Source organism: Streptomyces sp. NPDC003035 (assembly GCF_042888285.1).
Classification (GTDB): Bacteria; Actinomycetota; Actinomycetes; order Streptomycetales; family Streptomycetaceae; genus Streptomyces.
The window spans coordinates 1-55,972 of sequence record NZ_JBIAPJ010000011.1; the positions used below are offsets into that span (position 1 = coordinate 1).

The following is a 55,972-nucleotide window of genomic DNA, read 5'->3' on the forward strand; positions in this document are numbered from 1 at the left end:
CGCCAACGCTCCGCGTTGTCTCCCTCCTCCGCCTTGCGATCCACGGCACCAGACCCCGCTCCCTGATCCGGCCTGATCGACAAGACACCCCCTAGCCCGCCCCCGCGAGTCGCGCCAACCGGGTAGTCCTCGCGCCGGTCGGTCGTGTGCGCGACGGGGGCCGGAACGAGTCCCTGTACCGTCACGATCCGGAGCTCTGGCACTCTTCCCGAGGATGCGCGTTGCGTCGAATCACCGTTGCTCTCACGTTGCTGGCGACCCTCGCCGGTGGCACCTTCGCGGGCTCGCGGGCGGTCTCCGACGCGCAGAAGTCGCTCGGCGGCGGCCCGGACGGCCGTGGCACCACCCTTCTCGTCGTCGGCATCGACAGCCGCGCGGGGCTTTCCGCCGCCGAGAAAGAGCGTCTCCACGCGGGAGGGAAGGGCTGCAACTGCACGGACGTGATGATGCTCGTCCATCTCTCCGCGGACGAGCGGCGGGCCAGTATCGTCTCCATCCCCCGGGATTCCTACGTCCAGTACGCCGCCGACCCGGCGACGACCGCCGCTGCCGGGCCGGCCCGCTTCGGAAAGATCAACGGGGCGTACGCGCGCGGGGCGGGCCCCCTGACCGTACGAACCGTCGAGCACGTCACCGGCCTGCGCGTCGACCACTACGTGGAGACCGGGTTCACCGGCTTCGAACAGGCCGTCGACGACCTCGGCGGGGCGACCGTCTGCACGGACAAGCCTCTGAAGGACAAGGGCTCCGGACTCGACCTGCCGGCCGGCACCCACCGCGCCGACGGAAACGGCGCGCTGCGCTACGTCCGGGCCCGGCACCTCACACCGCCCGGAGACCTCGGCCGGGTCCGTCGCCAGCAACGCCTGGTGAACGACCTGCTGGCCCGACTCAGAGCCGAAGGTGCCCTGTCGGGCCCGGCCGACACGGCGCGCACGGTGCGGACCCTGCTGCGGTCCGTCCGCACCGACGACCGCACGAAATGGCACGACCTGGTCCGGGTCGGCTGGGCGCTCGGCCGGCTCCGGCCGGAGGACATCGAGCTCGCCACGGTCCCGATCCGGCTCTTCGACCACCGTGTGCCCGGAGTGGGTTCCACCCTGGTGTGGGACGAGGCCCGCTCCGCGGCTCTGTGGAACGCGCTGCGGGCGGACCGCCCCCTCACGGGGGACCCGCGCATCCAGCCCGTTCCGGAGACCCCGGTCACGATCAACCCGGCCTTCATCGCGGTTCGCGTGGACGAGCCGACGGTCGCCGATGCCTTGCGCCGTAACGGATTCGCCGTCACCGACACCTCGCACTCCGCGCCGGTCGTACGTCCCGAGGGCCCGCCCGTCATCAGGCATGCCCCCGGCCGGGAGGCGGAAGCGGCCACTCTCGCGGCGGCCCTGCCCGCCGCCCGCATCGAGCCCGTCGCCCACCACGACAGGTTCATCGATGTAGCCGTCGGCACTCGACCCGTCGAGGTCAGGACCGTCACCTACGACCGCAACACGGCCGAAGGTGCCCCCGTGACCGGCGACACCCTCCGCTGCCCCGACGTGGCTGCTACGAGTCCGTGGGACGGCGCGGTGCGCGCCACATCGCCCACAGCTCCGGCCCGTTCCCCGGAAGGCGCAGCTTCTCGCGCACGGTGAAGCCGAAGTGCTCGTAGAAGGGCAGGTTGGACGGTTTGGAGGACTCCAGGTAGGCGGGCATGCCCGCCGCGTCGGCCTTCGCCAGCCCCGAGCGCAGCAGAGCGGCCCCGTGCCCCTGGCCCTGGGTGGCAGGGTCGGCGCCGATCACCGCGAGGTACCAGTGCGGCTGCCGGGGCGTGTGCCGGGCGGCGTTCTCGACGGCCTCCCCGAACAGGGGAGCCCGGTCGCCGAGGATCGTCCGCAGCTCCTGGACGGTCTCCTCGTCCGGAACGGCCTTGGCCTGCGCCTCCGGCGGCACCCAGAAGGCGGCCGCGGCCTCGGTGCGCTCGCACACCGCGTGGTGCACGTACTGCCGGGTGAAGAGCGTGCTGAAGTACCGTTCCAGGCCCGCCTCGCGCGAGGCGTCGTCGGGGAAGAACCAGCGCATCATCGGGTCGTCGCCGAAGGCGCGGGTCAGCGTGCGACCGACCAGCGGCGCGTCGTCGATCGTCGCCGTCCTCGGAGTGTTCGATATCGACATAGGGCCCATTCTGCTCCTCGATGATCTTGCGCGGTGAGGCGGGGTGGGGAGCCGGTGGCAACCCCCGCAAGTCCGGCGAATGCCCCCTTATATGGCAGGATGCAGGGCATGAGTTCGAGTACGGCGGGTCTGGCACGGCAGTGGACGACGTGGGGACCGGTCGTGGCGGCCGTCGCCCTCGGGCTCGCGTGGGGACGCGATCTGCCCGGGTTCGCCGTCGGACTCATCGCGGTCTGTCTCATCGCGGCGGTGCTCGCCGCCGTCCACCACGCCGAGGTCGTCGCCCACCGCGTGGGCGAGCCCTTCGGCTCGCTCGTCCTCGCCGTCGCCGTCACGGTCATCGAGGTCGGACTGATCGTCACCCTGATGGCGGGCGGCGGCGACAAGGCCTCCACCTACGCCCGCGACACCGTCTTCGCGGCCGTCATGATCACCTGCAACGGGATCGTCGGTCTCTCCCTGGTCATGGGCGCCCTGCGCAACCGCGTCGCCGTCTTCAACGCCGAGGGCTCGGGAGGCGCGCTCGCCACGGTCTGCACGCTCGCGACCATGACCCTGGTCCTGCCCACCTTCACGACGAGCCGGCCCGGCCCCGAGTTCTCCGGCGCGCAGCTCGTCTTCGCCGCCGTCGCCTCCCTCTGTCTGTACGGGGTGTTCGTCGCCGTCCAGACCTTCCGGCACCGCGACTACTTCCTGCCCGTGGCGCGCGAGGGCCAGGAGTCCGAGGAGGACCACGCCGATCCGCCGACCGACCGGCAGACCTGGGCGAGTCTCGGCCTTCTCGTCCTGGCGCTCGTCGCCGTCGTGGGCCTGGCCAAGCTCGTCTCGCCGACCATCGAGGACGGTGTCGAGTCCGCGGGTCTGCCGAAGGCCGTCGTCGGCGTGATCATCGCGCTGATGGTGCTGCTCCCCGAGACCCTCGCCGCCGTGCGCGCCGCGCGCCGGGACCGGATGCAGACCAGCCTCAACCTGGCCTACGGCTCCGCGATCGCCAGCATCGGCCTGACGATCCCGGCGATCGCGCTCGCGTCGATCTGGCTGTCCGGTCCCCTGGTGCTGGGTGTCGGGCCCGTCCACATGGTCCTGCTGGTGCTCACCGCCGCGGTGAGCGCCCTGACCGTGGTGCCCGGACGGGCCACGCTCCTCCAGGGCGGCGTGCACCTCTCGATCTTCGCCGCCTTCGTGTTCCTGTCGTTCAGTCCCTGACGCGCACCACCCTCAGCTGCGGCGACCGCAGGATGTCCTTCTCGCAGAAGCGTGACGTCACCCAGCGCTCGCCCGCGTACAGCTCGGTCTGGTCGCTGTAGTGCGGCGACCGGGAGTTCGAGGACTGGGAGTACGTCAGGAGCGTGCGGGCCACCGGGCAGCCGCTGCCGTCCCAGCCCACCGCCTGGACATGGCTCGTCCCGTGCGCCACCTCCGTGTAGCCGCCGCCGGCCGGGTTCCACACGGGCTCGGTCTTGTTCCAGATGCCCAGCGATTCCGTGCCGCCGCTGACCGGGATGCGTGCCCCGTTCCGTACGACGAACTGGTGCGCGCCGAGTGGCGCGTCCAGCGGGATGCCGGCCGCCCGCAGTTCGGCCACCGCGTCCGTCAGCGCCTTGGCGAAGCCGGGCGAGGCGGTGTTCAGGGTGTTCGGCGTGCGGACCGGGTCGGCGGCCGAGAACGGCACCTTCCACTGTTCGGCGAGCGGGACGGCCCCGACGAACTTCCGCCAGAACCGGTCGAACAGCAGCGCGCCCCTGCTGTCCGTGTTCACCGTACGGTCCCAGGCGCCGATGACCCGACAGGCCTCCGGGTCACCGGGCAGCACGGTCGTGCACGCTGTCGCCGCGTCGGCCGCGGCCAGATCGCCGGCCGGGGCCCGGTTGGCGAACTGCTGCTTCTGGAGGTCGGCGACCGTCAGCCGGCCGCGCTCCGCCATCGCCGCGACATCCTCGATCCCGCCGCGGGTACGCAGCGAGCGCGGGGTGGCGATCGTGCCGAAGACCCGCTCGTAGCCGGTCAGCGGCCGGTCCGCGTTGGTCAGCCAGGCGCTGTCGTTGGAGTTCCCGACGTACGGGGCGTTGCGCAGTACCGGCATCTTCGACGGTCCGAAGACGCCGGGCTGGACCGCGTCCGGGTCCGATCCGAGCGCGCAGTCGGTCCGTGAACCGTCCAGGACGGCCACCCCCGAGGCCGGGTACGTCGCCCGGCCCAGCGGAGTGGAGCAGCGCTGTGCGAGGTCGTCGGTGATCCGGGGGAGTACCTGCGACTGAGTGAAGAGGGAGTTTCCGGCCGCGTCGGCCGCGATGGTGTTCACCCAGGGCAGGCCCTGGACGCGGCGCAGGGTGTCGAGGATGTCCGCCGTCGAGCGGGACCGGGCGAAGCCGAGCGCGGTGTCGGAGCCGCGCATGTTGGTGGCGTTCGGGTCGTTGAGCGCGTACGCCGTCGTGGCGGTCCAGGGCAGCGGCAACTGCGCCCCGAGCCCGGTGACGACAGGGCCGTACCGGGTCCACCACTGCGTACGGGTGACGGGCGCGCCGTCCTTCACCGGCACGGTGACGGTTCGCCGTGTCATCTTCTCCGGCTTCCCGTCGACCAGATAGGCGGTCGGGTCGGCCGGGTCGAGCGTGAGCTGGTGAAGATTGAGAGTGACACCGGTCGCGACCGTGTGGCTCCAGGCGACCTTGTCGTTGAAGCCGATGTTGACGACGGTCGTCCCGAGCAGCGAGCCGCCGGAGACGTTCAGCTCGCCGGGAATCGTTTGCTGCGACTGCCAGAACCGGCGGCCGCCCTGCCACGGGTAGTGCGGATTGCCGAGCAGCAGCCCGCGTCCGTTCGCCGTCGTACTGCCCTGGAACGCGACGGCGTTGGAACCCATGGTGGCGTTCTCGGCCGCGAACAGTTCGCGGGCCGCCTCGGCCGTACGAGCGGGGTCGGGGGCCGTGGTCGTGGTCGCCGCCGAGGGCGAGGCGGGAGGCTGGGCGGCCGTGATGCCGTCGATGCCGCGTCCCTGACCGCCGAGCACGGAGACCGCGAACCCGCGCCGGGCGACGTCGAGTGGGGTCACCGGCCGGACCCAGGCGGCATCCTCGCAGGCGGGGTCGGTGATCCGGTTCTGCTTCAGCCAGGCGTTGTAGCCGGCCGCCCAGCCCCGCATCAGCTCCTTGAGCCGGGCGCTGGGACCGGCCGGGGCGGGGGTGCGCAGCAGGCTCTCGACCGTGCCCGCCTCCCGTACCCCACGGAAGTACAGATCGCTGGAGAGGTTCCTGGTGGCGGAGGACAGCGAGCCGTCCGGCGCACCGTCGGGACCGAACCAGCGGGAGCGCTCGCCGTTCACGGTCACGAAGCCGTCGGCGAGCGTGCATATCTGGTCGGCGGCCTGGGCCCAGCCGGTGCCGAAGCCCAGGTTCGCGTAGTCCTTGGCGACGATGTGCGGGATGCCGTACTCGGTGTACCGGATGACCGCCGACAGGCCCCGGTCCGACGGGCGGTGGTGGCGTTCGCCGGAGTCGGCGACGGCCGCGGCGGGCAGCGACGCCGTGACGGTGGCGAGGGCCGCGCCGGCGAGCACGAGGTGCCTCAGGCGGGTGCGGAAGTGCAACGTGCCTCCCAACAGAGGGGTGGTGATTGCGGGTTGGACCATGCACGCAGCTGAGCGCTTGCTTTGTCAACATGCCGTTCGGTATCCGAGGTCCGACGCCATGCGGGCGTCCCGGTACTTGACCCGCCCCTCCGGGCGCACCGAGGATCCAGCCATGGAACGACTCCTCACCCGGACCGTCGACGGCGTCCTGCGCATGAGCGCGCAGCGCACCCCCGAGCGGATCGCCGTACGGTACGCCGACCGCTCCTGGACCTACGCGGAGCTGGACGCGGCCGTGACCACCGCGGCCGCCGTGCTGCGGGAGCGGTACGGGCTGGAGGAGCGCGCCCGCGTCGCGACCTACGGGCACAACTCCGACGCCTATCTGATCGCCTTCCTCGCCTGCTCGCGCGCGGACCTGATCCATGTCCCGGTCAACCACCACCTCACCGGCGACGACCTCGACTACATCCTGCGCCAGTCCGGCAGTTCACTCGTCCTCGCCGACCCCGCGCCGGCCGGCCGCGTCCCCGCCGACCTGCCCGTACGGGCCCTGCGGGACACCGACGACTCGTTCCTCGCGGCCCTCGCCGAGCCGGACACGTACGACACCGACCGTGACGCCCGCGAGTACGTCCAGCTGCTCTACACCTCCGGGACGACCGCGCTGCCCAAGGGCGCCAGGATGACCCACCGCGCCCTCGTCCACGAGTACGCCAGCGCCATCGAGGCGCTCGACCTGCACGAGGACGACAAGCCGGTCCACTCGCTGCCGCTCTACCACTCGGCGCAGATGCACGTCTTCCTGCTGCCGTACCTCGCGGTCGGCGCGGAGAACACCATCGTCGACGGCCCCGATCCGAAGGTGCTCTTCGACCTGATCGAGGCGGGCCGCGCCGACAGCCTCTTCGCGCCGCCGACCGTCTGGATCGGTCTGTCCCACCACCCCGAGTTCGCCGGACGCGACCTCTCCGGGCTGCGCAAGGCGTACTACGGCGCCTCGATCATGCCGGTGCCCGTCCTGGAACGGCTGCGCGGCCGGCTGCCCGGCCTTCGCTTCTACAACTGCTTCGGGCAGAGTGAGATCGGCCCGCTCGCCACCGTCCTCGGCCCCGACGAGCACGAGGGCCGGATGGAGTCCTGCGGAAAGCCGGTCCGCTTCGTCGAGGCCAAGGTCGTCGACGAGCACGGCGAGGAGGTCCCGGACGGCACCCCGGGCGAGATCGTCTACCGCTCACCGCAGCTGTGCGACGGCTACTGGGACAAGCCGGACGAGACGCGGGAGGCCTTCCGGGGTGGATGGTTCCGCTCCGGCGATCTCGCGGTGCGTGACGCGGAGGGCTACTACACGGTCGTGGACCGGGTGAAGGACGTCATCAACTCCGGGGGAGTGCTGGTCGCCTCCCGCCAGGTCGAGGACGCTCTCTACACCCATCCGGGCGTCGCCGAGGTCGCCGTCGTCGGTCTGCCCGACGAGCGCTGGATCGAGGCGGTCACCGCCGTCGTCGTCCCCAAGACCGAGGTCACCGAGGACGAACTCCTCGCCCACGCCCGCGAGAGGCTCGCTCACTTCAAGGCTCCGAAGAAGGTCCTGTTCGTCGACGAACTGCCGCGCAACGCCAGCGGGAAGATCCTGAAGCGGGAGCTGCGCGACCGATTCGCCGCCGCTCAGGACTCCTGAGCTTGCGGGTCAGGACTCCTGCCCGCAGGTCAGGACGCCTGAGTCCGCCGCTCAGGACTCCCGATCCCGCAGGTCCACGATCCGCTTGATCTTGCCCACCGACCGCTCCAGCGTCTCGGGGTCGACCACCTCGACCCCGACCGAGACACCGATCCCGTCCTTGACCGACCGCGCGATCCGCCGCGCCGCCTCGGCGCGCTGCTCGGGTGTCGCCCCCGGCCGCGCCTCGGCCCGTACTGTCATCGCGTCCAGCCGTCCCTCGCGCGTCAGCCGCAGCTGGAAGTGCGGGGCCACGCCGGGCGTGCGCAGCACGATCTCCTCGATCTGGGTGGGGAAGAGGTTCACCCCGCGCAGGATGACCATGTCGTCACTGCGTCCGGTGACCTTCTCCATCCGCCGGAACACCCGCGCCGTGCCCGGCAGCAGCCGCGTCAGGTCCCGGGTGCGGTAGCGGACGACGGGCATGGCCTCCTTGGTGAGCGAGGTGAAGACCAGCTCGCCCTCCTCACCGTCCGGCAGCACCTCGCCCGTGAACGGGTCCACGATCTCTGGGTAGAAGTGGTCCTCCCAGATGTGCAGGCCGTCCTTCGTCTCGACGCACTCCTGCGCGACGCCCGGTCCCATGACCTCGGAGAGCCCGTAGATGTCGACGGCGTCGAGAGCGCACCGCTCCTCGATCTCCCGCCGCATCGCCTCCGTCCACGGCTCGGCGCCGAAGACGCCGACCTCGAGCGAGGTGGACCGCGGATCGATGCCCTGGCGTTCGAACTCGTCGAGCAGGGTGAGCATGTACGAGGGCGTCACCATGATGATCTCGGGCCGGAAGTCCTGGATCAGCTGGACCTGGCGGGCCGTCATGCCGCCGGAGGCCGGGATGACCGTGCAGCCGAGCCGTTCGGCGCCGTAGTGCGCGCCGAGGCCGCCCGTGAAGAGGCCGTAGCCGTAGGCCACATGGACCTTGTGACCGGGGCGGGCGCCGGCCGCGCGGAGGGAGCGGGCGACGACGTCGGCCCAGGTGTCCAGGTCGCGCTGGGTGTAGCCGACGACCGTCGGCCGGCCGGTGGTGCCGCTGGAGGCGTGGATGCGCCGGATCTGGGACTGGTCGACGGCGAACATGCCGAAGGGGTAGTGGTCCCGCAGATCGGTCTTGGCGGTGAACGGGAAGAGGGCGAGGTCGGCGAGCGAGCGACAGTCCTCGGGACGGATCCCCGCCCTGTCGAAGGACTGCCGGTAGAAGGCCACGTTCTCGTACGCGTGGCGCAGGGTGGCCCGCAGGCGCTCCAGCTGGAGCGCCTCCAGCTCCGCGCGTCCGAGCCGTTCGCCGCTGTCCCGCAGATCCGCCATGTGCCGTCCACTCCCGTCCGAACGCCCTGAAGCCCTGAGCGCCTGAGCCCTGAAGCTCTGACATACGCCTACCGATCATTCGGTAGATCCTTACCGCACCCAGTCAATCCGGTCGCACCCGGCCCGTGGCAAGAGGGCGGCGCCGATTTTTCGCGCTCGGCCGGACGGCGGAGCGCGCACGGCGCTCGAAGGGCGCCCCCCGCCGCCGGGCGCTCCGGCACGGAACGGCACCTGCATATGACATCGGCAACAATGCGTTACACCTGTGTGCGGAGAGTGACGAAAGCCGAAAGTCCACGAACGGAGTCAGCCCATGTCGGTCGACACAGCGCCGGCGACACCCGCGCCCGCCCCCACCGCCGAGGTACACCAGATCCAGCTCAGCCTCAGCACCGCGGCGGCGCGCAACCTCGCGACCACCACCAAGTCCGAACCCCAGATGCAGGGCATCAGCTCCCGCTGGCTGATGCGCAAGCTGCCCTGGGTCCACACGCCCGGCGGAACGTACCGCGTCAACCGTCGCCTGTCGTACGTGGTCGGCGACGGCCGGGTGACCTTCATCAAGAACGGCTCCAAGGTCCAGGTCATCCCGGCCGAGCTGGCCGAGCTGCCCCTGCTGCGCGGCTTCGACGACCCGACCGCGCTCGGCGCGCTCGCCGACCGGTTCGTACAGAAGGAGTACGAGCCCGGCCAGGTCATCGTGCACTCCGGCAAGAAGGCCGACCACGTCTATCTGATCGCCCACGGCAAGGTCGAGAAGATCGGCACCGGCAAGTACGGCGACGAGACCCTGCTCGGTCGGCTCGGCGACGGCGACACCTTCGGCGGTCAGGTCCTCGCCGGGGACGGCAAGTGGGAGTTCACGGCCAAGGCGACGACCGCCGTCACGATCCTGGCCCTGCCACAGACGGCGTACAAGGCCGTCGCGGACCAGTACGAGAACCTGCGTGCCCATGTCCAGGGCCTCGGGTCCAACGGCCACCGCCGGCCCACCAACAAGGCGGGCGAGGCGGCCATCGAGCTGAGCGCGGGCCACGTCGGCGAGGCCGTGCTGCCGGGCGCCTTCGCGGACTACGAACTCAAGCCGCGCGAGTACGAGCTGAGTGTCGCCCAGACCGTCCTGAAGGTGCACAGCCGGGTCGCCGACCTCTACAACCAGCCGATGAACCAGACGCAGCAGCAGTTGCGCCTGACCATCCAGGAGCTGCGCGAACGGCAGGAGTACGAGCTGGTCAACAACCCGGAGTTCGGGCTGCTCAACAACACGGACTACGACCAGCGCATCCAGACCCACTCGGGCCCGCCCACTCCGGACGACCTCGACGACCTGCTGAGCATGCGCCGCGGCACGCAGTACTTCTTCGCCCACCCCCGGGCCATCGCCGCCTTCGGCAAGGAGTGCAACAAGCGGGGGCTGATGCTCGGTTCCGTCGACGTGGACGGGCATGCCATCCCGGCCTGGCGCGGGGTCCCGATCCTGCCCTGCGGCAAGATCGGCGTCAGCGAGCACCAGACCTCTTCGATCATCGCGATGCGGACCGGCGAGAACAACGAGGGCGTCATCGGCCTGCACCAGACCGGGATCCCGGACGAGATCGAGCCCGGCCTCAACTGCCGTTTCATGGGGATCGACGACAAGGCGATCATCTCCTACCTCGTCTCCACCTACTACTCCGCCGCCGTCCTCGTCCCGGACGCCATCGGCATCCTGGAGAACGTCGAGGTGCGTCCGCGTGCGTGACCGCCGCCCCCGGGCGGGCCGGGGGCCGCACCGCGGAGTGGCCTCCCACCACCCCCCGCCCCCCTCTGTCCCCCCACAAGAACCACCAGGTAAGGAATCCCGCGCATGACCACGTCCACGCAATCCGCCGTGCTGCGTACGCCCTATCAGGAGTCCGTGGCCCGCTACTGGAACACCAACCAGCAGGACCCGGTGAACCTGCGGCTCGGCGAGATCGACGGGCTCTACCACCACCACTACGGCATCGGCGACTACGACCCCGCCGTCCTCGCCGGCCCCGAGGACACGCGCGACGCGCGGATCATCCAGGAGCTGCACCGCCTGGAGACCGCCCAGGCCGACCTGCTCCTCGACCACCTGGGCAGGCGGACGCCCGACGACCATCTCCTCGACGCGGGCTCGGGCCGCGGCGGCACCAGCATCATGGCCGAGCAGCGCTTCGGGTGCCGGGTCGACGGCGTCTCGATCTCCGAGTACCAGGTCGGCTTCGCCAACGCGCAGGCCGAGAAGCGCGGGGTGGCCGACCGGGTGAAGTTCCACTTCCGGAACATGCTGGACACCGGCTTCGCCACCGGTTCGCGCCAGGCCATCTGGACCAACGAGACCACGATGTACGTGGACCTCTTCGAGCTCTTCGACGAGTTCTCCCGGCTCCTGGAGCACGGCGGCCGCTACGTCTGCATCACCGGCTGCTCCAACGACGTGACCGGCCTGCGCTCCAAGGCCGTCAGCCGCATCGACGAGCACTACACCTGCAACATCCACCCGCGCAGCGCGTACTTCCGCGCGCTCGCCGAGAACAACCTCGTCCCCATCGAGGTCGTCGACCTGACGGCGGCGACGATTCCGTACTGGGAGCTGCGGGCCAAGTGCTCGGTGGCGACCGGCATTGAGGACCCCTTCCTCACGGCGTACAAGGAAGGCAGCTTCCACTACCTGATGATCGTCGCTGATCGCGTCTGACCCTCTCGGCGGCGGTCCGGAGCCCCGGGTGGACGCCCGGGGTTTCCACTCCGCACCCCGCCCAGCACCATGGTTGCCTTAAGATCACACAATTGAGTGTGTTTGATCGTCTCGTCGGAAGTTCTTTGGACGAACCGGGAATTGGACAGTCATGCCTGTCCTGTGCCGTCCCGCCGTCCCCGAGCACGACATCACCCAGGAGCCCATCGAGGGCACGCCGGCCCACCCCGGATTCGAGGCGCGCAACGCCCTGTACGAATCCGGGGCCGAGGCGCGCGTGCCGGCCGTCGTCGAACAGGCGCTTGTGGTGCGCGGCACGGGCGGCGTCGGCGTACGACTGGAGGGCAGCGGCTCCCACCTGGTGCCCGACAGCGAGGACCGGATCGCCTACGAGGTGCGCGAGACCGGCTTCCCGGGCGGCCCCGCACCCGGCTCGACCGGCATCGTCACCGGCTTCGGCCCCGGCACCACCGCCGAGGCCCCCCTCGGTCGCTGGACGGGCGAGAGCCCCGTCGAGGAGATCCCGGAGATCCGCCGCGAGGCGGTCCCTCTCGACCCGCCCGTCACCACTCCCACGCCCTCCCCCCACCTCGCACCCGTGAAAGTCGCCTCATGACCACCACCGCCACCCCCCAGTCCGCCGACACCCCCCGCGTCCACTTCTGGGCCGTGCCCGACCTGACCGGCCTCGACTTCGACCCGCTCCTCGCCAAGCTGCTCCACGAGGACCCCGTCACCCGGGTCCGGCTGCCCCATGGCGAAGGCCACGCCTGGCTGGTGACCCGGTACGAGGACGTCAAGTTCGTCTCCGTCGACCCGCGCTTCAGCCGTCAGGCCGTCTGGGGACGCCAGGTCACCCGCCTCGCCCCGCACTTCATCCCGATGGACGGCGCCGTCGGCTTCGCCGATCCGCCCGACCACACCCGGATGCGACGCGTGGTGGCCCGTGCCTTCAGCGCCCGCGCCCTGCGGTCCCTGCGCGACCACGCCCAGGCCACCATGGACCGGCTCCTCGACGCCGTGGAGGAGCAGGGCGCCCCCGCCGATCTGATGGCGATGGTCAACCGGCCCTTCCCGCTCGCCATGGTCAGTGAGCTGATGGGCGTACCGGAGAGCGACCAGCCGCTGATGGCCGGATGGTCCGACACGATCATCTCCGCCGGGGCCGGCCGCGAGGCCAGCGAGCGGGCCAAGGCCGACATGGGCCAGTACTTCACCGAGCTCATCGACCGCAGCCACGGCACGGGGCGGGAGACCCTCGCCGCCGTACTCGCCGACGCCGTCGACGACGCCACGCTGGAGCAGCACGAGGCCGTCGGGCTCGCGGTCCTGATCCAGATCGGCGGCGCGCACGCCGTGCGCAACAACAGCGCCAACATGGTCTACGCCCTCCTCACCCACCCCGACCACCTCGCCCGCCTGCGCGCCGAACCCGACCTGCTGCCCCAGGCCGTCGACGAGCTGCTGCGCTACATCCCGCACCGCAACGCGGTGGGCCTGTCCAGGATCGCCCTGGAGGACGTCGAGGTCGGCGGCGTCCTCATCCCGGCGGGCGACCCGGTCTACGTCTCGTACCTGACCGCCAACCGGGACCCTGACGTCTTCCCGGACCCGGAACGGCTCGACTTCGACCGCGACTACAACCCGCATGTCGCCTTCGGCCACGGACCGCACTACTGCCCGGGGTCCCAACTGGCGCGCATCGAGTCCGAGATCCTCCTCGACTCCCTCTGGAAGCGGTTCCCCGGGCTGCGGCTCGCCGTGCCCGAGGAAGAGATCCGCTGGCAGCGCGGCGCGCTGATCAGAGGCCCCGAGACCCTGCCGGTGACGTGGTGAGAGGGCGGACGGCACCATGACGACGATCCGCCCGGCCGACGGGCTCGTCGTGCCGCCCGGACACGGAAAGACCCTGACGACGGCGGCCCAGCGGGTGACGTTCAAGGTCACCGGCGAGCACACCCCCACCGCCTCCACCTTCGAGGTCGAGGTCCCGCCCGGATTCGACGTGGGCGCCCACACCCACGGCCACAGCGAGGAGCTCTTCTACCTCCTCGAAGGAGAGCTGGACGTCCTCGCCTTCGAGCCGCTCGTCCGCACCCCCGACCGGTGGCGGGACTGGGAGTCCGCCTCGGGCGAACGGGTCGTACGGGCCACCCCCGGCACCCTCATCCTCGTGCCGCCCGGCTGCCCGCACGCCTTCGCCAACCCGACGGGCGAGCCGGCCCGGATGCTGTTCCAGGCCTCCCCGCCGCCCGACCACGAGCGCTACTTCGAGGAACTGATGGAGATCCTCGGCGCCGGTGGAGACGTCGACCACGCCGCCGTCGAGGCACTCCGCCGCCGCTACGACATCGAACAGCTCACCCCCCTGCGCCACGCCCCCGGGTGACCGCCGGGCCGGACCGCCGGGGCCGGACCGTCGTGTCGGACCGCCGGAGCGCGGAAACCTGTTTGCCGTGCTCCGGCGGCCGGTGCTGGAGTGACCCCCATGGACCACGAAGCGATACGCGACCTGTACGACCGCCGGCTGCGCCTCGGCGCCCGTCCCGACGGGCCCGGCATGCGCGTCGAGCGCGTCGGTCCGGTCGTACGTCAGACCGGCCCGGCGCACGCCTGGAACGGCATCCTCTGGTCCGGCCTCGACGAGAGCGGCGCGGACGTGGACGCGGCCGTCGCCGAGCAGATCCGCCACTTCACCGCGCTCGGCCTGCCCTTCGAGTGGAAGGTCTACGGGCACGACCGCCCGGCCGACCTCGGGGCCAGGCTGCTCGCGGCCGGGTTCACCGCCGAGGACCAGGAGACCCTGATGGTCGCCGAGGCGGCCTCGCTCCTGGCCGCCGTGTCCCTGCCCGAGGGCGTCGAGCTGGTCCGGGTCACCGACGCGGCCGGGGTGAAACGGGTCACCGAGGTCCACGACCGGGCGTTCGGCGGCGACAGCTCCCACATCGGCCGCCAGCTGCTCGACCGGCTGGCCACCGCGCCCGACACCGTCGCCGCCGTCCTCGCCATGGCGGGCGACGAGCCCGTCAGCGCGGCGCGCCTGGAGCTGTACCCCGGTACGGAGTTCGCCGGCCTCTGGGGCGGCGGCACGGTCGAAGCCTGGCGCGGCAAGGGCCTCTACCGGGCCCTGGTCGCCTTCCGTACCCGGATCGCCGTCGAGCGGGGCCACCGTTTCGTACAGGTCGACGCGGCCGACACCAGCCGCCCCATCCTTCAGCGCCTCGGCTTCACGGCCCTCACCACGACGACCCCCTTTGTGTACGTCCCGGAGGGCGCCCAGGTCTGAGCGGCTACGTCGGGTCTGCCCGGTGATGTCCGCGGGGCGCCCGGGGGGCCGCGTCCTCGGGGCCGACACCCAGGAGGGCCAAGGTGGCGGCCCGTAGCCATGTGGCCGCCTCTTCCACGGACATACGGTCGGCCCCGGCCTCGTCGCCTGCCGCATGGCCGAGCGCGATGACCGCGGCAGCCAGCCAGGTGGCGGGGGGCGCGGGGTCGAACTCCCCCGACGCCTGGCCCTTCTCGATCAGCCGGGTGAGCCGGGCCGCGACGGGCTCGTGCCGAGCCTGGTCGGCGGCGGCGCCGGCAGCGGTGCTCGGGAGCTGGAGGAGCACCGGATTGCCTGCGAACTGCCGCCAGCCGATGTCCTGGAGCAGCAACAGCTGGTCCAGGGCGGGACCGCCGCTCTCTTCCGCCTCGTCCATCGCGGCCATGGCCTGGTCCGTGAGCCGGTCGACGACGGCGTCCAGCAGCGCGTCACGGGTGCCGAAGTGCGCGTACACGGTCTGGCGGGTCACGCCGGCCGCGGCCGCGATGGCGGCCATTCCCGCATCGGGCCGCTCGGCCAGGAGCCGGACCGCGGCCTCCAGCACCGCGACCCTGCTGCGCTCGGCGTCCGCGCGGCGGCGTGGGCGCCCCCGCGACGGCTCGCCCGGGGTTTCGACAGCAGACAACTCTTACACCCTTGTCAGAAATAGATCTTCGCTATATCTTACAGCGACGTAAGAGTTTGCTGCGAGGCGCAGCCCTGGCATGGCAGGAGCATGGTGATCCCTCTCCACGCGCAACCTCCCCGGCGGTTCATCGCCGACTTCTTCACGACCTTCACCGAGGCCGTGGTCCACGGCTCGGAAGACCCCTCCGACCTCATGTCCAGGTTCTACACCCGCGACGTCGTCCAGGTCGCCGACGGCATACCGCTCGACTGGGACCGCCTCGTCGCTCACCTCGGCCCGGTGCGCAAGAACCTGCGGGAGTTCCGGTTCGAGGTGGACGAGGCGCTCGCGGACGGCTGCCGGATCGCGACCCGCTTCACGATCCACGCCCGGATGCGCAAGGCCGGACCGGTGTCCACGCGCGTCCACATGTTCGCGGAGTTCACCCCCGACGGCCTGCTGCGACGAGCCGAGCAGCTCACGCGGTCCGTCACCCCCGCCGAATCCGGGGCGGGGGAGTGATCCGCATGCGCGTCCGTCTCGTCCAGGGCCTCGCCCTGCTGTCCACCGGCGCCCTCGCCGGGGCCTTCGGCTACGGAGCGGCCAACCTCGTCCCGACGTTCAACGCCGTGCCGCTCGAGATGAGGCTGTCCTTCCACGCCCAGCTGATGCAGATGAACGGCATCACCATGCAAGGCGCCATGGCCCTGTCGGCGCTCAGCGCGCTCGCGCTCGCCGCCATGACGCGCGGCACCTCCCGGCTCCTGGCCGCGGGGGCCGGGCTCCTCGCCGTCGCGTCCTTCCTGATCACCCGTCTCGGCAACGTCCCCATCAACGGCCGCATCAAGCAGTGGGCGGTCACCTCGGCACCCCCCGATCACGCCGAGATCCTGGCCCGCTGGGAGGCGTTCAACTACGCCCGCACGGCAGCCGCGTTCGCCGCCTTTGCGCTGCTGATCTTTCTCGCCCTGCGCCGAGGCGACTCCACTCGGGAGCCGGACGTCACCCTCTAGGGACACCGAGCCGCGAGCGCTGCCCGCACCGCGCGGAGCGCGGGACGGACACGGGGTCCGGCCGGCGCTGACCCCGCCCCGGCCGCGAGCGACGGCCGGCTGCCGGGCCTTCCTGGCCGCTGCGGCCGCAACGTCCGACGACGCTGTCACCCCGCCTTCGCGGGGAAACCGGCTCCACCCGGCACGGGGCTCTCACCCGATCCTTGGGCCTGACCACTTCGCCCCTTGACCCGTCCCCCAAGGTCCGGGTTTAGCGTTCTGGACGACGAGGAGGTGCACATGCGTGCAGGTGAAGCGGCCGCAGCAGCCGGCGTGACGGTCAAGGCGCTGCGCTACTACGAGGACTGCGGACTGCTCAGCCCCGGCCGTAGGACCAACGGCTACCGCGACTACACCGCGCAGGACGTCCGGCTGGCAGAGGAGATCCGCAGCCTTGGGGCGCTCGGCCTCACCCCCAAGGAGACGGGGCCATTTCTCGCGTGCCTGCGCGCGGGACACGACACGGGCGACCACTGCGTGGAGTCCCTGGCCGCCTACCAGCAGAAGATCGACGCCCTGGACCTTCTCGTCGCCCGGCTGACCCACAGCCGGGAACAGCTGATCCGCCGCCGAGACGCGGCGGCCCGGAGAGGCTTCCCCTCTTCCACCGAGCCGACGAAGGAATCACGCGCGATGCTGCCCACAGCCGACCCCCTGCCCGCCGGCCTGCCGACCCCCGTGGACGACGGGGCCGCCGACCACCTGCCGGGCCGTACGCTCCCCGCCCTGTCGTTCAGCGGCACGGACGGCAGCCATGTCCGCCTCGACGCGGTCTCCGACGGCCGCTGGGTGCTCTTCCTCTACCCGCTCACCGGAGACCCGGCCGCCGACATCCCCGAAGGCTGGAACGAGATCCCGGGCGCCCGGGGCTGCAGCCAGGAGGCCTGCAACTTCCGCGACAACCTCGACGCCCTACGGGCCGAAGGCGTCGACCGCGTCCTTGCCCTGTCCTCGGACCGAGCGGACTACCAGCAGGCGCTCGTGGACCGCCTGCACCTGCCGTACCCGATGCTTTCCGACCCCCGGCTCACACTCGCGGACGAGCTGAAGCTCCCGACGTTCGAGGCCAACGGCCAGACGCTCTACCGGCGCCTCACCCTCGTGCTGCGCGGCACCACGATCGAGCACGTCTTCTACCCGGTCTTTCCGCCGGACACCCACGCCGACGAGGTGGCGCAGTGGTTCCGGGAGCATCGCGACGTCTCACCGATGCGATGAAAGGCCACCGTCCCGCCCCACAGCCGCGCCGGCTTGCCCGCACCAAGCCGCGCGCGGAGTTGCGGTTGCCCGAACATCTCGGCGAGGCCGAACGGCAGAACTGGATCGCGCGCCTCGGCCGGGAGGCGCGCGCCGCGGCGAGGCTGAAGCATCCGGGGATCATCACCGTGCACGACCGGATATCCGGGCCGGACGGACGGCCGTGGATCGTCATGGAGCTGGTCTCCGCATGGACATCACCCCCGCGCACAGAACCCAGGAACTGGTCACGACATCACACACGCCCTAGACGTCGCCGTCCGTGACGGATGTCCGGTCCGTGCGGCGGAAGGCGGCCCGGTAGGTGTTCGGCCTCTGGCCGGTGTGGCGGGCGAAGAGGGCGGCGAAGGTGCCGGGGTCCTGGTAGCCGACGGCCGCGGCGACGGCGGCGACGGTGCGGTCGGTGGTCTCCAGAAGATGGCGGGCACGGCGGACCCGGGAGGCCTGCAGATGGGCCAGCGGACTGCGCCCGGTCTCTGCGGCGAAGCGGCGCAGCAGCGTGCGAGTGCTGACCCGGAAGGCGTCCGCGAGCGCGGCGAGGTCGTACCGCTCGGCGAGGTTCTGATCGAGCCGCCGCATGACGCGTTGGGAGAACTCCCGGCCGGGCTGCGGGAGGAGCCGCGGGTCGACGTACGGGGTCTGGGAGGTCCGCGCGTCGTCGAGGAGCGCCACCCGGGCGGTAGCCCGGGCCACCCGGGCGCCGTCGTGGCGGCGGATCAGGTCCAGAGCGAAGTCGTACATGGCGCTGAAGGCGGCTGTGGTCGTCACCCCTGTGTCGGTGACGACCAGGTGCTCGGGCCGCACATCGGCGTCCGGGCAGCGCCTGGCCAGTTCGCCGGCGTGCAGCCAGGACGTGGTGGCCCGGCGCCCGTCGAGGAGCCCCGCCTCGGCGAGCAGAAACGCGCCGACGCAGAGGGAGACGACGGCGGTGCCGGCGGCGGCCTGCCCGCGGATCGCCGCGATCTCGGGGGCGAGCCGGGCGAGCCGCGCGTCGAGGTCCGTGCCCGGGCGCAGTTCGAAGCCGGGGACCACGAGGGCGTCGACCTCGCGCAAGGGACGCACGTCCAGGCTCGCGCCGCCCGAGGCGGTGACCCCGCGGCGGGGTGAGACGACCGTCACCCGGTAGCCGGGCGTGTCCGGTCCGGCGACGTGCCCGGCCATCGTCAACAGGTCGGGGACGCCGAACACTTCGGACGCGAAGCAGCCTGGGTACGCCAGGACCCCGACCCGCAGCGCACCCGGCCCCGCGCCCGGGCCCACACCGTCCTCCGTCTGCCATGTCGCCCGCGCCATCGCTCCCGTACCCCCTGGGTCTCCGCCCCGTCTCGCCGACCGCGTGCCGCCCGCCCCTCACGTGTGGCGAGTTTACCCCTGGCCTTGGCGATCCCGCCCCTCACCGCGCGGGCGTATCCGGACCAGGCTGGCCCCATGAGCGACGACGACCCGATCAGCGACTTCATCCGCCGGAGCATGACCGTGAAGGGGGTGGAGAAGACGGTGTACGTGGCAGGGTCCGGCCCCGCGGTCGTGGTGCTGCCCGAGATGCCGGGCATCAGTCCCGATGTCCTGCGGCTCGCGCGCTGGGTGCGGGACGCGGGCTTCACCGTCCATGTGCCGTCCCTGTTCGGGACGGACGGCGCCTTCCCCACCGTCGAGGGCGGCCGGGAGGTCGTCCGCCGCGCCTGTGTCAGCGCGGAGTTCCGCGCCTTCGCCGGGGGCGGCACCAGTCCGGTGACGGTCTGGCTGCGGGGCCTGGCGCGCCAGGCCCACACCGCGTGCGGTGGGCCCGGGGTGGGCGCGATCGGCCTGTGCTTCACCGGCAACTTCGCCCTCACCATGGCCCTGGAGCCGGCGGTGATCGCCCCGGTGGTCAACCACCCGTCGCTGCCGCTCGACGACCCCGGCGGACTCGAACTCGACGAGGCGGACGCGCGCGCGGTGCGGGACCGGCTCGACCGCGACGGACTCACCGTTCTCGCCTACCGCTTCGAGGGCGACCGCTGGTGCACGGGGCAGCGCTTCGCCGCCTACCGCGCGCTGCTCGGCGACGCGTTCGACGGGCGCGTCCTCCCGGCCGGCGCCGCCAACCCGGCCCCGCCGCCCTTCTTCGCCGACCTGGTCGGCACCCCACACAGCGTGGTCACCGCCCATCTCGTGGACGAGGCCGGCCACCCCACGGTCCAGGCCCGCGACGAGATAATCGCCTTCCTCACCGAGCGCCTGTGTCCGGGCGGCTGAATATCCACAGGTGCATTGCCTGACCTGTCGGACAGGCTCCAGGGATCCGTCCGGGCGCCTACCGCGCCCAGTGGGCCGGACGCTCGAAGCCCTCCGGGAGACGGGTCGAGGCGTCGCCGCGGGCCGCGTTCAGCTGGGGCTGGGTGAGGAACAGCGCGCCGGTGAGGTCCGCGCCGGACAGATCGGCGTCGCGGAGGTCGGCGCCGATCACGTCGGCCAGGGACAGATCGGCGCCCGTCAGGTCGGCCGCGATCAGCAGCGCGCCCCGCAGGTCCGCGCCCCGCAGCTTCGCCCCGCGCAGCCGGGCCCCGATCAGATCGGCGCCCCGACGGCTCTTGGGCTTGCCGCCCGCCGTGGCCCGCACCAGGTCGCTCGCCTTGAGGAGCAGCGGGTGGACCTCGCCCCGGACGGCGGCCACGTTCAGCTTCTCCAGCTCCTCCGCCGTGCCCTGCGTCAGGCCCTCCAGCCGGGCGACGGCCCGGCGCAGCTCGCCGTGGAGCGCAGGAGGCACGGGCAGGGCGAGGGCCTGGGTGAGGTGGAGCAGCATGCCGTGGAGCTGGCGCATCACGGCGAACACCTCGTACATCTGCCCCGAGGTCTCCGGCGCCTCGCGCCAGGACACGCCGCCGAAGGTGACCTGCGAGACCTGCTGGCCGGCGCCGAAGCAGTCGTACACCGTGCAGCCCGAGAAACCGCTCGGCCGCAGCGCGGTGTGGATGCCGCAGCGGAAGTCCTCCCGAAGGTTCCGGCAGGGCTCGCCGGGGGCCTTGTTCACGGCGAAGTCCGCCGACTTCGCGAACGGGAGGGCGACGCAGCACAGCCCGAAGCAGTTCGCGCAGTCGCCTCGGAGGGTCTCGGGCATGGTGGTGCTGTTCCTTCGTCGCAGGGGAGAGGAGCCCACCGTATCGCGCCCTCGGCGAAACCGGTTGCGGAGATCATCCGGGTCCGCCGAGGATCGGCGCCATGCCCACGTTCACGACGTACGACGGAACCGAACTCGCCTATGACGTACGAGGGGAGGGGGAGCCGCTCGTCTGCCTGCCCGGCGGCCCCATGCGCGACGCCGCCTATCTCGGCGACCTCGGAGGGCTCCCCGCGCACCGCACGCTGATCGTGCTCGACCTCCGCGGCACCGGCGCGAGCGCGGAGCCCGCCGACCCCGCTTCGTACCGCTGCGACCGGCAGGTGGCGGACGTCGAGGCGCTGCGGCTCCACCTCGGTCTGGAGCGGATCGATGTGCTCGGCCACTCCGGATCCGGAAACCTGGCCATGCTGTACGCCGCCGCGTACCCGCGGCGGGTGAGCTCCCTCGTCCTGGTCACCCCCGGCGTGCAGGCCGTGGGCATCGACGTCACGGACGAGGAGTGGGACAAGGCCGTGGAGGTGTTCGCGGACCGGCCCTGGTACCCGCGGGCGCGGGCCGCGCTGGCGACGATCGGCCCCGACACCCCGATGCCTGAGGTCATGGAGATCATCAGTCCCTTCGCGTACGGGCGTTGGGACGAGACCGCGCAGGCCCACGCCGCCGCCGCCGAGCACGAGGTCAACTGGGGGGCGGCCACGGCCTACTACGCGCCCGGCGCTTTCGACCCGCCGGCGACCCGGGCCGCCCTCGCCGCCCTGACCGCGCCGGTCCTGATCCTGGCCGGAGAGTGCGACGGCGCGCCGACCCCCGCGCGTGTGGCCGAGCTGGCGGAGGTCTTCCCGCACGCCGAGACGGCCGTTCTGCGCGGCGCGGGGCACTTCCCGTGGGTCGACGACGCGGGCGCCTTCGTCCGCGCGGTCGCCGCCTTCCTCGACCCGGCGGTCCGCACGGTCCGCGTGGGCGGGGTCCGTCTCGCGTACCGGGTGTGGGGCGAGGCCGACGCCCCGCCCGTGGTCCTGGTCCACGGCCGCGGCGGGAACAGCGCCGACTGGGCGCGGGTCGCCGAGGAACTGGCCACCGACCGGCGGGTGTACGCCGTGGACCTGCGCGGGCACGGCCTCAGCGACTGGACGGGCCCGTACGGGTTCGATGCCTTCCGCGACGAGCTGCGCGGCTTCCTGAAGGAGCTGGACCTCGTCGGCGCCGATGTGGTCGCCCACTCGATGGGCGGCGCCGCGGCCTCCCTCCTGGCCATGGACGAGCCGGGCCTGATCGGCCGGCTGGTCCTGGAGGAGGCGCCCGTCTTCTTCCCGCTCGATCCGCCGCGCGGCCTCGCCGCGCGCCCCGAGGGGCCCCTCGGTCTGGACTGGGAGGTCGTGCTCGCGACCGACGCCCAGCTGAACGAGCCGGACCCCGCCTGGCGCGAGGAGGTGGCGGCGATCACCGCTCCGACCCTGATCCTGGCCGGTGGGCAGGAGAGCCACATCGCCCAGGAGCAGCTGTCCTGGATGGCGGACCGGCTGCCCGAGGGCCGCCTCGTCACGATCGAGGCGGGGCACGAGATCCACGCGTCCCGGCCGGCGGAGTTCCTCAGCGCCCTGCGGGAGTTCGGGATCTAGGACCCCGCGGAGAACCCGCCCTCGGCTCCGGACCCCGCGGAGAACCCGCCCTCGGCTCCGGAGCCCTCGGTTCAGGCGCCCTTGGCTCCCGCGTCCTCGGCCGCCGCCACCGAACGGGCCCACCGGTAGTCCGCCTTGCCGCTCGGGGAGCGCTCGATCCGGTCGGTGATCACCAGCTGGCGGGGGATCTTGTATCCGGCGAGCCGGCTCCGGCAGTGGGTCTGGACGGCTTCCAGGTCGAGGGCGGGAGCCCCGGTGCGCAGCTGGACCACGGCCGCCACATGGTTCCCCCACCTCGGGTCGGGGACCCCGGCGACCAGGGCGTCGTACACGTCCGGATGGGACTTGAGCGCCTGCTCGACCTCCTCCGGATAGACCTTCTCGCCGCCGGTGTTGATGCACTGGGAGCCGCGCCCGAGGACCGTGACGATCCCGTCCTCGTCGACGGTGGCCATGTCGCCGAGCAGGACCCACCGCTCGTCGCCCTTCTGGAAGAAGGTCTCGGCCGTCTTCGCCGGGTCGTTGTAGTAGCCCAGCGGCACATGGCCGCGCTGGGCGAGGCGCCCCGGCTCGCCCACCGCCACCGGCTCGTACGTCACCGGGTCCACCACCCGCGTCCGCTCGTTGACCTCCAGGCGGAAGCCCTTCGCCGGGCCCGAGTCGTCCGTCGCCCTGCCGTTGGAACCGGACTCCGAGGAGCCGAAGTTGTTCAGGAGCAGCACGTTCGGTACGAGCGCCTGGAACTGCGCCCGTACCGTCTCCGACATGATCGCCCCGGAGGAGGAGACGCTGAACAGGGAGGAGAGGTCCGTGCCCTTGAGCGGGCCGTGGAGCGCGTCGATGAGCGGCCTGAGCATGGCGTCGCCCACCAGCGACACGCTGGAGACCTTCTCCTTCTCGATCGTGCGGAGCACTTCCTCGGGGGCGTACTTGCGGTGGATGACCACCCGCTGCCCGTAGTTGAACGCGATGAACGAGGTCAGCGTCGACGTGCCGTGCATCAGCGGGGGAGCCGGGAAGAAGGTCAGCCCCGCGCCGCGTGCCGCGACCCGCTCGGCCAGTTCCTCGGGCCGCTTGACCGGTTCGCCCGCGGGCTCCCCACCGAAGAGCCCGGCGAAGAAGAGGTCCTCCTGGCGCCACATGACGCCCTTCGGCATGCCCGTCGTACCGCCCGTGTAGATGATGAAGAGGTCGTCGGCGGAGCGTTCCGCGAATCCGCGCTCCGGTGATCCGGCCTCTTCCGCCTCGGTGAACGGTACGCAGGTCAGCGCGGGCGCGGCGGCGTTGTCATCGGGCGGGGTCCCCACCCGCACGAGGTGCCGCAGCTTCTCCGTCTGCGGCAGCGCCGCCGCCACCCGCTCCGTGAACTCGGCGTCGAAGACGAGCGCGGCCAGATCGGCGTCCCGGTAGAGGTAGACGAGCTCCTCCTCCACGTAGCGGTAGTTCACGTTCACCGGGACGATCCGCGCCTTGAGGCAGGCCAGGACGGTCTGCAGATACTCGACGCCGTTGTACAGGTGCAGGCCCAGGTGCTCGCCCGGCCGGATGCCGGAGTCGATCAGATGGTGGGCGACCCGGTTGGCGGCGGCGTCGAGTTCCGCGTACGTGAGCCGGCGCTCGGCCCCCGTGCCCGGGTGGTCGACGTACACGAGCGCCTCGCGGTCCGGCACCACGTCGACGACCGACTCGAACAGGTCGGCAAGGTTGTACTCCACCGTTCCTCCTGACTCCGTCGGTCGTCCGGCCCGCACCGGCCGAGGCCGTCATTAGAGCGCCGCCGGGCGGCGGGGGGAAGGGGTGGCGCAGAAGAATCTGACTGAGTGTCAGAAAACTATTGAACTGGAGGCGCACCTCCTGCAACCTGTTCCAGGTCTGGAGACGGGAGGACGTCCATGGGTGGGACCGAACACCTCACCGTGCAGCGCGAAGGCGCCACACTCGTGCTCACACTCAACCGGCCGGAGGCCAAGAACGCGCTCTCGCTGCCCATGCTGGTGGGGCTCTACGACGGCTGGCTGGAGGCCGATGCCGACGACACGATCCGCTCCGTCGTCCTGACCGGGGCGGGCGGCTCGTTCTGTGCCGGGATGGACCTCAAGGCGCTGGCGGGCAAGGGCATGGAGGGGGAGCAGTACCGGGACCGCATGCAGGCCGACCCCGATCTCCACTGGAAGGCGATGCTGCGCCACCACCGGCCGCGCAAGCCGGTCATCGCCGCCGTCGAGGGCTACTGCGTCGCCGGCGGCACCGAGATCCTCCAGGGCACCGACATCCGGATCGCGGGCTCCTCCGCGACGTTCGGGCTCTTCGAGGTGAAACGCGGACTGTTCCCGATCGGCGGGTCGACCGTCCGGCTGCCCCGCCAGATCGCCCGCACGCACGCGCTCGAGATGCTGCTGACCGGTCGTCCGTACAGCGCGGAGGAGGCCGCCCGCATCGGACTCGTCGGCCGCGTCGTCCCCGACGGCACGACGCTGGAGACGGCCCTCGCCGTCGCCGACCAGATCAACGCCTGCGGGCCGCTCGCGGTCGAGGCCGTGAAGGCCTCGGTGTACGAGACCGCCGAGATGACCGAGACCGACGGCCTGGCGGCGGAGCTGAAGCGCGGCTGGCCGATCTTCGGCACGGCGGACGCGAAGGAGGGCGCGCGGGCCTTCGCGGAGAAGAGGAAGCCGGTCTACCGCCGGGAGTGACCTTTCCCCACCCCACCAGGCGTCGGGGCGTGGCGTGGCGGGGAAAGGCCCGCCGCAGGTGCCCCGCCCGTACCTCGCCCGTACCCCGCCCGCCGCCTCCGCCGCCCCGCCGTCCCCGAGGAGACCCATGAACGCCGCCCCGACGCCGGACACCCTTCGCGCACCCTTCGTCGTCGAGTTCCCCTTCACCCGCTCGCTCGGCCCCGTCCAGTCCGCGTTCCTGACCGGACTGCGCGAGCGGACCGTGCTCGGGGTGCGGACCGGCGACGGGCGCGTGCTCGTCCCGCCCGTCGAGTACGACCCCGAGACCGCCGCCGAACTCCGCGAACTCGTCGAGGTCGGCGCCACCGGCACCGTCACCACCTGGGCCTGGAACCCCGACCCCCGCCCCGGACAGCCGCTGTCCACCCCCTTCGCCTGGGTCCTGGTCCGGCTCGACGGCGCCGACACCGCCCTGCTGCACGCCCTCGACGCGCCCGGACCCGAGGCCGTCCGCACCGGCATGCGGGTCCGGCTCCGCTGGGCCGCCGAACGGGCCGGCGCCATCACCGACATCGCCTGCTTCGAACCGTACGAGGGCGAGCCCGCGACGACCGGCGCGCGCGACCACGCCGGGACCTTCGACGACCCCGTCACCGGCATCGTCGCGCCCGCCCGGCTCGACTACACGTACACCCCCGGCCGCGCCCAGACCGGCTACCTCCAGGCCCTCGCGGACAACAGGACCGTCGGTGAACGCTGCCCGTCCTGCGCCAAGGTGTACGTACCGCCCCGCGGCGCCTGCCCCACCTGCGGCGTCGCCACGGCCGAGCAGGTCGAGGTCGGCCCCCGCGGGACCGTCACCACCTTCTGCATCGTCAACATCAAGGCGCGGGGCCTGGACATCGAGGTCCCGTACGTCTACGCCCACATCGCCCTCGACGGCGCCGGGCTCGCCCTCCACGGCCGGATCGGCGGCATCCCGTACGACCAGGTCCGCATGGGCCTGCGGGTGGAACCCGTGTGGAGCGACGACAGCCGCTACCCCGACCACTACCGGCCCTCCGGCGAACCCGACGCCGACTACGACACGTACAAGGAGCTGCTGTGACGCCGGACCGAGAGGTGGCGATCGTCGCCTTCGCCCAGACCGACCACCGGCGGCGCACGGACGAGCTCTCCGAGGTCGAGATGGTCATGCCCGTGCTGCACGACGTGCTGCGGCAGACCGGATGCAAGACCTCCGACATCGGCTTCACCTGCTCCGGCTCCTCCGACTACCTCGCCGGGCGCGCCTTCTCCTTCACCATGGCCCTCGACGGCGTCGGCGCCTGGCCGCCGATCTCCGAGTCCCACGTCGAGATGGACGGCGCCTGGGCGCTCTACGAGGCCTGGGTGAAACTCCTGACCGGCGAGGCCGACACCGCGCTCGTCTACGCCTACGGGAAGTCCTCACCCGGCTCCGTACGCGACGTCCTCACCCGGCAGCTCGACCCCTACTACCTCGCCCCGCTCTGGCCCGACTCCGTCGCCCTCGCCGCCCTCCAGGCGCAGGCGCTCATCGACGCCGGCCACACGGACGAGCCGGCCCTGGCCGCCATCGCCACCCGCAGCCGCGAGGACGCGAGCGCCAACCCGCACGCCCAGCTGCCCGGCGCCCGCCCTCAGGGCGCGTACGTCGTCGGTCCGCTGCGTACCGGCGACTGCCCGCCCGTCGGGGACGGCGCCGCCGCCGTGATCCTCGCGGCGGGGGACCGGGCCCGCGAACTCTGCGCCCGGCCTGCCTGGATCCGCGGCATGGACCACCGGATCGAGGCCCACGCCCTCGGCGTGCGCGACCTCACCGACTCGCCCTCCACCCGGCTCGCCGCCGAACGCGCCGGCGCCTTCGAGCGGCCTGTCGACACCGCCGAACTGCACGCGCCCTTCAGCTCCCAGGAGGTCGTGCTCCGCAGAGCGCTCGACCTCGACGAGAGGGTGAGGGTCAACCCGTCCGGCGGGGCGCTCGCCGCCAACCCGATGATGGCCGCCGGCCTCGTCCGGCTCGGCGAGGCCGCCGCCCGCATCCACCGCGGCGCCTCCGACCGCGCCCTCGCCCACGCCACCTCCGGCCCTTGCCTGCAACAGAACCTGGTCGCCGTCCTGGAAGGGGACCCCCGTGCCTAAGGAGCCTGTGGCCGTCGTCGGGATCGGCCAGACGAAGCACGTCGCCGCCCGCCGGGACGTCTCGATCGCCGGACTCGTTCGCGAGGCCGCCCTGCGCGCGCTGCACGACGCCGACCTGACCTGGGCGGACATCGACGCCGTCGTCATCGGCAAGGCCCCCGACTTCTTCGAGGGCGTGATGATGCCGGAGCTGTACCTCGCCGACGCCCTCGGCGCGGTCGGCAAACCGATGCTGCGCGTCCACACCGCCGGGTCGGTCGGCGGGTCCACGGCGCTCGTCGCCGCGAACCTGGTCGCCGCCCGGGTCCACCGCACGGTCCTCACCCTCGCCTTCGAGAAGCAGTCCGAGTCGAACGCCATGTGGGGACTGTCCCTGCCCGTCCCGTTCCAGCAGCCGCTGCTCGCGGGCGCCGGCGGCTTCTTCGCCCCGCACGTACGCGCCTACATGCGCCGCACCGGCGCCCCGGACACCGTCGGGTCCCTGGTCGCCTACAAGGACCGGCGCAACGCGCTGAAGAACCCCTACGCGCATCTGCACGAGCACGACATCACCCTGGAGAAGGTGCAGGCGTCGCCGATGCTCTGGGACCCGATCCGCTACTCCGAGACCTGCCCGTCCTCCGACGGCGCCTGCGCGATGGTCCTCACCGACCGCGCCGGCGCCCGGCGCGCGCCCCGGCCGCCCGCGTGGGTGCACGGCGGAGCGATGCGCAGCGAACCCACCCTCTTCGCGGGCAAGGACTTCGTCTCGCCGCAGGCCGGCAAGGACTGCGCCGCCGACGTCTACCGGCAAGCGGGCATCACCGACCCGCGCCGGGAGATCGACGCCGTCGAGATGTACGTGCCGTTCTCCTGGTACGAGCCCATGTGGCTGGAGAACCTCGGCTTCGCCGAGGAGGGCGAGGGCTGGAAACTCACCGAGGCCGGGGTGACGGAACTGGACGGTGATCTGCCGGTGAACCCTTCGGGCGGTGTGCTCTCCACCAACCCCATCGGCGCCTCCGGGATGATCCGCTTCGCGGAAGCCGCGCTCCAGGTCCGCGGGCAGGCCGGAGAACACCAGGTGGACGGAGCGCGAAGGGCGCTCGGACACGCGTACGGAGGGGGTGCGCAGTTCTTCTCGATGTGGCTCGTGGGGGACAGGCCACCCGCGGTCTGAGGTCTGTCGGCGCCCGGCGCCGCTCGCTACCCTGAGCCCCGGACGACGATGTCCGGGATGCGGGAGGAGCACGGACGTGGCGGAGAGCACCACCACCCAGCACGCCTTCGCGGGCTGGGACAAGCCGGAACTCGACCTCAGCACAGCCGATTGGCGGTCGAGCAGCCAGGGCGCGGGAGACGTCCAGATCGCCTTCGTCGAGGGCTTCATCGCGATGCGCAACGGAAGGCGGCCCGAGGCGCCGTCACTGATCTTCACCCCGGCGGAATGGCGGGCGTTCGTGGTCAACGCGCGTGAAGGCGAGTTCGACCTGACCTGACCTGACCTGACCTGACCTGACCGCCCTGGCCCGCCGATCATGAGCGCGGAGCATGATCCGACCCGGCTCCTCGCCGGGGGCTCAGCCCTCGACGCCGCGGGATGCCCCGCCGCGGTCTTCTGCGAGCCGGCCGGCGCCGGGCCGGTGCCGCGACGTCGTGGCGCGCTCACCACGCGTGAGCGCGCCGCCGTCGATCTCACCGTCCGTGGCGGCGCGGCAGCCGCCGGGGCCTGCCGCTCCGCGCCGCCCACCGCAAGCTCCGCACCGGCCGGGAGCCGTCCGGGACCCCTCGGGGAGCGGCCGGTGCGGCTGAGCCGGCGGCCCCTGTCGCGGGCCGTCCGGGCGCGGTCTCGGAGCCGTCCGCCGGACTCGCCCCGGCGCGTCGCATCGTGTGCCGGGGCACGTACCATGGCCCTATGTCCTTCCTCCGCCGCCGCAGCGCCGCCACACCCGCGGGCCCGGACTTCGACGTCCTGGCCATGGATCCGGGGGACTGGCCCGGCAACCTCGGCGCCGGTCTGCTGCCCGCCCCCGACGGCAGCTGCCAGGGCGTCTTCCTGCGCTACGACCTGTTCGGCGGCCGCGGCCCCGCGATGATCATCGGCAACCTGCCGGAGGGCTCGCCGGCCCGGGAGCTCGCGGACGGCCAGATCCCCTTCGAGGTCGCGCAGCTCCTCGCGGCCCTGGAGAACGACGAGCCGGTCGAGGTCCTCGACACCGAGGACATGCCGGTGATGCAGGGCGACAACCTGCTGATCGTGCGCCGCATCAAGCTCTCCGAGAGCCGGATCTCCTGCGTGCAGTTCGACCGCAGCGACAACGTCCTGGTGACGATCGCCAGTTGGGACCGGCCCATCACCGACGACCTGTACGCACTCCTCAAGCCGCTGCCCGCCGAGCTCTTCCAGCAGGGCTGACGGGGGGCGGGGGCCGATGAGCGCACGCGTCGACAGCTGGATCTGGGCGGTCCGCCTCACCAAGACCCGCTCCCAGGCCGCCGCGGCCTGCCGGGCCGGACACGTCAAGGTCAACGGCGAGCGCGCCAAGCCCGCGCAGCCGGTGAAGCCCGGTGACGAGGTGCGGCTCTTCCACGGAGGCCGGGAGCGGATCGTCGAGGTCAAGCAGCTTCTGACGAAGCGGGTCGGCCCGCCCGTGGCCGCCGAGGCGTACGTCGACAACAGCCCGCCGCCGCCCCCGCGCGAGCATGTGGCCCTCGCCGGCGTCCGCGAGCGCGGCGCCGGCCGGCCGACCAAGCGCGAGCGCCGCGAACTGGACGAGCTGCGCGGCCGGTCCTCCTCCTGAGAGCGGCCGCGCCCCGCCCGTACCTTACGGAGCGAACAGCGCGGCCAGCCGCGCCGCCGAGGTGCCGATACCGGTCGGTCCCCGCCGCAACAGCGCCGTACCACTGCCGGAGCGGACGTCCTCGGCGCCGTAACGCCGTACGCCGCGATGCCAGTTGAGGATTCCGGCGAGCCAGTCCTCCAACTCCCGTACGTACGCCTCGAAGGCCGCACGCCCCTCGGCGTTCAGCGCGAAGTCCTCGTACAGCATGGGCAGTTCATGCTTCTTCACATGCTCGAACTGCCGCAGCCGGCCCCGCATCAGGTCGTCGACCATGGCCACGGCGGTCGGGTAGTCGCAGTCGAAGAACGTCTGCAGCACGAGGACCCCGTTGTGGACCTCGCCCTCGACCTCGACCTCCTTCTGGTACGAGAAGAGGTCGTTGAGGAGCGCCGCGTAGTCCGCGGCCGAGTTCTCCAGGCTCCGGACCGCGCCCGAGCGGAAGATGCCCGGGGGCAGAGCGCCGGCGTGCCGCAGCCGGCACAGCTGCATCGTCAGGTCGGAGCCGAACGTCTTGCGGCGCATCTCGATGTAGTCGACCGGATCGGGCACCCGGTGCTGCGCCTGGTTGTGCAGCTCCCACATCCAGCTGTCGAGCATCGTGTCCATGGCGGCGCGCAGCTGGGCCCGGCCCTCCGGGCCCATCGGCCCGGCGGTCCGCGCCCACAGATCGGCGAGCGAGCGCTCCATCGGGCTGACCGCGAGCGCGGCCCCCGCGGCCGGATCGTCCACCGGCATACAGGACTTGAACCGCTCGGTGCTCTGCTTGGCGCCGATCAGGTCGCGGGGCTTGCCGAAGACGAGCGGATAGTAGTCGTCGCCGTACGTCCCCCAGGTCAGCCACTCGGCGCTGAGCTCCAGCTCCTCCAGGGTGGCGTCCGGATCGAGCCCTGCCGAGCAGAGGGCCAGGTCGAAGCCCTCGCACATCGGCCGGTCCCAGATGTCGTCCAGGAGCCCCATGCGCTCCGCCCAGTCGACGGAGAGTCGTTTCGCCTCCTCGTGGTGCGGGCTCAGCGTCAGCGGGTACGGAAGGTCGATGGCGGGCAGGAGTGAGGGCCCCACCTGCTGGTGCGGCACGTGTGTGAGGGTGCGGAGCCGCGCGGCGGCGGGCCGGCCGAAGAGCGTTCTGATGTCCAGCGCCGAGGTGCCGAGCACTCCGTCGAGATGCGAAGGCCCGGTGTCCAGGCCCTCGTTCATGTAGCGGCTGGAGCGCATGTGCCACTCGTGCCCGCCTGACTGCCAGTCCTGCAGCCCCTTCGCGTACGCTGCCACGGCCGCGCACTCCGCGGGGCTCAGCCCCTTCTCCAGACAGAGGGCCGGGACTTCGGTCAGGGCCGTGTTCTCGAACTGCTGCAGCCGGGAGGTGAGCAGGTCGTTGACGGCCTCGGCCGCCTCCTGCGTGGTGCAGCCGAGGAACGTCTCCAGGACGAGGACGCCGTTGCTGTTCTCCCCCTCGTCCTCGACCTCCCGCTGGTACGAGAAGAGGTCGTTGCGCAGATGCACCGCGTCGGAGAACGTGTCGCGCAGCACGTGCAGCGGCCGTGACCCCGCCACCGCCTCCGGGACCTCGGCGCCCGCCGCGTACTCGACCAGCCCGGCCGACCAGGGGGCACCGCCCACCTTGCGGCGCATCTCGATGTACTCGACGGGGTTCGCGATCCGCCCCTCGTTGATGTTGTCGAGCTCCCACAGGGACTCGTAGAGCAGTGCCTCGGTGGCTTCGGCGAACCGTTCCCGCCAGGCGGCGGACATGGCCGGTACGGTGCGCCGCCACAGGTCCGCGAGCCCCGCCTCCACCGGGTTGGTGGGCTCGGGGACGCCGGCCGTGGGGTCCAACGGCATGAACAGCGGCAGCCGGTCCAGATAGGCCTTGCCGGCGGCCCGGTCCTGGGTGCGCTTGAAGACTTCGAGGAAGTGGTCGTCGAAGAAGAAGACCCAGACGTACCAGTCGGTGACCAGGGACAGCGCCTCCGCGTCGCAGTCCGGGTGGGTGTAGGCACACAGCAGCGCGTAGTCATGGGACTCGAGGTCGTGCGACTCCCAGATACCGGAGCCCTCCAGCATCCCCATCTCCCGCGCCCACGTCCGGGTGTGCGTGCGGGCGGCCTCCACATGGGGGTTGAGTCGCGCCGGATACGGGACATAGAAATCCGGCAGAACGAAGGGCTGAGGCATGCGTGCGGGGCCTTCCGACGAGCGTGGGCAACTGTTCCCGCCCAGCCTTACCCCTTGCCCGCGCGACCCACGCGAACCCTCGGTTAGTCATATGAACGCCAAGGGGTGGCGTCGGGCCCCCGGCCCGGCGCCACCCCGCGCACTCCGTCCGGCGTCTCGCTCAGGCGCGGGAAACCCGCACGTCGGACGCCTTCACAAAGGCCACCCGGTGGCCGAACTGGATCTCGTAGTACTCCTCCTGCCCCCGGACGACCCGGTGCCCCGTGGTATCGAACACCGGCGCGAAGTAGTACTCGCCCGGGGTGCGGTCGCCCACCACGTACGACTGACCCGCGAGCAGCTTGTACGGCAGCGGCGAGACCGACTGGACCGGGACACCCGCCGGATAGGCCGAGGCCTCCGGATAGGCACGCCCGTACACCGGGATCTGCGTCGCCCCCTCCTTCGGCGTCAGGACCAGGCCCCGCGCGTTCACCGCGGTCGGCCGCTCCTTCGGATTGTGGAACCAGGCCTTCTGGCCGAGGTACCAGATCGCCGTCCAGTCACCCCGCCGCGCCGCCACCGCGTACTGCTGCCCCGTCGAGGCCCGCGCCCCCGTGTCGTTGACCCCGGTCGTGGAGTCCTGGCCGCCCGGGCGGAGACCGATGTCCTTCACCAGCGGCGCGTCGGCGCTCGGCGCCGTGTGCAGCCGGACCGCGCCGCTGCCGTGCGGCGCGCACGCCTGCCCCGCCTTGGCACAGCCCGTGTACACCGGCTGGTGCGCGCTGTAGTCCGGGCGGATCGTCACCACACCCGCGTCCGGGCCGGCGCTCGGGGTGAACGGCCGTCCGAGCAGCTGGAAGTAGTGCGCCCAGTCCCAGTACGGGCCCGGGTCGGTGTGCATCCCGCGGATCGTCGAGGTGACCGTGCCCGGCACGTTGTCGTGGCCGAGGATGTGCTGCCGGTCGAGCGGGATGTCGTACCGCTGCGCCAGGTACCGGACCAGGCGCGCCGACGTCCGGTACATCGCCTCCGTGTACCAGGAGTCCGGCGCCGTCAGGAAACCCTCGTGCTCCAGACCCACCGACTTGGCGTTCACGAACCAGTTGCCCGCGTGCCAGCCGACGTCCTTGAGCGGCAGATGCTGCGCGATATGACCGTCGGAGGAGCGCAGCGAATACTGCCAGGACACGTACGTCGGGTCCTGCACCAGCTTGAGGGTGACGTCCCAGGTCGCCTCCGTGTCGTGCACGACGATGTACTCGATCGACTGGGACGCGGGCCGGTTCCCCTTGTCGTGGTTGCCGTAGTCCCCGTCCCCGAACTCCTCGTACGGCGCCGGGATCCACTCGCACGCCACCGTCCTCGGGCACTCGGTCCGGCCCGCGTCCGCCGTGCGCAGCCCGAGCGACGCCACCTGCTCCGTCGCGGGCGCGATGTCCGCGTCGGGCGCGAGGGTGACCACCTGTCCGCTGTCCGTCGTACGGGACTCACCGGTACGGATCACGTCGTACACGTCGTTCGCGAACGTCGTCGCGGTCGCCGTGTCATCGGCCCCCGACCAGCGAGCCACCGCCCCGTACCAGTCGGCCGGGTCGGCGCTGAGCGGCCGGCCCGACGCGCGCTGGGCGGCGGCGAGAAGCGCGGCTCCGCCCTCGATGTTCGCCGCGGTCCCGGTCCGCAGCTCCTCGGCGGGGATGCCCGTCAACGCGGCCGCCCGCTCCAGCGTCTTGAGACGCTCCGGGAGCTGGGCCGCCGTCGGCAGCGGAGCCTCGTCCGCCTCCGCGACGTGGCGCGGCGCACGCGAGTCGTCGCCCCGCGCGTCCTCCTCGCCGTGCGAGTGGTGCGGGGCCCCGGCCAGAGCGGTCACCGCGTCCGTGAGGTGCATCGGACCGTAGCCGCCGGTCACACTCGGCGCGCCGCCGTGCGCGTCCCACCGCGACTGGAGGTACGACACCGCGAGCAGCACGCTCTGCGGCACACCCCGGCGCTCGGCGGAGGCGGCGAACTGCCGCTGGAGCGAGCCGGATTCCAGCGAGCCGGACGTTTGCGAGCCGGACTCCAAGGATCCGGCGGTGGCCGACGGGGCGGCCGAGAGAAGAGGGAACAGCAGAGCGGCGGACGCCACGGCGCCCACCGTCCGGGCGACCCGTCTGTGCGACGCGGAACGGTGCAAGGCAGCCTCCGGGAACGGGGGATGACGAGGGGGCGTGCGGGGCCGAACCCGTACAGGGGTATCGGCTTCCGGACCATCCGTCAATCACCCCGCCGGTCATGGGATTTCCCATGTCAGGAGGCATGTCGTGGAGTTTCGCGGCGGCGGCGCGCGGGCCTGCGGCGCGTCAGTGGAGTGGACCAATGAGGGCGGCTGCGAGGAGGGGACACGGACACCGCGCGCCCGGTGTGTCGGCACCGGGTGCGCGGTTGTCACCCCCGTGGGAGCGGACGGCGCGGAGTCACCGCGTACCGACCGCCGCGCGCACGGCCCGCCGTGCCATGGCGCAGTCGTCGTGCAGCCGCCGCAGCAGCAGCCGCTGTTCCTCGCCCGGCGAGACCGCGCCGGAGGGAACGGGAACCGAACCGGCGGGCGGCGCCTCCTTGATGGTGCGCTGCACCGCCGTCTCGTACGTACGGATCTCCCGCGTCAGCACGATCATCAGGTTCACCAGGAAGGCGTCCCGCGACGCCGCTCCCGCCTGCTGGGCGAGCTGACTGATCTGCCGCCGCGCCAGCGGCGCGTCGCCGAGCACCGCCCACATCGTCGCCAGGTCGTAGCCGGGCAGGTACCAGCCGGCGTGCTCCCAGTCGACCAGGACCGGGCCCGTGGGGGAGAGCAGGATGTTGGAGAGCAGGGCGTCGCCGTGACAGAACTGGCCCATGCCCTGGCGGCCACCGGCCTGCGCCAGGCCGTGCAGCAGCTTCTGCAGGTCGTCCCGGTCGCGGTCGGTGAACAGACCCAGCTCGTGGTAGCGCGCGATCCGCGAACCGTAGTCGAGCGGAGCGTCGAAGGTTCCGGCCGGCGGACGCCAGGCGTTCAGCCGGGCGATCGCACCGAGCGCGGCGCGCAGGTCCGCCCGGGGCGGAGCCTCCACGGGGTGGCGCGTCAGCGCCGCCGCCCGTCCGGGCATCCGCTCGATCACCAGCGTGCAGTTCTCCGGATCCGCGGCGATCAGCCGGGGGGCTCGCACCGGTGGCCGGTGCCGGACGAAGGAGCGATAAGCAGCTATTTCGTGCTGGAACCGCTCGACCCACGCGGGGGAGTGATCCAGTAAACACTTGGCGACCGCGGTGGTCCGCCCGGTCGTGCCGACGATCAGTACGGAGCGGCCGCTGCGACGCAGCACCTGCACGGGATTGAACTCCGGGCAGATCCGGTGGACGGACGCGATCGCCATCCTCACCTGGGCCCCCTGGGGGCCCGACAGGTCGATTCGCCCGCTGGGAGCCTGAGCGGTACTGCCCGCCCAGCGCCTCGCACGGCCCGCCGGGGAGACGGGGGCGAGATACGGTCCGCTGCCGGCCGGCACGGTGCGGTGCAGCGGCCGGGGCGGTGCGGACACGGAGGACGATGCTGTGTACATGGAGGAGACAGATCCCTTCGTGTGCCGACGATTTGCGTGCGTCGCCCCGCCCGGCCTCCGGGCCGCACCCTGGGGAATGAGGGCCGGTTACCGGGGCGGGGTGGCGCGTTCCTACCTGACACCCGGGCGCGGGTGGCGGAACATCGGGCGCACCCTGGCGAAGCCTGGCGAATAGTCGCCAGCCCTATGACAGGGGGTTACTGTCAACTCAGCCGAGAACCTGGGGGCTTAGACGTGACCGGACAGACCAACACCCGCCTGGCAGACCTTTTCGGCCTCGCCGGCTGGTCCAAGGGAGAGCTCGCGAGGCTCGTCAACCGGCAGGCGGCGGCCATGGGCCATCCGCAACTGTCGACCGACACCTCACGGGTGAGGCGATGGATCGACATGGGGGAGACCCCGCGCGATCCCGTACCCCGGGTGCTGGCAGCACTGTTCACCGAGCGACTCGGCCGTGTCGTGACCATCGAGGACCTCGGGTTCGTACGACACGGGCGCACCGGGAAACGGCAGAACGTCAGGAACACCGACAACCCTGACGGGCTGCCCTGGCCGCCCGAGCGTACGGCAGCGGTCCTCACCGAATTCACGGGAATGGACCTCATGCTCAACCGACGCGGCCTGATGGGCGCGGGCGCCGTGCTCGCCGCCGGCTCCGCACTCACCAGCGCCATGCACGACTGGCTCCACACCGACCCCTCACGCGCCGCCGCGGCGGCCCCCCGCGCGAACGATCCCCTCCACGCCGACCCCGCTGGTTTCGACCGCTACGAGGCCGCCCCCATCGGGTCGGAGGAGATCGAGGCACTGGAGCGCTCGGTGGAGGTGTTCCGCGCCTGGGACGCCTCCCGCGGCGGCGGACTCCAGCGCAAGGCGGTCGTGGGCCAGCTGAACGAGGTGGGCGGCATGCTCGCCTACCACCACCCCGACCACCTCCAGCGGCGCCTGTGGGGCGTCGCCGCCAACCTGGCGGTCCTCGCCGGCTGGATGTCCCACGACGTCGGCCTCGAACCCACCGCCCAGAAGTACTTCGTCATCGCCGCGCACGCCGCCCGCGAGGGCGGCGACCGGCCGCGCGCCGGCGAGGCCCTGTCCCGCGCCGCCCGCCAGATGGTCCACCTCGGCCGTCCCGACGACGCGCTCGACCTGATGAAGCTCGCCAAGTCCGGCTCCGGCGAGGAGGTGCTGCCGCGCACCCAGGCGATGCTGCACACCATCGAGGCCTGGGCCCAGGCGTCCATGGGCAAGGGCCAGGCCATGCGCCGCACCCTGGGCGAGGCGGAGGACCTCTTCGTCTCCGACCGTTCGGACGTGCCTCCGCCGAGCTGGATGCAGAACTTCGACGACGCCGACATGCACGGGATGCAGGCCCTCGCCTACCGCACCCTCGCCGAGCACGACCCCGCGGCCGCCGTCCCGGCGCAGCGCCACGCCAAGCTGGCCCTCGAACTGCGCCGCAACGGCCACAACCGCTCCAAGCTCTTCGACTACATCTCGCTCGCCTCGGCCTGCTTCATCGCCGACGACCCGGAACAGGCAGACCGGTACGCGCGGCTCGCCCTGGTCTCCATGGGGGAGACCTCCTCCCACCGGACCTGGGACCGGCTGCGCGAGATGTACCGGCTGACCGGGCAGTACGCCGGCTACGCCAAGATCGAGGACCTGCGTGAGGAGATCGAGCTCGCCCTGCCCAAGCCCGCCGCGAAGCGGCCGAGGACCGGCTCGATCTGAGCGGGCGGGCACCCGGCGCCCGGTACGAGAACCCATGAGAAAGGGCACACCGGCTCTGCCGGTATGCCCTCCTGAGCGGCACCGCCGCTACTGACCCACGCGGACCACCATCACGCAGGCGTCGTCCTCACGCGGTGCCTCGCCGAACTCCTCCACCACCGACCGTACGCAGTCCTGCGCGTCCCGCGCGCCGGCCAGCCGTGGCGCCAGCGCGAGGAGGCGCTGGGTGCCCGAGTCGTCCATCCCGCCACTTCGGGTCAGCCCGTCCGTGTGCAGGATCAGCAGATCTCCGGGGAGCAGCCGGATCTCGGCCTCCTCGTACGCGGCCCCGGCCGTCGCTCCCAGGAGCACACCCTCGGGCCGCTTCAGGGCCCGCCCCGTCCCGTTGCGGAAGAGCAGCGGGGCGGGGTGTCCTGCCTGCGCCCAGGAGAGCGTCTGGCTCACCGGGTCGTAACGGCAGCACATCGCGCTGCCCAGGGCCGGCTGGACCGAGGTCTCGAGCAGCTGGTTGAGATGGCTCATCAGGGCTCCGGGGCGGATTCCGGCCACCGCCATGCCACGCAGCGCACCGAGGAGCATGGCCATCGAGGAGGTGGCGGAGACACCGTGCCCGGTGAGGTCACCGACCGTCAGCAGGGCGTCCCCGTCCGGGAGGGCGAGCGCGTCGTACCAGTCGCCGCCGATGAGACCGGTCGTCGCGGCCGGCAGGTAGTGCCCGGCCACGTCGAGCGGGGCGCCCGGGCCGCCGTGGGCGAAGCGCAGCGAACCGCGCCACGGAGGAAGGACCGCTTCCTGGAGCTCGACGGCGACCCGGCGCTCGGTGCGCTCGAGGTGGCGTCGGCGTTGCAGACTGTCACGGGACTCGCGCACGGCGCGCTCGCTGCGGCGCAGTTCGCTGACGTCCCGTAAAACGGCCCACATGGAGGCCGTGCAGCCGTCGGCGTCGAGGACCGGCTCGCCCATCATGTGGACCGTACGGACCCGGCCGTCGGTGCGGACGATCCGGAACTCGCCGTCGATCGGCTTGCCGTCGATCAGACAGTCCGTCACCATCGCCTGGAGCACGGGCTGGTCCTCGGCGAAGACCATCGAGGGGAGTTCGTCCAGCGACATCGGACCGCTCTCCGGGGTCCGGCCGAAGATCTGGTACAGCTCCTCGGACCAGCTGACCTCGTCGTTGAGCAGGTTCCATTCGGCGCTGCCGACGCGGCTCAGCAGGGAGCCGGTGCGCGCGGGCGAGGGACCACCGTAGGCGGCGCCGGGGTCGGAGGCGGTGTCGGGCGCGGCGTCGATCTCGACCGCGTCGGGCAGGACGGGGAGCTCGTCCGGGAGGCCGGCCTTCAGCTGCCCCAAGTGGGCGCCCAGGTCGTCGAGTTGGTGCACGGCCAGCTCGCACAGGGCGCGCTGCCAGCGGTTCTTCGGGTCGTCCTCGTCCAGTTCGGCGTCCCGGCGCACGGCGTCCACGTCGCCGCGCAGACGGCGGGTCTGCGAGATCAACGCGTCCACCGTGCCGGGCTCCGGCGGCTGGGCGGGACGGTCCGCGGACAGATGGGACGGCATGTCGTACTCCGATACAGGCGCGGCGCGGGCGAGCTGATGGAACGAGGCCCGGAAACGACTGTTGCACAGGCGGGGACAGCCCGTAAGGGATTTGGCAACACTCGATACGGTGGTGCTTCTGACATATGCCAAAGGCCCGCCGATTATCGGCCATCGGGGTGGTAACGAGAAGGGGCGGTGAGAAGGTTACGGTGCTGGTGTGGTGAACGACGAGCTGGACAGAGTGGGTACGGCGGTGCTGCTGGCAGCGGCCCCGGCGGGGCGGGGACGAGCGATGGACGCGGCCTCCGTGCTGCCCGCGCTGGCGGCGGTGCCGCCGAGCGCGCTGACCGGCACCCCGGTGGCGACGGTCGTCGAACTGGCCGACCCGCTGGACCCGCAGACCGTGCTGACGCGCCTCCGGGCGGCGGCGACGACGCCAGGGCCGCTGGCGGTCTACCTCGCGGGCCAGCTCCAACTGGACCGCCGCCAGCACCTGCCGCATCTGGCGCTCGCGCGCAGCACGCCGACGACGCTGCGGTACACGGGGCTGCCCTGGCACTGGCTCGCGGCGGAACTCGCGGCGCGGCGGCCGGGGACGACGACGGTGGTGGCGGACCTGGTCGCGGACCCGGAGCTGTGGCAACGCCTGCGCCCCGCCCCGGGCCTCCTCTCCCTGGGCCCCGGCCCGCTCCTGTACGGCAGGGTCGCACCGGCCCCGCGCCGGGGCGGCCCTGCGACGCCGGAGTACCTCCGCCACTTCGCCACCGTGTGGCGCACGGGCGCCCGCCCGCCGCTGTCGCACCTCCACGCGGAGGCGGCGGCGCAGGGCGGCGAGGCCGAGGCGCTGTTCCTGACCCCGCCCGCGGGCCCGGCACCTGCCGCCGTGCCTGTCGCTGTGGCGGTGCCGGGGAGTTCGGCCGGCCCGCACGCAGGGTCCGGTCGCGAGGTGAGGGACGCGGCGCCTCCGTCCGGACCGGTTCACGGCCACGCGCCCGTCCCGGTCGGCGACCCGGGCCCGGGACACCCGCTCCCAGCCGCCCCCGGGTCAGCGCTCGCACACGTACCGGGAACGGCCCCCGCCCCTTCGCTCGCCCCGACGACACCCGCCCCCGCAGGCCCGGCGCCCGCACTTCCCACCGGCCTGGCCATCCCCGAGCCGGTCGCGCCCGCACCTGCCGCGGTCGCGCCCGGCCCCGCTTCGGTCATCGCCGGTCCGGCTCCGGCCATGACGGGCGCGTCGTCCGCCGCCGCGGTCGGGTCCGGCACGTACGGCGGGGGAGCCGGGCAACGGGTCGTGCCGGGCGTGGTCGTGCCCGACCCGCACCCCGCCATCCTCGCCGCCGCGCAGGCCGGGCGGCACGGGGAGGCCGTGGCCGTCGCCGTCGCGTGGGAGCAGGAGGCGTTGCGGCGGTACGGGCCGCGCTCGCAGCAGGCCGTGCACTGGATGGAGGTGCGGGCCGATCTCGCGCGGCTCGCCGGAGAGCCCGCCCGCAGCTGCGAGTTGTGGATCGCGGCCGCCCAGGCCCGGCTCGGACTGAGCCAGGAGCCCGGCGACCCCGATGTCGAGGGCGCCGTCGACCGGGCGCACCACCAGTGGGAGCAGATCGAGGACCTCGCCCGCGCCCGCGGGCTGGGCCCCGCCCTCGTCGCGCTCCGGCAGCGCGTCCCGGGACGAAAGGCCGGCGCGCTCGCCGCCGTACAGCGCCGGTTGCGCCCCTGACGGACGGGGGACGGCCGACGCTGGGATGATCGTACGCATGCGCACCTCCCCCGCCGTGCCCGCCGGCGTCGCCCTCACCACCGAGCGACTGCTGCTGCGGCCGGTGCGGGCGCGTGACGTACCGGCCGTCACCCGGCTGTGGACCGACCCCGACGTCCGGCTCCACCTCGGAGGTCCGGTCGTCGACCAGGTCGTACGGATCCGGCAGCGGCGCATCGTCGGAGCGCCCGGCGTCCACGCGGTCGTCCGGGCCCCCGACGGGATCCTGCTCGGCCTCGTCACCGTCGAGCCGGCGGCACGGGAGGGCGAGACGGAGGTCTCGTACCAGTTCCTGCCCGAGTACTGGGGGCACGGCTACGCGCGCGAGGCCGTCGCCGCCGTCGTCGAACGGACGCTGGAGCGCGCACCGAGCGTGGTCGCGGTGACCCAGCGGGCGAACGACCGCTCGCGGCGGCTCCTGGAGGCCATCGGGATGGTCCACGCCGCCTCCTTCGTGGAGTTCGAGGCCCACCAGGTGCTCTACCGCCGGACCGGCGGACCCGTCAGGTGACCTTCTCGCCGGCCGCCAGCTTCGCCATCATCCGCTCCAGGCGCTCCCCCCGGTTCTTCGGCGTGCGCGCCTGCCACAACCGCAGGATCACCATGTACTGATCGGTCTTCCCGAGCTGCTCGTAGAAGGCCCGGGCCTTCTCGTCGGCCGCCAGCGCCGCCGCGAGGTCGTCCGGCACGGTCGCCTCGGCCTGCGAGGGGTACGCGTTCGCCCACCGGCCGTCCGCCTGCGCCGCCCGCACCTCCGCGAGCCCCGGCTCGCGCATCCGGCCCGCGGCCACCAGCGCTTCGACCTTGCGGACGTTCACCAGCGACCAGAGGCTGCGCGCCCGGCGCGGCGTGTACTTCTGGAAGTAGTACGCCCCGTCGCCGCCCTTGCGCGTTCCATCGATCCAGCCGAAGCAGAGCATGCAGTCGAGCACCTCCGGAATGGTCAGCGACTCGCCCCCTTTGCCCTTCTTGGCGATCCTCAGCCAGACCCCGGGCGTGTTGGCATGGTGGATTTCCAGCCAGGCCTCCAACTCCTCGGTCTTCGTGACGGTCATCAGCTCGAGCCCCTCGTACTGCTCCATGGGACCAGTCCCCCTCTGTTCGTCAGCCGTCGCGGAAACCTTTGTGACCACGATATTGACAATGATCGGAGACCGGTTGCCACTTCCCCGCCACGCGCGATCAGCGCTCCTTATCGAAGCGATTCGTCACGAGTGACGGGATCGTCAGAACCGGGCGTGCGTGGTGATGTCCGACTCGAACTGGGTGATCATCTCCGGCGTCACCGTCGGACGGCACTGGCCGATCGCCTCCAGGTAGTCCGCCGTGCTCGCCCCCGGGATCCGTTCGTCGGTGACCGCCCGTCCGCCGACGGAGACCAGATCGCGCTCGAAGGAGTTCTGGGCGGCGATCCGGGCGGCGTGCTCGATGTCGGCGGGCGTGAACAGGTCGCTCGCCGCCACCAGTTCGTCGATGTCCACGTCCGGCCGGCCGTCGGTGTAGCGCGCCCAGATCGCGGCGCGGGCCGCCTTGTCCGGCGTACCGATCGGGATGAGGTAGTCGAAACGGCCCGGGCGCAGGAACGCCGGGTCGAGGGAGCGGATCGAGTTCGTCGCGCAGACGAGGAGGCGCTCGTCGCGCTCCCGGAAGCCCGGTATCAGTTTGAGCAGTTCGTTGGTGACTCCGTGCATCCCGCCGGGCTGCGCGGGCTCCTGACGGACCGGGGCGATCTCCTCGACCTCGTCGATGAAGACCAGGACCCGTTCCAGCTCGGCGATCCTGGCGAACGCGGAGCGCAGCGCCGCCGCCAGATTGCCCTCGTCGGCCAGCCGGGAGGGCAGGATCTCCACGAACGGCCAGCCGAGACGCGAGGCGATCCCGCGCGCGAACGTTGTCTTGCCTGTCCCCGGCGGGCCGAACAGGCCCACCGCGCGCGGCGGGCGCACACCGTGTCGCGCCGCGCGCTCCGGCTCGGCGAGCGGAAGCACGACACGCCGTTCGATCAGGTCCTTCTCGCGCTCCATCCCGGCGACCTTCCCCCACAGGTCGCCCGGCAGCAGCCGGCCACCGAGGTCGTCGAGGAGGTTGGCGGCGGGCCCGTGCAGCGGCTCGACCTTCTCGAAGTAGGCGACGGCCGGCTGGCGGGTGTAGCCCGCGTTGAGGAGCCCCTCGCCGAGCAGGTCCTCCTCGGGCAGGACGTACGCGATCCGGCCGACCCGCGCGGCGACCAGGCGCCGCTCCAGCTCCACCAGGAGGGCGCTGGCGAGGCCACGGCCGCGCCACGCCGAGGCGATCGCGATCCGCATCACCCAGGCCCGTTCCCCGGCCACACAGGCGAGCGCCGTCCCGATGGGCACGCCCTGGTGGACAGCGACGACGGCCGGCTGGCGGGAGGTCAGGGCGCCGATGCATTCGGCCAGGGAGAAGACGGATTCCTGGCCGAGCTCGGCCGTGGTGTCGATCAGGTGGACCACTGCGGCGAGATCGCTCTCGCGGTAGTCATGGATGAGCCAGTTCACCGGTACCGCCCCTCGTTCGTTCGGTGTGCGCGCCGTTGCGGCGAGGCTAGGGGCGGGGGAGGAGGCGGGTCGTGCGCCACTGTGCACAAGGCGGCGGGCCCAAACGCTCCGTACCGGCACTGGCAACCGGGGGGGCAGAACGCACGAGGCCCCCGGAACCTTCCGGGGGCCTCGTTGCGCGGGAACCGTCAGTAGGTCTGCGCGGCCTTCGGGCTCGGGCCGTAGGCGTTGTCGTGCGCCTCACCCTCGAGAACAGTGAAGACGAACAGGATGACGCCGCCGACGATCGGAACGAAGCTGATGAAGTACCACCAGCCCGACCGGCCGGTGTCGTGCAGGCGACGCACCATGACGGCGAGCGACGGCACGAGCACGCCCAGGGCGTAGATGGCCGTGAACAGCGGGAGCGTGCTGAGGGCGAAGTCGATGCCCAGAAGGATGACGGCCGCGATGGCGTTGAACAGGGTGAACATCCAGTATTCCTTGCGGCGCGCGCGGCCGCTGAATACGGCGTACTTCTTGAGAACGTCGAGGTACCAGTTCACTTAGTCCCCCCAAGGACTGGAAATGCGAGCGGGAGCCTGTCCCGGTGGAGCAAGCTTACGCAGAACTTATGTGGCCGAAACGCGGTCGGTCAATTCGTTACCTGGGGTGGGACGTTGGGGGGTGGTGTGTCTGGTTTTGCCTAACGGGAAGGTCACGGCGCCGCATCCTGATGTGGAGGATGCGGCGCCGTTTTTGGGGAGATCAGAACGTCATCCCGTTCTCCTGTTCTTGCTCTTGCTCATGAGGAGCCCGCCCGCCGTGAGGGCGAAGAGGCAGACGCATGCGCCGGTGATGACGTTGCTCACGATCGCGCCGGTGCCCGCGTCGGTCGGGGGGACCACCCAGGCGGAGATGATCAGCCATGCGCCGAGCAGCAGGACGACGACGTTCAGGTCCTGCGAACGCTCCGGAGCCATCGACATACACAGGCCCAGGACCGCGAGGGCGATGCCGGTGATCAGGTTGCTGAGGGCAAGTTCTGGCTGAGCGGCCGCGAAGTGAACCACCCACGCGGCGATCGCGGCGTAGATACCGGCCAGGATCACCAGCTCCTCGACCGCCGCGACACCGCGGGTCTCGAGCATCCGGGAGTAGCGCTGGCTCATTTCCGGTGCGTCCGGGTGGCCCCTGATGTCACCAGGACGGTGAGAGACGTCGGACATACGACTCGCCTCCTTCTGGCGCCATGCGCGCCTGATCGGGCTTGCGGCGTGGTGCCGCGGTTTCATTGTGCTCTTATCTGGCCTTTATGTGTAGATCTGCCCGATATGGAATCCGCACAGAAATGGACCGGCGGATTAGCGCGGATCTGCCAAAGAGTGGTCGAAGAGGTAACCGTTCGGTGAATGGTCACCGAAATGTCACGCGGGGTGACGTATCGATATACGCGCGCCCCTTCAGGCGCGTTCGGCGCTTCCGTACCGCCGGGCAAGGAGGCGTCGCGCGAAGGCCGTTCGGCGTAACCTGGAAGAGGACTCGGGGGCTGGTACGTCTCACCGCCTGGGAGGCGGATGAACATGACCGGAATCGTGTCCCGGAGCTTCGACTCCGCAGATGAGACCCGTCCCTTCGAGGACGGCAAGGGCAGGCTGGACGTGATCAACGCCGACCGCGGTCCGGTCGGCCGGGCCGTCTTCCAGCCGGGCTGGCAGTGGTCCAAGCACGTCAAGCCCATAGCCGGTACGGACAGCTGCCAAGCCGCCCACGTCGGGTACGTCGTCAGCGGCCGGATGAAGGTCGTCATGGACGACGGGGAGTCGGCCGAGTTGGGTGCCGGCGACTTCATGGCCGTCAAGCCGGGCCATGACGCCTGGGTGCTCGGTGACGAGCCCTGTGTGGCCCTGGACTGGGTCGGGTTCGGTGACTACGCCGTACGCAAGGGCGACTGACCCCGGCATGTGAAACGCGCGTTCGGGGCGCGCCGCCGACGGCGCGGGGGCGTCTTCATGGGGGTGCCTCCATGGTGGCCGACGCGAAAATGCCGGGACCGGCATCCGCGTCCGCTGGCACGATGATCCGATGAACGACGATCGCCGCACGCAACCGCCCCGCGCCGCCGACGAGCGCACCACGCTCACCGCGATGCTCCAGTTCCAGCGCGACACGCTGGAGATGAAGTGCGCGGGGCTGACCACCGACCAGCTCAAGCAGCGCGCGATCCCCCCGTCGGGGCTGTCCCTCGTGGGCCTCGTGCGGCACGCGGCCGAGGTGGAACGCGGCTGGTTCCGCAATGTCGTCAGCGGCGAGGAGAGCCGCAGCTCCTGGACGCCCGCGGGCTCGACGGAGTGGGCGGACTTCGACGTCGACGACCTCGACGAGGCCGGCGTCGCCGAGGCGTTCGCGGTGTGGCGGGACGAATGCGCCCGCGCCCGCGCCGTCGTGGACGCGGCGGACTCCCTCGACGTCCACGGCCACCTCGGCGAGGAGGCGTACTCGCTGCGCTATGTCCTCGCCCACATGATCGAGGAGTACGCCCGTCACAACGGCCACGCGGACCTGCTGCGCGAACGCATCGACGGCGTCACGGGGGAGTAGTGGGGAGCGTCCGGGTCCCCCCGACACGTCGGGGGGCGAGGAAAACCCCTGATCAATAAGGCCGTTGGCCTGTTATCGTCCCGCCTATGCCTGAACTGGTCACCCCCACAGCAGGTCTGCACACCTCCTGGCTCGCAGCACACGCCGAGTGGACCCCCGGCGCCCACCAGGACGGTGCCGGAATGAGGCTGGCGGAAGGAGACGCCCTCGCCAGTCCGGAGGTGTTCGCCGCCTGGGTCGGAAGACTGCGGGCCCAGGCCGACCCGACCAGACCGCTCGCCGAGGGCTGGGTGCACGCCACACACTGGTGGATCGTCGAGGACGGCGCGTACGCGGGCGCGATCGACCTGCGCCACGAGCTCAACGACCTCCTCCTGCGCGCGGGCGGGCACATCGGCTACAGTGTCCGGCCCTCCGCCCGCCGCCGCGGTCTCGCCACCTGGGCGCTGGGCGCGGTCCTCCCCGAGGCCCGCGCCCTCGGCCTCGACCGGGTGCTGGTGACCTGCGACGAGGACAACATCGCCTCCGCGCGCACGATCGAGCGCAACGGCGGCGTCCTGGAAGACATCCGCGAGACGGAGCTCGGCCGCAAGCGGCGCTACTGGATCGCCCTGTGAGCGCGGCGAAGGACGCCGCCGAGGTTGCCGACGTCGCCGAGGCTGTCGCGGCGGAACTCCGGCTCATGGAACCCTCCGTCCGCACCTCCCGCGCGCTCGCCCGGGAACTGCTCGACCCCGCCTTCGTCGAGGTCGGCGCGTCCGGCCGCCGCTGGACGTACGCGGACATGCTCGCCGCGCTCCCGGACCTCCCCGGCGGTACGGAGGACGGCCCGCGGTACGAGCCCTCGGCGATGACCGGCACCGTCCTGGCCCCGGGCCTGGTCCACCTGACGTACGAGACCGTCATCGACGGCCATCGCGCCCGCCGCAGTTCGCTCTGGCGCCGGGGTGGCGAGGGGGCGGGCTGGCGGATGTACTACCACCAGGCGACGCCGGTCCCGCCGGAATCGGAGTAATCGGAGTAATCCGGTCAGGGCGCGAGCCGCCGGCCGGGACGGCGGGGTACGGGCCCCGAGGACGCGTCAGCCGTACGCGTCGGTCACGCAGTCCGCGGCGCAGGCGGCACGTTCGTACTGGTGGCGGAGGGCCGCCGCCGCATGGTCGCGGGACACCTCGACGTGCCCGAAGTGGTCGGCCGCCAGGCGCATCACGTCCTCGACGGTGACAATGGCCGGCTCCCCGTGGCCGGCGGCGTCCCGCGCCGACGCGATCGCCATGCCGGCGGCGCGCAGCAGGACCCGGAAGCGGGCCCGCTCGGCGGCGACGCGCGCCCGTGCCGGGTGCAGCGGTCGCACCGCCCGCCCCTGCCGGAGCGCGCCCGTCGCCATCAGGGCCGCGCCGAGGGCGACCACCAGGATCCCGACCACCGTCGCCGCGTCCATACCGCCGCCACCCCCTCCCGCAGAGCCGTCCGTACGCGGTCTTCCCCTCGTCCAGGAGTCCGACACCCGTTCCCGGGGCGCCGACCGGCGGATGGATCCATACGGTCACGCCGAGGGGTGACACGTGTAAGCTGCTGCCCGTCGACGTCCCCGGCAGACCCCGTCGCGCAGGAGCTTCCATGACACGCACCGCCGCACCCCTCGTCACCACCACCCGCGGCCCGGTCCGCGGCGAGCGCCGCGCCGACGGCAGCGTCCGGTTCCTCGGCATCCCCTACGCCCAGCCGCCCGTCGGCGACCTCCGGTTCGCCGCCCCCGTGCCGCCGGAGCCCTGGACCGAGCCCCTCGACGCCACCGCGTACGGACCGACCGCCCAGCGCCGCCCCTTCGCCGAGGTCACCACCATCCCCGAGCCCTGCGTGCCGGGCGCCGGAGTGCTCAACCTCAACGTCTTCACCCCTGCTCCCGATGCGGAGGGTCTGCCCGTTCTCGTCTGGATCCACGGCGGCGGCTACGTCGCCGGGTCCGCGGCCAGCCCCTGGTACGACGGCTCCGCCTTCAACCGGGACGGCGTCGTCCTGGTCTCCCTGGGCTACCGGCTCGGCATCGAGGGCTTCCTGCACGTGGAGGGCGCACCCGACAACCGGGGCGTCCTCGACTGGATCGCCGCCCTGGAATGGGTCCGTGACAACATCGCCCGCTTCGGCGGCGACCCGGCCAAGGTCACCGTCGCGGGCCAGTCGGCGGGCGGCGGCGCCGTACAGACCCTGCTCGCCGTCCCCGCCGCCCGGGACCTGTTCCGCGGTGCGCTCTCCGTCTCCGGCGCGGTGATGCGCCCGGACGGACCCGAGGTCGCCCGCGCCGCCGCCCGCCTGTTCACCGCCCGTACCGGCGTGGCCGCCACCGCCGCCGCGCTGCGCGACCTGAGCGACGACGAACTGCTCGACCTCCAGGACCGGCTCGGCGCGCCGGGCCCGGACCGCGAGGGGCTGCCGCCCCTGCTGTCCCTGGCGCCCTTCGCCGACGGCGAGCTGATCCCGGAACCGGTCCTCGAGGCGTTGACCGACGGCGACGCGGGGGCCGACGTCCCGCTGATGCTGGGCTTCACGGCACACGAGTTCAACGCCTTCCCCGCCCCGGGCCCCGACGGCCCGCCCCTGCCGGTCCTCCTCGGTTCCGTCGGCCTGGCGCCGGACCGGGTGGAGTCCTTCACCGCCGCCTACGCGGCGGGCGGCCATGACCGCCTGTTCGGCCAGGCGCTGACCGACGCCACCTTCCGCGCACCGTCCCTCGCCCTGGCCGAAGCCAGGGCCGCACGCCAACGGCCCACCTGGCTGTACCAGTTCGTCTGGGAGTCGCCGGTGAACGAGATGGCCTTCCACTGCCTCGACCTGCCGTACGCCTTCGACCTCCTGGACGCCGAGGGCGTCACGGCCGCCGCCGGGGACGCGCCCCCGCGCGCCCTCGCCGACGCGATGCACCGCGCCTGGGTCGCCTTCGTACGGGACCAGGACCCCGGCGAGTCCTGGCCGCGCTACACGGCGGGGGACCGCGCCATCATGCTCTGGGACACCGAGCCGCGCGTCGAGCGCGACCCCCTGCGCCAGGTCCGCGAGCTCTGGCTCTCCTGACCGGTCCAGGCGGGGGCGGCGGACCGTCAGCGCGCGCCGGACCGCGCGCCGGGCTTTGCGCTGAGCGAGGCGGCTCGAAGTGCCCCCACGCGGCCCAGGCCGTGCCCCCCCGCCGATCCACTCGGCGCGGGACCCGGCCTCCGGGCCGGGGCCCGTCTCAGGACGGGTCCCCGCCGAGGGCCTCGATGATCGCCTCCGCGAAGCGGCGGACGTCGGCCGGCCGGCGTGAGGTGATCAGCCGGAAGCCGCCGGACGTGTCGACCACGACATCACGGTCCACCCACGTCCCGCCCGCGTTCACCAGGTCCGTCCGGAGGGTGGGGTACGAGGTCAGCTCCTTGCCCGGCACGAGCCCGCTCTCGACGAGCAGCCACGGACCGTGGCAGATCGCGGCCACGGTCTTCCCGCTCTCGGCGAACGCCGTCAGCAGCCGCTGGGCCGCCGGGTCCACCCGCAGGCGGTCGGCGTTGACGGTGCCGCCCGGCACCACGACGGCATCGAACCGGTCCGCCGACACCTCCGCGTACGTCGTCTCCGGCCGTAGGACGTCACCGGGACGCCGGTCGGAGACGAGCGTGAGGACGGGCTCCGCCTTCTGCGCCGCCAAGGTGACCCGGGCCCCGGCCTCGCGCAGCGCCTCCACGGGCTTCTTCAGCTCGTCCTGTTCCGCGCCGTAGTTCGTCGTGAGGACGAGGACGCGCTTTCCGTCGAGGGACACATCAGCCTCCCGCTCGCGGGCCGCCGATCCCGGGCGGTGTGGGCGGCCTCATCCTCGCGACTCTCCGCGCACCGCCCCGCTAAACGGGGACGCTCCGGTAGTGGGTGGTGATCCTGCCCCCGTCGTCCAGGACGTGGAAGGCGAGCGACGGCGCCATCTCGTCCCGGTACACATGCCCGCTCGGGCGGTCGTACGACTCCCAGGGGAGCTTCGACGTCGAGATCACCCCCGGCGCGACGAGCAGCGGGAGCCCCGCGAAGGTGGTCGCGGCCGCGGTGTGCGCGTGCCCGCACAGGAGCGCCACGATGCCACGCCCGCGCCCGCGTCCGGCCAGCTCCGCGAGCCGGTGCTCCCCGAACTGGCGGATGCCGTCGACGAAGGGGATGTGCAGCGCGGTCGGCGGGTGGTGGAACCCCACCAGGACCGGCACGTCGTCCGGTGTCCCGTCCAGTACGGACTCCAGCCAGGCGAGGGTCTCCTCCTCCAGGAACCCCTCGTCCTTGCCCGGCACCGACGAGTCGGCCAGCGCCAGCACAAACCCCTCCCCGCGCAGCACCTGGTTCACCGGGGCGCCGGCCCGTCCCCCCGCCGCGGGCTCGCCGAGCAGCACCTCGCGGAAGACGTCGCGCCGGTCGTGGTTGCCCGGACAGACGAGCAGCGGGTGCCGGGTCCGCAGCAACTCCCGTACCTGGAGGTACTCCGACTCCAGACCGTGGTCGGCGATGTCGCCGGTCACCACCACCGCGTCGAGGTCGGCGTCGAGAGATTCCAGATAGGTCATCACGGACCTGGTGCGCTCCACGCTGCGCGATGAGCTGTCGATGTGGATGTCGCTGAGATGTGCGATCACGATCACGGCGGTGAATCCCTCCCCGGCGCAAGGCCGCGCGAACCGGGAGACGGCCTTCGCGCCCCCGGCGCGAACCTACTGCGGTCCGTCCGGCCGCCGCGCGGGCCACATCCGCGGAAGTGGCCCGGGACCGCGGGCAGCCCCGGCGATAGCATCCGCGCGTCGGCCGGCACACCCAGGCCGCGGACCGGAGCGTCACCTCACCGACCGAGCAGGACGTCGGAGAACGGACATCATCGATGCTGAAGGAATTCGCCGAGCTCTCCACGCCCCTGATCGCCGACGCCTGCGTCCGGCTCGGTGAACCACTGCGCGCCGCTCCCGCCGGCATCGCACCGGTCGTGCCGGGGCAGCGCCTCGCCGGAAGGGTGCTGCCCGCCCGGCACTACGGCAGCGTCGACGTCTTCCTGGAGGCCTTCGGCGCGGCCGAGCCCGGGGACGTTCTGGTCGTCGACAACGCGGGTCGCCGCGACGAGGCCTGCGTCGGGGACCTGGCCGTGCTGGAGGCCGAGGCGGCGGGAGTCGCGGGCCTCGTCGTCTGGGGGCTGCACCGGGACACCCCCGACCTGGTCGAGATCGCGCTGCCCGTCTTCTCCTACGGCCGCCACGCGCCCGGTCCCGTCCGCCTGGACGCCCGGGACCCGGAAGCCCTGCGCACCGCACGGTGCGGCGAGCACCTCGTGAGCGCCGCCGACGTCGCCTTCGGTGACGACGACGGCGTGCTGTTCGTGGCCGCCGACCGCGTCGACGCGGTCCTCGAGACCGCCCGCGGCATCCACCGTACCGAGCGCGAACAGGCGCGCGGGATCAGGGCCGGTGAGACGCTGCGGGCGCAGACGAGGTTCGCGGAGTACCTCGGGCGGCGGGAGGCGGACCCGTCGTACACCTTCCGGCAGCATCTGCGCCGGATCGGCGGCGCCATCGAGGAGTAGCGGATGCCCGCTGGAGGGGCTCGGGCGCTCCGGGCTCGCCCTCAGGGGCCGGGCCGGAGAGGATCAGCCCGCCCGGAAGCCGACCGTCCCGTCCGGCAGCACCGCCTCCACCGCCGCGCCGTGCTCGACGGTCCGGCTCACCGTGCAGAACTTCTCGTGCGTCAGCCGTACCCCGCGCGCGAAGACCTCCGCCGCCTTCGGGTTGCTCTCGGGCAGCTCGAACTCGTAACTGACCCTGATCCGGCCCACCCGGCCGTCGTCCTCCGGCCCCGAGAGCGACTCGACCGCGATCCGCAGGTCGTCGTGGTCCACGGCGCGGGCGGTCCGGTCCACCACCATGCCGCCGCAGCCTCCCATGGCGGCGAGCAGCAGCTCGACCGGTGTGAACGAGGGCTGTGCGTCCGTGTCGTCGGCCGCCCCGATGCGCACCTCCGCGCCCCGGTCGTTACGGGCGATCCAGGTCCGGTAGCCGGTGCGGAGGGTCTCGATGCGGTAGTCGGCCATGGTGTCGTGGGCTCCTCGGTGTGCGTACGGTGCGGTCGATTGTCCACGCAACCCGCCCCAGCCGGCCAAGCGGGCGCGCCCGGAGGGCACGAACCGGTCCGTGCTCCCGCGTGACCGTGGACCGGGGCGCCTCACGAGTGAGTACGTGCGCACGGCAGGAGTGAGTACGTCGGCCGATACCGGGCCCGGCGTCCGCTGGTCGAATACGGTCATGACCTCGGACGCCCGGCTCAACCGCCGTATGCAGCACGTCACCGCCACCGGCTCGGCGCTGGCGGTGGCACTGCTTCCCCTCGCCGTCGGCATGCTGCTGGCGCGGAGCGTCGGCGCGGACCCGATGACGCCGGTGAACGCCCTGATCACCAGTGGTGGACAGCGCGCCCGGCTGTCCCGCTGCCAGCTGCGCGCCGTGCGGCCGACGAGGGAGGGGAGCCGGAGCGCCCAAGTGGGCCGGAGGCTCACGCTTCCGTCACTGCCGGCCCTTCCGTCGCTTCCCGCCCTGCCGGCCCTCCGGGGACGGTGAAGCGTGGGCCAACGAGTGCCCAACTCTTCGAACACGCCCGCCCGTTGAAGGAATGCCGCGTAGCCTTGGGTGACGGGATTCGCCTGCGCGGGGGTGGGGCTTGTGACTGCTGGATCCGGGGTGGCGCGGCGGGGAGGAAGACCGCTGGGCGGCCGTTCCGTGCTGTGGCTGCTCCTCACGGCGATGCTCCTGGCCGCGGCTCCGGCCGCGGCTGTGACGGCCGGACCGCCCGCCGCTCCCCGTACGGCCGCCCGGCCCGCCGCCGAGCCCGCCGCGCGCGCCCCGTCCTGCGACCCACGGCGGGCGGGCCCGCGGCCCTCACGCGTGGACGGCCCGGCCGTGCGGCGCATCCGGGAGCGTGGTCATCTCGTCGCGGGCGTGGACCTGAACAGCTACCTCTGGGGGTCACGGGACCCGTGGACCCGCGAACCGGCCGGCTTCGACATCGACCTCGTCCGGGCCATCGCCCGTGACATCCTCGGCCCGAAGGCCACCGTGCGCTTCGTCGGCATGCCGCCCAGCCAGCGGATCGCCCGGCTCCAGGCCCGCCAGGTCGACGTCGTCGTCCGCACGATGAGCATCACCTGCGAGCGGCTGGCCGATGTCGCGTTCTCCAGCGTCTACTTCGAGACAGGCCATCAACTCCTCGTGGCCGAGGGATCCGGGATCAAGGGCTTCGACGCGACGGTACGCGGGCGGCGCGTCTGCCTCAGCAAAGGCAGCTCGGCCGCCGACCTGTTGCGCGGCTCCACGACCGGGGCCGTCGCCGTGGAGACCGCGAGCCATCTGGACTGTCTCGTCGAGCTCCAGCAGGGCAACGTCGACGCCGTCCTCACCCACGCCACCCTCGCCGCCGGGCTCGTGGCGCAGGACCCCAACCTCCGGCTGGTCGGCCCGCGGCTGGACACCTCCCTGTACGGGGTCGCGATGAACAAGGACGACACGGACCTCGTCCGCCGGGTCAACGCGGTCCTGGAGGACTATCGCAAGGGCGGCGCCCGCAGTCCCTGGATGGCCTCGTACGACAAGTGGCTCGCACCGACCCTGGGCGCCCACCCACAGGGCCCGCCGGTGGCCGCCTACGCCGACTGAAGGGGCGAGTTCCAGGGCTTTACGCCGGCTGAGAGGGAGAGGGCGGCCCGGCGCGTCCGGCCACGGGCGGGTGTCAGCCCCGGAACGACGCGGGTCGCTCGGGCGATGCCTGGGCGAGGGCCTCGATGACGGCCGCGACTCCGCCCCGGAGGCCGTAGACCGGGGTGTCGGGCTGCTGGCGCCAGGAGTCGTCGATGCCGCCGGCGTCGACGGTGTCGAAGCCCAGCTCGTCGATGAGGTTCCGTACGGCCTTCTTCGCGACCTCGTCGTCGCCCGCCACCGGCAGGGCGATGCGCTCCGGGTCCCCGGCCGGGAGGGGCTTGTCGAGGATGTCCTGGGCGTAGGTGCCGTTGAACGCCTTGACGACCGGGTGGCCGAGGTGCTGTTCGGTCCAGCGGCTCTCGGTCAGGCCGTCGTCCTCGATGCCCGCGATCCGGCCGTCACGCTGCTGCGGGTAGTAGTTGCCGGTGTCGATCACGGCGAAGCCCTCCGCCGCGTCGTCGAAGAGCCCGGAGGGGAGGTCGGGCACCGCCTTCAGAGGGACGGTCACCACGACGATCTCGGCGCCGCGCGCCGCCTCGGTGACGGTCACCGGCTTCGCGCCGGTCTCCGCGGCGAGCGCGGTGAGGGTTTCGGGGCCGCGGGAGTTGGCCACGGACACGTCGTGCCCGAGGGCCGTGAGGCGGCGGGTGAGGTTGCCGCCGATGTTGCCTGCGCCGATGATGCCGATCTTCATGGAGCGTCCTTCCGAGCCGGTGCGGCGAACTGCCACGCAGGACCGGAACCGCAGGTCCTGTGCACGTATTCCCCGCTTCCGCTCTCCGGGTCGTGAGGGCTTGGCGTGCTCGGCGTGAACGCTGTGCCGTTCCGGGACCCGCGCGGGCACCAAGTGCGCGATGATCTCCAGGACTTCGTGGTCCGTCGAGAGGGCAGCCGATGACAGCGCGCGACGATGCGCAGCACCACCCCCAGGAGGAGTCCGCGCCGCGGGCCGTGGATCGGCGCCGGTTCCTCGGCTACGTCCTGGCGGCACCGACCCTGACCGTCGCGGCCCAGCTCGGCGAGGCGGTGCTCGCACCGTCCCCGGCGGCCGCCGCGGCTCCCTCCCTGGTGCCCTCCCTGCCCGGGCCGTCGGAGATCTACGATCTCAACGACATGCTCACGCAGGCCGCCCTGCCCACCGCGAACCTGATCACCATCCGGATCGAGGCCGACGGCACCGCCTCCTTCGCCCTGCCCCGGGCCGAGGTCGGTCAGGGCATCACCACCTCCTCCGCGATGCTGATCGCCGAGGAGCTCGACCTGCCGCTGGAGAAGGTGCGGGTCAGCCTCGCCGACGCGCGCCCCGAGCTGCTGTTCAACCAGCTCACCGGCGGCTCCAACACCACCATGTCCACCTTCACGCCCATCCGGGTCGCCGCGGCCGTCGCCCGGGGCCGGCTGCTGCGCGCCGCCGCACTGGAGCTCGGGGAGCTTGTGGGCTCGCTCACCGCCAGGGCCGGGGCGATCGTCTCCTCGACGACGGGCCGGAGCCTCACCTACGGCGAACTCGCCGTGAAGGCTGCCTCCGTCACCGACACCGCGGCCGGCGTCGCCCTCAAGCAGCCCTCCGAGTTCACGGTCATCGGCACCGCGCAGCGTCGGATCGACGCCCTGGAGGCCGTGACGGGACGCAAGAAGTTCGCCATGGACGTCCAGGTGCCGGACGCGCTGCCCACGATGGTCTGCCGGGCGCCGACGATCAACGGCACCGTCCGTTCGGTCGAGAACCTGGACGAGGTCCGGGCCATGCCCGGCATCACCGACGTCGTACGGATCTCCACCGGAGTCGCCGTCCGCGGCCGCACCTTCGGCCAGTGCATCGACGCCGTCCGGGCCCTCCGGGTCACCTGGGGCCCCGGCACCGCCGAAGGAGCCTCGGACGCGACCGTCCTGCGGAAGCTGCGAGCGGCGGAACTGCCGCTCGTCGTACCGCCGTTGCCGCTCCTGACCAAGGCGGTCGACGCCCGCTTCACCTTCCACTTCGCCAGCAACAGCGCACTGGAGACCAACTGCGCGATCGCGGACGTGCGGCCGGACTCGGCCGAGGTCTGGGCGAGCCTGAAGTCCCCGATCGTCGCCCAGGAACAGATCGCGCTCCAGCTCGGCCTGCCGCCCACCGCCGTGAAGGTCCATGTCACCGAGGGCGGCGGGTCGTTCGGCCGCAAGCTCTTCCACGACGCCGCCCGCGAGGCCGCCGAGATCTCCCGGGCGATGGGCAAGCCGGTGAAGCTGATGTGGCACCGGACCGACGACTTCCGCCAGGGCCGTACGCATCCCATGTCGACCTCCCGGGTCCGGG

Annotated in this window: 51 protein-coding genes and 2 pseudogenes (1 of these 53 cut by a window edge); 33 read left to right on the top strand and 20 right to left on the bottom strand. The window is 72.3% G+C overall.

All coding sequences use genetic code 11. The features are described from left to right. Positions 1-221: 221 nt before the first annotated feature. Positions 222-1,637, top strand: coding sequence for an LCP family protein (locus ACFYV5_RS30210; protein WP_389173592.1), 1,416 nt, complete (start codon positions 222-224; stop codon positions 1,635-1,637). Here the strand turns inward: ACFYV5_RS30210 and ACFYV5_RS30215 are convergent. Beyond that, positions 1,549-2,157 (bottom strand): GNAT family N-acetyltransferase, encoded by a 609-nt coding sequence (locus ACFYV5_RS30215; RefSeq protein WP_389173594.1) that lies wholly within the window; start codon positions 2,155-2,157, stop codon positions 1,549-1,551. The genes ACFYV5_RS30210 and ACFYV5_RS30215 overlap by 89 nt on opposite strands. 108 nt (positions 2,158-2,265) lie before the next feature. Between ACFYV5_RS30215 and ACFYV5_RS30220 the strand changes: the two genes are divergently transcribed. Next, complete coding sequence (locus tag ACFYV5_RS30220; protein WP_355112718.1) at positions 2,266-3,363, top strand: ionic transporter y4hA; 1,098 nt, start codon at positions 2,266-2,268, stop codon at positions 3,361-3,363. On the opposite strand, the gene ACFYV5_RS30225 is transcribed toward ACFYV5_RS30220, so the two are convergent. Continuing rightward, positions 3,353-5,743, bottom strand: coding sequence for a penicillin acylase family protein (locus ACFYV5_RS30225; protein ID WP_389173998.1), 2,391 nt, complete (start codon positions 5,741-5,743; stop codon positions 3,353-3,355). The two genes, ACFYV5_RS30220 and ACFYV5_RS30225, sit on opposite strands and share 11 nt — an antisense overlap. 154 nt (positions 5,744-5,897) lie before the next feature. Here ACFYV5_RS30225 and ACFYV5_RS30230 point away from each other — a divergent pair, with 154 nt between their 5' ends. Next, on the top strand, positions 5,898-7,406 hold the full coding sequence (locus ACFYV5_RS30230; protein ID WP_355112720.1) for a fatty acyl-CoA synthetase: 1,509 nt from the start codon (positions 5,898-5,900) through the stop codon (positions 7,404-7,406). A gap of 51 nt (positions 7,407-7,457) precedes the next feature. Here the strand turns inward: ACFYV5_RS30230 and paaK are convergent, their stop codons facing one another. Next, positions 7,458-8,750: a phenylacetate--CoA ligase PaaK gene (paaK, locus tag ACFYV5_RS30235; protein WP_389173596.1), complete on the bottom strand. Its 1,293-nt coding sequence runs from the start codon at positions 8,748-8,750 to the stop codon at positions 7,458-7,460. 313 nt (positions 8,751-9,063) lie between these two features. Here paaK and ACFYV5_RS30240 point away from each other — a divergent pair, with 313 nt between their 5' ends. From ACFYV5_RS30240 to ACFYV5_RS30265, 6 genes and pseudogenes are all read left to right on the top strand, one after another. Further along, a complete protein-coding gene (locus ACFYV5_RS30240) occupies positions 9,064-10,491 on the top strand; it encodes a family 2B encapsulin nanocompartment shell protein (RefSeq protein WP_355112723.1) in 1,428 nt (475 codons plus the stop codon). 105 nt (positions 10,492-10,596) lie between these two features. Further along, positions 10,597-11,454 (top strand): geranyl diphosphate 2-C-methyltransferase, encoded by an 858-nt coding sequence (locus ACFYV5_RS30245; protein WP_389173599.1) that lies wholly within the window; start codon positions 10,597-10,599, stop codon positions 11,452-11,454. 298 nt (positions 11,455-11,752) lie between these two features. After that, positions 11,753-11,866: pseudogene (locus ACFYV5_RS30250) on the top strand (type III polyketide synthase); the annotation flags it as partial. Positions 11,867-12,066: 200 nt separating this feature from the next. Further along, complete coding sequence (locus tag ACFYV5_RS30255) at positions 12,067-13,290, top strand: cytochrome P450 (protein WP_389173601.1); 1,224 nt, start codon at positions 12,067-12,069, stop codon at positions 13,288-13,290. A 16-nt stretch (positions 13,291-13,306) separates the two neighbouring features. After that, positions 13,307-13,843 carry a cupin domain-containing protein gene (locus tag ACFYV5_RS30260; RefSeq protein WP_355112728.1) on the top strand — a complete coding sequence of 179 codons (537 nt, stop codon included), beginning with the start codon at positions 13,307-13,309 and terminating at the stop codon, positions 13,841-13,843. Between the two features lie 99 nt (positions 13,844-13,942). Continuing rightward, positions 13,943-14,740 (top strand): GNAT family N-acetyltransferase, encoded by a 798-nt coding sequence (locus ACFYV5_RS30265; protein WP_389173604.1) that lies wholly within the window; start codon positions 13,943-13,945, stop codon positions 14,738-14,740. Positions 14,741-14,744: 4 nt separating this feature from the next. On the opposite strand, the gene ACFYV5_RS30270 is transcribed toward ACFYV5_RS30265, so the two are convergent. After that, positions 14,745-15,404: a TetR/AcrR family transcriptional regulator gene (locus ACFYV5_RS30270; protein WP_389173606.1), complete on the bottom strand. Its 660-nt coding sequence runs from the start codon at positions 15,402-15,404 to the stop codon at positions 14,745-14,747. Positions 15,405-15,494: 90 nt separating this feature from the next. On the opposite strand from ACFYV5_RS30270, the gene ACFYV5_RS30275 reads away from it, so the two are divergent. The 3 genes from ACFYV5_RS30275 (at position 15,495) to ACFYV5_RS30285 (ending at position 17,656) form a co-directional block, all read left to right on the top strand. After that, complete coding sequence (locus ACFYV5_RS30275; protein ID WP_389173608.1) at positions 15,495-15,908, top strand: nuclear transport factor 2 family protein; 414 nt, start codon at positions 15,495-15,497, stop codon at positions 15,906-15,908. A gap of 5 nt (positions 15,909-15,913) precedes the next feature. After that, positions 15,914-16,399: an anthrone oxygenase family protein gene (locus tag ACFYV5_RS30280; RefSeq protein ID WP_355112735.1), complete on the top strand. Its 486-nt coding sequence runs from the start codon at positions 15,914-15,916 to the stop codon at positions 16,397-16,399. A 279-nt stretch (positions 16,400-16,678) separates the two neighbouring features. Then, the gene (locus ACFYV5_RS30285) at positions 16,679-17,656 is read left to right on the top strand and encodes a MerR family transcriptional regulator (RefSeq protein WP_389173611.1); all 978 of its coding nucleotides are present in this window, start codon (positions 16,679-16,681) and stop codon (positions 17,654-17,656) included. Positions 17,657-17,941: 285 nt separating this feature from the next. Here ACFYV5_RS30285 and ACFYV5_RS30290 read toward each other — a convergent pair whose 3' ends face one another. Continuing rightward, on the bottom strand, positions 17,942-18,988 hold the full coding sequence (locus ACFYV5_RS30290; protein WP_389173613.1) for a GlxA family transcriptional regulator: 1,047 nt from the start codon (positions 18,986-18,988) through the stop codon (positions 17,942-17,944). Positions 18,989-19,123: 135 nt separating this feature from the next. On the opposite strand from ACFYV5_RS30290, the gene ACFYV5_RS30295 reads away from it, so the two are divergent. Beyond that, positions 19,124-19,933 (top strand): dienelactone hydrolase family protein, encoded by an 810-nt coding sequence (locus ACFYV5_RS30295; protein ID WP_389173615.1) that lies wholly within the window; start codon positions 19,124-19,126, stop codon positions 19,931-19,933. 58 nt (positions 19,934-19,991) lie between these two features. On the opposite strand, the gene ACFYV5_RS30300 is transcribed toward ACFYV5_RS30295, so the two are convergent. Then, the gene (locus ACFYV5_RS30300) at positions 19,992-20,795 is read right to left on the bottom strand and encodes a pentapeptide repeat-containing protein (RefSeq protein WP_355112744.1); all 804 of its coding nucleotides are present in this window, start codon (positions 20,793-20,795) and stop codon (positions 19,992-19,994) included. A gap of 101 nt (positions 20,796-20,896) precedes the next feature. Here ACFYV5_RS30300 and ACFYV5_RS30305 point away from each other — a divergent pair, with 101 nt between their 5' ends. After that, a complete protein-coding gene (locus ACFYV5_RS30305) occupies positions 20,897-22,417 on the top strand; it encodes an alpha/beta fold hydrolase (RefSeq protein ID WP_389173618.1) in 1,521 nt (506 codons plus the stop codon). A 71-nt stretch (positions 22,418-22,488) separates the two neighbouring features. On the opposite strand, the gene ACFYV5_RS30310 is transcribed toward ACFYV5_RS30305, so the two are convergent. Further along, entirely contained in the window at positions 22,489-24,132 is a 1,644-nt protein-coding gene (locus tag ACFYV5_RS30310; protein WP_389173620.1) for an acyl-CoA synthetase, read from the bottom strand. Between the two features lie 177 nt (positions 24,133-24,309). On the opposite strand from ACFYV5_RS30310, the gene ACFYV5_RS30315 reads away from it, so the two are divergent. From ACFYV5_RS30315 to ACFYV5_RS30345, 7 genes are all read left to right on the top strand, one after another. Continuing rightward, positions 24,310-25,110, top strand: a complete 801-nt coding sequence (locus tag ACFYV5_RS30315; RefSeq protein ID WP_389173622.1) for a crotonase/enoyl-CoA hydratase family protein — start codon at positions 24,310-24,312, stop codon at positions 25,108-25,110. Positions 25,111-25,237: 127 nt separating this feature from the next. Next, complete coding sequence (locus tag ACFYV5_RS30320) at positions 25,238-26,200, top strand: Zn-ribbon domain-containing OB-fold protein (protein WP_389173624.1); 963 nt, start codon at positions 25,238-25,240, stop codon at positions 26,198-26,200. After that, complete coding sequence (locus ACFYV5_RS30325) at positions 26,197-27,255, top strand: thiolase domain-containing protein (RefSeq protein ID WP_355112753.1); 1,059 nt, start codon at positions 26,197-26,199, stop codon at positions 27,253-27,255. The genes ACFYV5_RS30320 and ACFYV5_RS30325 overlap by 4 nt, the downstream gene beginning before the upstream one ends. Next, positions 27,248-28,414, top strand: a complete 1,167-nt coding sequence (locus tag ACFYV5_RS30330; protein WP_389173627.1) for a thiolase domain-containing protein — start codon at positions 27,248-27,250, stop codon at positions 28,412-28,414. The genes ACFYV5_RS30325 and ACFYV5_RS30330 overlap by 8 nt, the downstream gene beginning before the upstream one ends. A gap of 76 nt (positions 28,415-28,490) precedes the next feature. After that, the gene (locus tag ACFYV5_RS30335) at positions 28,491-28,733 is read left to right on the top strand and encodes a DUF397 domain-containing protein (protein ID WP_355112756.1); all 243 of its coding nucleotides are present in this window, start codon (positions 28,491-28,493) and stop codon (positions 28,731-28,733) included. 416 nt (positions 28,734-29,149) lie between these two features. After that, positions 29,150-29,650: a hypothetical protein gene (locus tag ACFYV5_RS30340; RefSeq protein ID WP_329124203.1), complete on the top strand. Its 501-nt coding sequence runs from the start codon at positions 29,150-29,152 to the stop codon at positions 29,648-29,650. A 16-nt stretch (positions 29,651-29,666) separates the two neighbouring features. After that, on the top strand, positions 29,667-30,035 hold the full coding sequence (locus tag ACFYV5_RS30345; RefSeq protein WP_355112757.1) for an RNA-binding S4 domain-containing protein: 369 nt from the start codon (positions 29,667-29,669) through the stop codon (positions 30,033-30,035). A 24-nt stretch (positions 30,036-30,059) separates the two neighbouring features. Here ACFYV5_RS30345 and ACFYV5_RS30350 read toward each other — a convergent pair whose 3' ends face one another. From ACFYV5_RS30350 to ACFYV5_RS30360, 3 genes are all read right to left on the bottom strand, one after another. Then, the gene (locus ACFYV5_RS30350; RefSeq protein WP_389173630.1) at positions 30,060-32,249 is read right to left on the bottom strand and encodes a germacradienol/geosmin synthase; all 2,190 of its coding nucleotides are present in this window, start codon (positions 32,247-32,249) and stop codon (positions 30,060-30,062) included. 160 nt (positions 32,250-32,409) lie between these two features. Next, on the bottom strand, positions 32,410-34,365 hold the full coding sequence (locus ACFYV5_RS30355; protein WP_389174000.1) for an N-acetylmuramoyl-L-alanine amidase: 1,956 nt from the start codon (positions 34,363-34,365) through the stop codon (positions 32,410-32,412). Positions 34,366-34,684: 319 nt separating this feature from the next. Continuing rightward, positions 34,685-35,809, bottom strand: coding sequence for an aminoglycoside phosphotransferase family protein (locus ACFYV5_RS30360; RefSeq protein WP_355112761.1), 1,125 nt, complete (start codon positions 35,807-35,809; stop codon positions 34,685-34,687). Positions 35,810-36,043: 234 nt separating this feature from the next. On the opposite strand from ACFYV5_RS30360, the gene ACFYV5_RS30365 reads away from it, so the two are divergent. After that, positions 36,044-37,540 carry a hypothetical protein gene (locus ACFYV5_RS30365; RefSeq protein ID WP_389173632.1) on the top strand — a complete coding sequence of 499 codons (1,497 nt, stop codon included), beginning with the start codon at positions 36,044-36,046 and terminating at the stop codon, positions 37,538-37,540. 87 nt (positions 37,541-37,627) lie between these two features. Here ACFYV5_RS30365 and ACFYV5_RS30370 read toward each other — a convergent pair whose 3' ends face one another. Next, entirely contained in the window at positions 37,628-39,100 is a 1,473-nt protein-coding gene (locus tag ACFYV5_RS30370) for a PP2C family protein-serine/threonine phosphatase (RefSeq protein WP_389173634.1), read from the bottom strand. A gap of 199 nt (positions 39,101-39,299) precedes the next feature. On the opposite strand from ACFYV5_RS30370, the gene ACFYV5_RS30375 reads away from it, so the two are divergent. Next, complete coding sequence (locus ACFYV5_RS30375) at positions 39,300-40,802, top strand: hypothetical protein (RefSeq protein WP_389173636.1); 1,503 nt, start codon at positions 39,300-39,302, stop codon at positions 40,800-40,802. 37 nt (positions 40,803-40,839) lie between these two features. Beyond that, positions 40,840-41,352, top strand: coding sequence for a GNAT family N-acetyltransferase (locus ACFYV5_RS30380; protein ID WP_355112767.1), 513 nt, complete (start codon positions 40,840-40,842; stop codon positions 41,350-41,352). Here the strand turns inward: ACFYV5_RS30380 and ACFYV5_RS30385 are convergent. The 4 genes from ACFYV5_RS30385 to ACFYV5_RS30400 all read right to left on the bottom strand — a co-directional run bounded on the left by ACFYV5_RS30385 (position 41,345) and on the right by ACFYV5_RS30400 (position 44,568). Further along, positions 41,345-41,923, bottom strand: a complete 579-nt coding sequence (locus tag ACFYV5_RS30385; protein WP_389173639.1) for a YdeI family protein — start codon at positions 41,921-41,923, stop codon at positions 41,345-41,347. The two genes, ACFYV5_RS30380 and ACFYV5_RS30385, sit on opposite strands and share 8 nt — an antisense overlap. A 144-nt stretch (positions 41,924-42,067) precedes the next feature. After that, positions 42,068-43,360, bottom strand: coding sequence for a bifunctional GNAT family N-acetyltransferase/ATP-binding protein (locus ACFYV5_RS30390; RefSeq protein ID WP_355112770.1), 1,293 nt, complete (start codon positions 43,358-43,360; stop codon positions 42,068-42,070). Positions 43,361-43,548: 188 nt separating this feature from the next. Further along, positions 43,549-43,905, bottom strand: a complete 357-nt coding sequence (locus ACFYV5_RS30395; protein ID WP_389173641.1) for a DUF805 domain-containing protein — start codon at positions 43,903-43,905, stop codon at positions 43,549-43,551. A 210-nt stretch (positions 43,906-44,115) separates the two neighbouring features. Next, entirely contained in the window at positions 44,116-44,568 is a 453-nt protein-coding gene (locus tag ACFYV5_RS30400; protein ID WP_389173643.1) for an SPW repeat protein, read from the bottom strand. A 354-nt stretch (positions 44,569-44,922) separates the two neighbouring features. Here ACFYV5_RS30400 and ACFYV5_RS30405 point away from each other — a divergent pair, with 354 nt between their 5' ends. The 4 genes from ACFYV5_RS30405 (at position 44,923) to ACFYV5_RS30420 (ending at position 46,955) form a co-directional block, all read left to right on the top strand. Then, a complete protein-coding gene (locus ACFYV5_RS30405; RefSeq protein WP_389173645.1) occupies positions 44,923-45,294 on the top strand; it encodes a cupin domain-containing protein in 372 nt (123 codons plus the stop codon). A 130-nt stretch (positions 45,295-45,424) separates the two neighbouring features. Beyond that, positions 45,425-45,940, top strand: a complete 516-nt coding sequence (locus tag ACFYV5_RS30410) for a DinB family protein (RefSeq protein WP_389173647.1) — start codon at positions 45,425-45,427, stop codon at positions 45,938-45,940. Positions 45,941-46,026: 86 nt separating this feature from the next. Continuing rightward, positions 46,027-46,557, top strand: coding sequence for a GNAT family N-acetyltransferase (locus ACFYV5_RS30415; protein ID WP_355112778.1), 531 nt, complete (start codon positions 46,027-46,029; stop codon positions 46,555-46,557). Next, positions 46,554-46,955, top strand: coding sequence for a DUF4440 domain-containing protein (locus tag ACFYV5_RS30420; RefSeq protein WP_389173649.1), 402 nt, complete (start codon positions 46,554-46,556; stop codon positions 46,953-46,955). Before ACFYV5_RS30415 ends, ACFYV5_RS30420 begins: the two co-directional genes overlap by 4 nt. A 66-nt stretch (positions 46,956-47,021) precedes the next feature. On the opposite strand, the gene ACFYV5_RS30425 is transcribed toward ACFYV5_RS30420, so the two are convergent. After that, on the bottom strand, positions 47,022-47,381 hold the full coding sequence (locus ACFYV5_RS30425) for a hypothetical protein (RefSeq protein ID WP_389173651.1): 360 nt from the start codon (positions 47,379-47,381) through the stop codon (positions 47,022-47,024). A 179-nt stretch (positions 47,382-47,560) separates the two neighbouring features. Here ACFYV5_RS30425 and ACFYV5_RS30430 point away from each other — a divergent pair, with 179 nt between their 5' ends. Beyond that, on the top strand, positions 47,561-49,012 hold the full coding sequence (locus ACFYV5_RS30430; protein ID WP_389173653.1) for a carboxylesterase/lipase family protein: 1,452 nt from the start codon (positions 47,561-47,563) through the stop codon (positions 49,010-49,012). A 157-nt stretch (positions 49,013-49,169) separates the two neighbouring features. Here the strand turns inward: ACFYV5_RS30430 and ACFYV5_RS30435 are convergent, their stop codons facing one another. Next, the gene (locus ACFYV5_RS30435) at positions 49,170-49,730 is read right to left on the bottom strand and encodes a type 1 glutamine amidotransferase domain-containing protein (protein ID WP_355112784.1); all 561 of its coding nucleotides are present in this window, start codon (positions 49,728-49,730) and stop codon (positions 49,170-49,172) included. A gap of 79 nt (positions 49,731-49,809) precedes the next feature. Further along, entirely contained in the window at positions 49,810-50,586 is a 777-nt protein-coding gene (locus tag ACFYV5_RS30440) for a metallophosphoesterase (RefSeq protein ID WP_355112785.1), read from the bottom strand. A 233-nt stretch (positions 50,587-50,819) separates the two neighbouring features. Here ACFYV5_RS30440 and ACFYV5_RS30445 point away from each other — a divergent pair, with 233 nt between their 5' ends. Beyond that, the gene (locus tag ACFYV5_RS30445) at positions 50,820-51,512 is read left to right on the top strand and encodes an RraA family protein (protein ID WP_355112787.1); all 693 of its coding nucleotides are present in this window, start codon (positions 50,820-50,822) and stop codon (positions 51,510-51,512) included. A gap of 63 nt (positions 51,513-51,575) precedes the next feature. Here the strand turns inward: ACFYV5_RS30445 and ACFYV5_RS30450 are convergent, their stop codons facing one another. Further along, positions 51,576-52,016 (bottom strand): OsmC family protein, encoded by a 441-nt coding sequence (locus ACFYV5_RS30450; protein ID WP_389173657.1) that lies wholly within the window; start codon positions 52,014-52,016, stop codon positions 51,576-51,578. Positions 52,017-52,227: 211 nt separating this feature from the next. On the opposite strand from ACFYV5_RS30450, the gene ACFYV5_RS30455 reads away from it, so the two are divergent. Further along, positions 52,228-52,539: a hypothetical protein gene (locus tag ACFYV5_RS30455; protein WP_389173659.1), complete on the top strand. Its 312-nt coding sequence runs from the start codon at positions 52,228-52,230 to the stop codon at positions 52,537-52,539. Positions 52,540-52,641: 102 nt separating this feature from the next. Then, the gene (locus tag ACFYV5_RS30460) at positions 52,642-53,631 is read left to right on the top strand and encodes a glutamate ABC transporter substrate-binding protein (protein WP_389173661.1); all 990 of its coding nucleotides are present in this window, start codon (positions 52,642-52,644) and stop codon (positions 53,629-53,631) included. Positions 53,632-53,704: 73 nt separating this feature from the next. Here ACFYV5_RS30460 and ACFYV5_RS30465 read toward each other — a convergent pair whose 3' ends face one another. Further along, the gene (locus ACFYV5_RS30465; protein WP_389173663.1) at positions 53,705-54,403 is read right to left on the bottom strand and encodes an NADPH-dependent F420 reductase; all 699 of its coding nucleotides are present in this window, start codon (positions 54,401-54,403) and stop codon (positions 53,705-53,707) included. 164 nt (positions 54,404-54,567) lie between these two features. Between ACFYV5_RS30465 and ACFYV5_RS30470 the strand changes: the two are divergent. After that, positions 54,568-55,972 (top strand): annotated as a pseudogene (locus ACFYV5_RS30470) (molybdopterin cofactor-binding domain-containing protein); it runs 952 nt beyond the window's last position.

What these genes read in the sequence shown, in the direction of transcription:
- ACFYV5_RS30240 (WP_355112723.1), top strand. Translation starts at nt 9,064, where the DNA reads ATGTCGGTCGACACAGCGCCGGCGACACCCGCGCCCGCCCCCACCGCC.
- ACFYV5_RS30425 (WP_389173651.1), bottom strand. Translation starts at nt 47,381, where the DNA reads ATGGACGCGGCGACGGTGGTCGGGATCCTGGTGGTCGCCCTCGGCGCG.
- ACFYV5_RS30415 (WP_355112778.1), top strand. Translation starts at nt 46,027, where the DNA reads ATGCCTGAACTGGTCACCCCCACAGCAGGTCTGCACACCTCCTGGCTC.
- ACFYV5_RS30430 (WP_389173653.1), top strand. Translation starts at nt 47,561, where the DNA reads ATGACACGCACCGCCGCACCCCTCGTCACCACCACCCGCGGCCCGGTC.
- ACFYV5_RS30320 (WP_389173624.1), top strand. Translation starts at nt 25,238, where the DNA reads ATGAACGCCGCCCCGACGCCGGACACCCTTCGCGCACCCTTCGTCGTC.
- ACFYV5_RS30385 (WP_389173639.1), bottom strand. Translation starts at nt 41,923, where the DNA reads ATGGAGCAGTACGAGGGGCTCGAGCTGATGACCGTCACGAAGACCGAG.
- ACFYV5_RS30245 (WP_389173599.1), top strand. Translation starts at nt 10,597, where the DNA reads ATGACCACGTCCACGCAATCCGCCGTGCTGCGTACGCCCTATCAGGAG.
- ACFYV5_RS30215 (WP_389173594.1), bottom strand. Translation starts at nt 2,157, where the DNA reads ATGTCGATATCGAACACTCCGAGGACGGCGACGATCGACGACGCGCCG.
- ACFYV5_RS30315 (WP_389173622.1), top strand. Translation starts at nt 24,310, where the DNA reads ATGGGTGGGACCGAACACCTCACCGTGCAGCGCGAAGGCGCCACACTC.
- ACFYV5_RS30370 (WP_389173634.1), bottom strand. Translation starts at nt 39,100, where the DNA reads ATGCCGTCCCATCTGTCCGCGGACCGTCCCGCCCAGCCGCCGGAGCCC.
- ACFYV5_RS30295 (WP_389173615.1), top strand. Translation starts at nt 19,124, where the DNA reads ATGAGCGACGACGACCCGATCAGCGACTTCATCCGCCGGAGCATGACC.
- ACFYV5_RS30455 (WP_389173659.1), top strand. Translation starts at nt 52,228, where the DNA reads ATGACCTCGGACGCCCGGCTCAACCGCCGTATGCAGCACGTCACCGCC.
- ACFYV5_RS30445 (WP_355112787.1), top strand. Translation starts at nt 50,820, where the DNA reads ATGCTGAAGGAATTCGCCGAGCTCTCCACGCCCCTGATCGCCGACGCC.
- ACFYV5_RS30290 (WP_389173613.1), bottom strand. Translation starts at nt 18,988, where the DNA reads ATGGCGCGGGCGACATGGCAGACGGAGGACGGTGTGGGCCCGGGCGCG.
- ACFYV5_RS30400 (WP_389173643.1), bottom strand. Translation starts at nt 44,568, where the DNA reads ATGTCCGACGTCTCTCACCGTCCTGGTGACATCAGGGGCCACCCGGAC.
- ACFYV5_RS30220 (WP_355112718.1), top strand. Translation starts at nt 2,266, where the DNA reads ATGAGTTCGAGTACGGCGGGTCTGGCACGGCAGTGGACGACGTGGGGA.
- ACFYV5_RS30260 (WP_355112728.1), top strand. Translation starts at nt 13,307, where the DNA reads ATGACGACGATCCGCCCGGCCGACGGGCTCGTCGTGCCGCCCGGACAC.
- ACFYV5_RS30345 (WP_355112757.1), top strand. Translation starts at nt 29,667, where the DNA reads ATGAGCGCACGCGTCGACAGCTGGATCTGGGCGGTCCGCCTCACCAAG.
- ACFYV5_RS30340 (WP_329124203.1), top strand. Translation starts at nt 29,150, where the DNA reads ATGTCCTTCCTCCGCCGCCGCAGCGCCGCCACACCCGCGGGCCCGGAC.
- ACFYV5_RS30285 (WP_389173611.1), top strand. Translation starts at nt 16,679, where the DNA reads ATGCGTGCAGGTGAAGCGGCCGCAGCAGCCGGCGTGACGGTCAAGGCG.
- ACFYV5_RS30300 (WP_355112744.1), bottom strand. Translation starts at nt 20,795, where the DNA reads ATGCCCGAGACCCTCCGAGGCGACTGCGCGAACTGCTTCGGGCTGTGC.
- ACFYV5_RS30265 (WP_389173604.1), top strand. Translation starts at nt 13,943, where the DNA reads ATGGACCACGAAGCGATACGCGACCTGTACGACCGCCGGCTGCGCCTC.
- ACFYV5_RS30350 (WP_389173630.1), bottom strand. Translation starts at nt 32,249, where the DNA reads ATGCCTCAGCCCTTCGTTCTGCCGGATTTCTATGTCCCGTATCCGGCG.
- ACFYV5_RS30275 (WP_389173608.1), top strand. Translation starts at nt 15,495, where the DNA reads ATGGTGATCCCTCTCCACGCGCAACCTCCCCGGCGGTTCATCGCCGAC.
- ACFYV5_RS30405 (WP_389173645.1), top strand. Translation starts at nt 44,923, where the DNA reads ATGACCGGAATCGTGTCCCGGAGCTTCGACTCCGCAGATGAGACCCGT.
- ACFYV5_RS30450 (WP_389173657.1), bottom strand. Translation starts at nt 52,016, where the DNA reads ATGGCCGACTACCGCATCGAGACCCTCCGCACCGGCTACCGGACCTGG.
- ACFYV5_RS30360 (WP_355112761.1), bottom strand. Translation starts at nt 35,809, where the DNA reads ATGTACACAGCATCGTCCTCCGTGTCCGCACCGCCCCGGCCGCTGCAC.
- ACFYV5_RS30410 (WP_389173647.1), top strand. Translation starts at nt 45,425, where the DNA reads ATGAACGACGATCGCCGCACGCAACCGCCCCGCGCCGCCGACGAGCGC.
- ACFYV5_RS30305 (WP_389173618.1), top strand. Translation starts at nt 20,897, where the DNA reads ATGCCCACGTTCACGACGTACGACGGAACCGAACTCGCCTATGACGTA.
- ACFYV5_RS30380 (WP_355112767.1), top strand. Translation starts at nt 40,840, where the DNA reads ATGCGCACCTCCCCCGCCGTGCCCGCCGGCGTCGCCCTCACCACCGAG.
- ACFYV5_RS30280 (WP_355112735.1), top strand. Translation starts at nt 15,914, where the DNA reads ATGCGCGTCCGTCTCGTCCAGGGCCTCGCCCTGCTGTCCACCGGCGCC.
- ACFYV5_RS30255 (WP_389173601.1), top strand. Translation starts at nt 12,067, where the DNA reads ATGACCACCACCGCCACCCCCCAGTCCGCCGACACCCCCCGCGTCCAC.
- ACFYV5_RS30230 (WP_355112720.1), top strand. Translation starts at nt 5,898, where the DNA reads ATGGAACGACTCCTCACCCGGACCGTCGACGGCGTCCTGCGCATGAGC.
- paaK (WP_389173596.1), bottom strand. Translation starts at nt 8,750, where the DNA reads ATGGCGGATCTGCGGGACAGCGGCGAACGGCTCGGACGCGCGGAGCTG.